Here is a 42,542-nt window from a genome sequence, read left to right as displayed (position 1 = left end):
TTTCTTTTGTTCTTCTGCTTTCTTCTGCTCTTCTACTTTCTTTTGTTCTTCTGCTTTCTTCTGCTCTTCTACTTTCTTCTGTTCTTCTACTTTCTTTTGTTCTTCTGCTTTCTTCTGCTCTTCTACTTTCTTTTGTTCTTCTGCTTTCTTTTGTCCTTCCGCTTCAATTGCAACGTTTAATTGTTGCTGAAGAGCCTGAATTTGCTCATCGATAGCTTTCAAGCTAATTTCTTTCTCAATATAGTCACGTTTCTCTTTGATACTGCGAAAGCCTTCATTTACATATACGGACACTTGCTGCATCGACTCATCTTTATTTACCTTTAATTCTTCTTGTATTTGATTGTAAGGAGCCTCTATTTCAGTATATACATTTTGCAGAGCTTCCTTCTCAGCAACAATTTTCTCACGCCCTTGTTGCCATACAGAAATCGCCTGTTTTATTTCTTCAATAGAAGTTGCTTTCGATTTCCCCTTCATCGTTCCATACTCACGCTCAATAAACTGTTTATGTTTCTCAGATTGCTCTTTTAACGTATTAACTGTTTTCGGAAATATAATTGCTGTAGAAAGCGTCGCTTCCACTTTCGTTTCATGAATGAACGCCGCTTCTGTATGCGTCATAATTTGAGATCCTAAATAAAACGTAATAGAACACATACACGGCAATATAAGCATCTTTTTAAAATTCCGCGGTCTTTTCAGCATCTTAATCTCCCCCATCGAACATTACGTTCTTTATACAGAACATTATCTATATTATAGTAAAGAACTATTAAAATTGATAGACAAATACTAGAAAAATAGAAAAAGGGCTATCCATGTGATAGCCCTTTTTGTTATTATCTTTCTTCACCTGCTGTTTGTTGTGCATCAAACGTCCAATTTAATTGTAACTTATCGCCTTGGAATTGATTTTGATCTTTTCCATTATCAACGAACTCAAATTTCACTTTGAATTTATCAGATTTACCTGCTGAAATACCTTTTTCATCCCAGAACCAAGCCGATAAATCATTATCTACAGCTGTAAGTGTGTCACCTTTTAATTTATCTAAAGTAGTTTGTTTCACAATTGTCTCATGCTTATCTACATTTTTTAAGAATGTTACTTTAATATGTTTACCAAAATCATCTTTATTATCTTTCTTTACATCTTCTACATTATAATCTGTTTTCAGTAGAACCTTTTTAATATCTAAAGAGCCTTTATTTTCTAGTTTAAATTCTTTTTCAATTGTATCCCCAGGTTTTAAATTCGATACGTTAACAACTGTTGATGGATTTAATGCTAAATCAAGTGTCCCAGCCGCAAATGTATTGTTTGACACTTCTTTATCACTGAAAAACGCAAATGTTCCTCCACCAACTAACGCTGCTCCTAGTACTGCTGATGTAATACCCATTCCTAATTTTTTCTTTAAAGTCATGTCCATATCCCCTTAATATATATATTTGTTAACTTCCTAAACGGAAAGTATAACCAAACGAACTAGACGGATTGTTCTACTTTTTTATCTTTCTTTTCTCCGTCAATGCTACGAATAGCCCCAAAAATAGAAATCGCGGAATAACCAAGTAAAAAGACTCCTGGAATAATAAGAAGTAATGCTGCTCCCGCTTTTGAATTCGCATAATTCAGTAAATAACCAACGTACGGAACTGTAATATCTGCATACTTTCCAACTACATTTTCTGCAAGTACTGGCTCTAAATCTGGTCCGTTGTTGTTATCCCCTTTTGTTTCATACATTACTTTTCCATTTGTATCTTTCACACCGATAATACGGTGAGTGATAATTTTTTGATCTTTCTCTTTAAAGGTAATAACATCACCTTTTTGATATTTAGAACCATCTTTGTTTGGTTCTATTGCAATGATTGATCCTGTTAAAAACGTCGGCTCCATTGATCCTGAAAGAACACTCTTAAATTGGTATCCCATCACTGTCGGATCACCACCGCTCGCTTTTGAAGAAATAACTACAAAAGCTAAAAAAACCATCAATGCAAATAAAACAAATGAGATTGCGTTGCTAATTACCTTCCAAATTAATTTCATCGTCTCTCTCCCTCTCCGTTGTTTTATATTATTTGAAGTATGCAATGTTCATTTTGTTCTTTAACAAGAACACAAGTAAATGATATAACGAACTTTAAGTTATTGCAATAAGAAAATTTACAATTATTAGTTAAATGTCTCTTTAGTATAAAAAAAGACTGTGACAAAATCTCTCCACAGTCTTTTTACTACTACGTTATTTTTCTTCTGTTTTCATTCCTTTTGTATTTCGGCGTAGCACTACATATAAAATGGCTCCAAATAATACAATCGCGCCTATCCCAACACTTATTACTTTCACATTTGACTCTTTTTCTTCAGATGCAATTGTATCTTTTTTAGGCATCGCAAAAGTGACATCTTCTGTTGAAAGAACATTTACCGTCGCAATTGTTTGATTATTTTTCGTAATATCAACTGCACCAACTACCTCACCACGATGTATTCCTTTATGATACAAAGATTCTTTATCTAATGAAGCTGCCCGGAAAATAGTTTTCACATTTTTCCCTTCATCTTTCTTAAGCATAAGTTCTGCACTTTTTTCCAACTCAGAACTAACATCTTTATTTAAATATGTTGTTTTTTGATGCCAATTATGTTTATCGAGCACTGTTTGCTTCGTAAATTGACCGAAAGAATAGTCCGCCATTTGCTTCAAATCTTCATAAATTTCAGGTCTTTGAGAAGCCATTACTACATTTATAATACGATTTCCATCTTTCTCATTTAATAAAACAAGTGTATTACGCGCTTCATTCGTAAACCCCGTCTTACCACCAATACTATATGGATTTTCAAAATAAGTAGATTTATTAAAAATAGACACCGTCTGGCTAGACGTCGTAACTGTCGTTCGTTTCGTATTCATCGCTTGTAAAATTTCAGGATATTTTTGCACACCTCTCGTAATCATAGCCATGTCATACGGCGTCGTATAATGGTTCGGATCATGCAATCCATTCGGTGTTACAAAGTGGCTATCTTTCGCCCCTAATTGCTTCGCTTTCTCATTCATCATATTGGCGAAATTCTCAACACTCCCGCCAATCCGCTCCGCAATCGCATACGACACATCATTCGCACTCAGCACCATTAAAATCATAAGCGCAGTATTTCTATTAATTGTCTCTCCAGGTTGAAACTCAATTTGATAATTACTCTTCTCTTGATCTAACGCTAATTGTGAAAATGTAAATTGATCCTCTGGCTTCGTATGCTCCATGAGTAAAATCGCTGTTAACACTTTCGTCGTACTAGCAGGAAATGCACGGTGATATGCGTTTTTGTCATACAAAACATCTCCTGTTTTCGCATCGATTGTCGTTGCAAACTGACTAAAAACATTCGGTCCTTCCACAGGTGGTGGTGCAACTTGTTCTGGATTTACTCCAATATTCGTCTCAGCACGCAATGTCATAGGTGTCAACAAAAACAAACAAATAACTGTAATAAAAACCAAAATTTTCTTAAAATTTACCATATGACTCTCCCTTTTCCATTTACTCCCCTAACAAAATAATAAATCTACCAATCATATGTAATTTGTATTAAACTGGAAGAATTTTCACTATTTTTTACTATATCATATTTTTACGATGAAGAACATAAATATACAATAAAAATAAGAAGGAATTACTCTTTCTTATCCTTCTCATCAATCAACGAATCTATTAACTTTTGACTAGCTTCCTCGGGCGTAATCTCATCCGTTATCCCCATAAACGACCAACCTTTAGAATCAACCCACTCAACAAACTCTTGTAAAAATTCATCATGTGTAACATCCACATCAAGAATCGATCCATTAATCGAAATCGTTCTATTTTTAGACACGCGCATCTTGAACGTTTTTCTTACCATTACAACTTTTCTCCCTCTACTTCTGAATATTTATAAAGTGAAACTTTCATCAACCCTCACTAATCGGACTTTTACGGGCAGCCCGACTCCAACCTAACTTCTTTACTTTTGCTGAATTTCGAGGTAAGGGATCTTACTGCCCGCAAATAGCGAGATAAAATAATCATGTATCTCTGTTATACATGATTTTCAGTAAATTGTAAAAAGGATATATTGGCCAATTTAAATAGCAAAAATGAAAATCTCTTACCTAAGTAAACGTAATACGACATACAATCGCTCATAAATTATTAAATAAATCCATAAAAATATACCCTTTAAAACATAATTGAGTAAGCCATTCTAGTCTTTTGGAAGATATTATCTAAAATAGTATACTAAACGGATAAAGGATATTTGAATACAGAAACTGAGCCTTTCTATTTAGCTGGACTCTTAAGTTGTAGACTTAGAGACTGATGCCGGAATTCATATTTAATTTCTATTTCTGTACATAATATCGTAAGAAAGAAGGTAGTACTGTGAAAACAACAGAAAATTTTACTGACAGGGCCGATATATATGCAAAATATCGCCCTAGTTATCCTAATGAATATATTGAGTACTTGCTTTCAGCTAACCAACTGAAAGGGAATCGGATTGTGGCTGATATTGGTTCAGGTACAGGGATATTTAGCCGCCAGCTGCTTGAAAGTGGTTTACATGTTATTGGAGTTGAACCAAATCATGATATGAGGAAGATCGCTGAGCAATCGTTAAAACTATATTCTCGTTTTCAATCCATAAAAGCAACTGCTGAAAATACTACTTTAAAAGAAAATAGTGTAGATTTAGTAACTGTTGCCCAAGCATTTCATTGGTTTGATAAAGAGGCTTTCAAAATCGAATGCCAACGAATTTTAAAACAAAAAGCAAATGTTGCTCTTGTTTGGAATAGTAGAGATTTAACTAGTCCACTTATTAAAGAGAATGCAGAAATTTGCCAGAAAACCTGCCCAAACTTTAAAGGCTTTAGCGGTGGAATAGATGAAAATCCAGAAGTATTTAACAGCTTTTTTAAAGATGGCAAGTATGAGTTTAAAGAATATCAAAATGATTTACTTTTTGATTATGAAGGGTTTTTGGGAAGAAATTTATCAGCGTCTTATGCTCCGAAAGAAAATGACGAACAGTATAAAAACTTTGTTTTTCTCCTATCAGATCTATTCGAAAAATACAGTGAAAATGGAAAAATTATTCTCCCGAATTTAACGCGAAGCTATCTAGGCAATGTATAAACAGCCTGATACAAAGAGACTTTGATCGAAATTAAAACAAGCCTAGCCCCTTCCTGAATGTAGAACGTGGTTAGGCTTGTTTTGCATTTTACCACATCAAATTCAAATGACTTTCGTACAATAAAGTAGAATATATTAGAAAGCACCTTAAACTGAGGAGGAACTCAATGGCGCGTTGTACGTATTGTAAAACGAAATGGAAAGTAAAAGATGTATGGTCGATACTCATGACATTTGAAAAAGATTGTCCGTATTGTTTTGGGAGGCAATATCTATCAAAGAAAACAGTGAACGCTATGCCAGAACTCATAAGCTTACCTTTACACTTCTTGTTCCCTTTTCTTGTTGATTTGAGTGATGAAGGTCCTTTGGATTGGTATCGGAAATAATATAACCTCTACATCCAAAGACTACTTTCTACTAAATTCGCTTCTCATCATTATCCCTTTATACATTACTATCATAATCGCTTATACTTTCCCTTTTGAAGATCCCGTAGCTCAGCATGAAGAGCGTCCCCTGAACAAGATTTATCAATTATGACTTTAATTAACGATGATATATTGTATACTGTTAAACATAAAAAGTTAGCATTAAGTTCCAATTAAATATTAATTGAAACCCAACACTACTTGTATTCTGAATTACAGAATACAAGTAGTGTTTTTTATTATGCATTTTTGCATACAGTATGATTTTTTCTTGTAAATAGATAATAATGGTATATAATAAAATCAACGTTTTACCAATAAAAGGTAATAAAGAGTGGTGGAATAAGCAAATAACCAAAACGTATTAACAGATTTGTTCTATGTAAATCATGATACATATATGGAATCAAAACTATGAAATTTTATGTAGAGGTTAGATTACTACAAGATGAAAGATTCATAGCGAATACACTCGAGGAAAAAAGCGTTCGATTAGATTAATGTTATAAAACTACTTAATGTGATATCTATGGAACGAATTGAGAATATACTTAGGGGGAATTTCAAGTGAAAACATTTGGTAAAGTATTATTAACAGGAGCTTTAGCTTTAGGTGGTTTAACAGCTATGAACATTGATACACCGAAGGCACATGCTGACGGAGCAAGCGAGTTCTGTCGTTATATTTGTGGTCCTAGCGAAACGTTGAATGGTGTTACAGTTCAAGTACACGCTACAGAATATAGCTTTGGTCAAAACGTAATTGCAAGAATTACAAATGAACGAGCTGAAGATATTCATTACAATGTCAGCATCGAGAAAAAATATGGCGATAACTGGGGAGAATATGATACTTTCTTCCATTGGCAAAATCAATGGGTTCCAGCTGGAAGTAATGATGAAATTTCTACTTTCACAGGATATGGCGAAAACATTTCAGACAATGGAACATATCGCTATAAAGTTGAAGTTGTAAGTGCTGACGGTTCTGTAGATACAATTTACACAGCAGGAATGACAGTTACAGGACGATAGCTCATGAACGAGCTCCATTATTTATGATTGTATTTTTGAAAATATCATTGATAATCGCGGTGATATTATTATTAAAATAAGCTCTTCGGGGCTTATTTTTTATATACAAATTGGAATGATAATATCCAGAAAATTACATCTTTACACTATTAAAGTTTGTTGCTATTATAGGAATACATCAAATGTTACAATATTCAATAAATTATACAAATCCTTCGATTACACGAATGAAATGAAAACACATTGCTGATCGTAATATTTATAGTTGGGATCCCGTAGCTCAGCAGGGAGAGCGCCACCTTGACAGGGTGGAGGTCGCTGGTTCGAGGCCAGTCGGGATCATAGGAAAAACCCCTTGATATTCAAGGGGTTTTCTTTATGTAGCAAATAAATGATTATTATTAAAACTAAATTCCCCCCCTACTTCTTGTCTTCATTTTGGAGAAAAACATAAATTATATCAATCATCGCTCTGCGTTGTTCGCCAGAACTCGATTCTTTACTCTCTTTTGGGATCTTTTTAAAGTTCTCTTTGAAAAATAGCTTAATACGATAATTTATATATAAAAATTATCGTAACAACAAAAAACTACATAGATTAACTATGTAGTCTTTTTAAATATGAATAAACCAATCTTATTTTTCCCCTAACTTGATTGCCCTTTTGATATTACTAAATGCGCCTTTACCATATAATAATACGCCACCGCGGTAAACACGACTCGTTAAACCAATCATCATACATATTGTTGCGATTAGAATCGCTAATGCAAGCGCAATCTCCCATACTGGGATATTGAGGAATCCAATTCGAACGAGCATAACAATAGGAGTAAAGAAAGGTATATAACTAGTAATGGTAACAACCGTGCTACTTGGATTTGACATTCCATAAAGTGCGATATATAAAGCAGCAATTAACATAAATGTTAACGGCATAACAGCTTGAGAAGATTCCTCTATACGACTAATAATAGAGCCGAGTAGACAAGATAATGAGCCATATAATAAGAATCCTAATGTGAAGAATAGAATCCCATACACCACTAAAGTAGGAGCAATAGAATTAAAATCAATACTGTTTAAAATATCATTTTCCGAATCATTAACTGATGTTTTATACCCAACAGTTGCGACCGAACACCAAATTATGATTTGCGTAATACCTGCTGATAATGTTGAAAATAGCTTCGCATATAAATGTTTGGTAGGCGAAATACTTGAAACAACTAACTCCATGACACGAGAAGATTTCTCTGTTGCAACATCTGTAGCTAATTGTGCAGCATACAATAATATCATTAAATAATTTAGCATGATAAAGGTATTAATTAAAATCCCTACACCCTCTGTATGTTTTCCATCTTTAACCTTATCTGATATAGTTTTGGTATGAATTTCTACTGGCATTGTTAACACCTTTAATTCATCTTGTGATAGATTTAATTGCTGCGCGAAATTAGAAGATTGTATTTGAGATAAAATCGTTTGAACCTTACTAACATCTTGCTGATTTGTATCTGTCTCAGTTATATACGTAGCCTTTAGTTGCTTATTATCCAATTCCTCTACAACGATTGCATATGTATAATTACCATCTTTAACACCTGATTCTGCTTTTTGTTTATCCGTACTATGTTTAACATGTATCTTACTATCGACATTTTTAAACACTTGTTGAATTGTTGTATATAATTCTTCTTTTTCTGTAACAACGACAACTTGCTCTTCCTCGTTACCTACAAAATAGTTATAAATTTTTTCAAAATTCATCATTCCTATAATTAACATAGAAATCATGATTGTAATAACAATATATGATGTAGCTTTTACCTTAGATTTATAGTTTTGTAAAAAAATCGTCCAGAAACTATTCATGCTGTGCACCTACTTTCTCAATAAAGATGTCATTTAATGTAGGTTCTTCTACTGCGAATTTTTTAACAAAACCTAATTTCGTTATCTCTTTAAATAAAACATGCGAAACTTCTTCATATGAAATTTTAAGAGTAACTGCATTTTTACGTTTCTTCATACTTTCTACACCTTTTATTTCTTTCAAATGATCAAAGTCATGATCGCCAACGATTACAACATTCTTTTTACCAAAGTCACTTTTAATTTTGGCAATATCTCCTTGAACAACAGGTACTCCTTTGTGCATGATACAAATGTGTTGGCATAACTCTTCCACATGTTCCATACGATGTGAACTAAAAAGTATCGACGCCCCTTGTTTTTGCATATCAAGAACAGCTTCTTTTAACATTTCAACATTTACTGGATCTAAACCACTAAATGGTTCATCTAAAATTAAAAGTTCAGGCTTATGTATAATCGCTGTTATCAGCTGAATTTTTTGCTGATTCCCTTTAGAAAGTTCTCCTACCTTTTTGTTCAGATGCTCAGTAATATTAAAACGCTCCAGCCAATAGTGAAGTTCTTTTTCTGCATCTTTACTTTTCATGTTCTTTAATTTTGCAAAAAAATTAACTTGTTCTTTGACAGTCATTTTCGCATAAAGCCCACGTTCTTCGGGTAAATACCCAATCTTATCCGTTACATCATAATTTATAGGCTTACCATTCCATGAAATGGTTCCGCTTGATTTCGATAAAAGGCCAAGTATCATTCGAAATGTAGTCGTTTTACCTGCTCCATTCCCGCCCAAGAATCCAAATATTTCACCTTTTGGTATCTCGATATTCAAATTATTCACTGCAACATGCTCGTCAAATTTCTTTGTTAAATCTTTAATTAGTAAACTCATTATCCACACCCTTAATTCTCAAGATGATTTATTTATACAATTGTATATCCATAGTCAACTACAATATTTTGCCCTCTAATGGCGTCACTCTTATAAGACATTAAAAATAAGATGACATTTGTAGAATCTGAATTTTCAACAAATTCACTATATGGAATCTTTTTTAATAACTTATTTCCTTCAATGGACTTCAAATAGCTTTCGTTATTATCGTTTATGCTATAGGACAGTGAATTGTATAACACTGTAATGATTCATTTTTTATCTTTCAAAAATGAATTATTACCAACAAATGTTATATTTCGCATTATAAGGTTAGCATAAGATTTTAAATATTTAATATGCAATTCTGCATATTTTAATACTCTCAATTATTTACATAGTGTTTGACCATCTTTATTTAAAGCAGCCCCCACATTTACAAAATTCACTTAAAACAAGAATTTGTTTATCCATACTTTTTCTATAATTTTTCATGGAAGAACTGAAATTAATTAGTACCCCTGTTAAACACCTAAATCTGATACTTAAACTAACTAATCTTCCTCTAATAAATTGTTGTCTTATTTAACTTCACAATTAATAGTATCCAGCAGGCATAGTCACAACATCTTCGTACACCTCCTCATTAAAGCTGAAGGAACACTAATTAAAATCTGGTCCAGAAATTTTACCTTTCTACGTTACAAGATCCGCATAAGAAAACATAGAATACAGTACCTCCTCTGTTACAACTAGCTTTATGTCTTGAATTCCAAAAACACAATATCTAATTTATATAATTAATTTCGTGAGTTCAAACCTCTCCAGGTTCATAAAAAAGAGACACCATATCAACCTTCTACGTGATATGGTGTCTCTTTTTTATCTCATTCAATTACTTCCCACCAAACATCTTCTCCAAAGACTTTGCATTGGCAAACAATACTTCTTTCAAGTTATCGTCAGCAACGATTTTATAGTCGCCATCTTTGTCTTTCTTTAAGTTCAATGTAACTTCGCGAGTTGCCATTGCTGCATCTTTATCCGTTAAGTTTTTGATGATAGTTGAGGTCATTGTTTTTTCGATCGCTTTTTCAGATTGTTCTTTGTCTTCGCTAAATGCGCTAGCGAAAGCCATTGGCATAACTTCTCCCACTGCTTTTGTTACAGCAACGGATAGATCAGCAGATGTAATTTTCACTTTCACTTCTGCTTTGTCATCCTTTTTCGATACTTCTTCTATCTTTTCAAATTTAAAGTTCTTTGTAATTGCACTTAGCATTGCTTTTGCCTCAGCATCATCTGTTTTTTCATTTAGTTTATTAAATTCCTTGTCACTCTCAACAAATGTACGAGCCTTTTCTACATCACCTTTTTGTATCGCTGTTAAAAATTCTTCTGTAGTATCTTTCGGATTTGCACACCCTGCTAAAACACCTGCTGTTAATCCTACTACCATCATTAATAGCAATAATCTCTTTATCTTTTGCACGCTCATTCTCCTCTTATCTTTTCTAGTAAGTCAGCATCATACAATATTATGAAACTGACATTACAAACATTTTTTAGTATAGCATTTATATGATTAATTTTCTATTAATTCCCAAAAGATAAAGGGCCTTGCAGCATTCCTACAAGGTCCCTCTTCTATCAATCTGTATCCGTAGCACAAATGAACCACATTTTCTGTTCCCTACTATCTAACACCATCCAAGTAACATCCCACGCAACATCGTAAAACCAATCTGTCCAAGGGCGATAGCTTTCGAACACTTTAATATCTTCGTATCGATCTTGGAACATATATTGACATACATTGACTGCTAATTGTTTTGCGATAACTGGTCGTTCCTTAAACCCTTCATATGCTCCGCCCCACAAAATTTGCGCAGCAATGCTACCATCAAGCATAACTGCCAGCTGCTCTTTAAAACGAAACTTATATTTGTCTGATGTATGTATTTTTAACTCTTCTAAGTTATTAATTATATCTAAAGAGTTGAAGATTCTTCTAAAGAAGTGCTCATATCCATCTTTCGAATGTGGTATTTCTTTAAAAAAATTTTCGTTATGCACTTTAAAACAGCTTATTATTGCTCCACCAATTAAGTTTTGTTCCTTAAACGTGTTTATAAGTTGCTCAACAGATGAGTCATTCGTGTCTATTTTTTCAAACGTTCCCTCTTTCCATCTCATAACGCCCACTACTCTCTATTAAAAATTTGTTTCTTCATTATAAATAGCAAAATAAAAACCAGCAACTTTAAGGTTGCTGGCTTAGCTCTTATTCATATTCGAAAAAACAATAACAACTGCTCCAAACAAATAATGCCCTACTACCATCCACATACTCCGATCAAAGATCATAAACGATAACCAAAGCGATATATTAATAGCAGCAAATAATAAATATAAAATGAAATCTCTCTTTTGTATTGCTCCTCTATTCATCAAAATGTAAGCGGCACCGATAGGAGGAAAAAGACAAATATTTTTCTTAACGACCACGGATACGAAGTTACTGTCTGCATATGAATCTCCTTTTCATCATAATACTTGCTTCAACATCGGCCTCACTACCCTATATTCATCACTATAAGTTTCCTTTATAATTAAAGGCTGGTAATCACTTTTTTCTTCCTCAATCATTGTGAATACTTCTGTTTTCTCTTGTAATGTATTAGATTCTCTATTTTTAGTAGGTTTTTTACTTGTTTTAATTTTCTTTGTTACTTCACCAAGTTTTTGCCCAACTTCTTCTACTTTGGCAGGTTCATTCGTTACGTGGTACTCCTGATCCTCCCATACTAATATAGGCGGCACTTGTTCTCGTTTGTTACATATTATATAAGTAGTACTAGCTACAAGTAGTAGACAAGTTAATAAATAGAAGATAGTTTTTTTATTCATATACTACACTCCTTATCTATCATTTCATTGGATTATATAATATAAGTTATTTATAGTAAATGGATTTAGTGGTAATTTTTAGGTTTAACAATAAAAAAACCTTACCGCAGTAAGGTTCCGTTTTTACATTCTATAGTGACCGACTTATTAAAACGATCATTACAATAATCGCAATAAACATAATAACTAAACAGCCGATCATTTTATAAAATCCTCGTTTCGTTAACGTCCCGCCTTGAACGTCTTTACGAATAAATAAGAATACAGCTAAAAATAATACAAGCCCAATGCCAAAAGCATACATCATTTGCATATGTTAATCTTCCTTTCTCTCTTCCATCTTAATATCTTTTTGCCAAAACAACAAATGAGATAAAGACGGTACTCATCGTAAGTGCCATAAGTATATTCAATAATTCAGTAGCAGATAGTGTAAGTATTTTTAAGTTTAAGCCGATAGAGAAAAGAAGATAATATGCTGTTAATGCAAAAAAGGTTACAAACATTCCTTTATAACGAATAAGTTTCATTCGCTCGTCTTTTTCTTTAAATTGCGGGTGTAAGTAGCTTAGGCAGAAACACATAACCATCATTGCAAGTAACGTATAAGTAGGACTTGGCGGTGCAGAATGCGTCATTATACCTGTTAATATCATAAATCCACTCATAAATAGAAAAATAACACCCATAATTACAAAGTACTTTTGTGAATAATTCATCCCTATTCCCCCTCTTCTTTTCCTTCATAAATAAATACATGTTCTATCGTTGTCTGAAATGTTTTCGCTATTTCAAATGCTAGCGGAAGTGATGGATCGTATTTCCCTTTTTCAATTGAGATAATGGTTTGTCTGGAAACCCCGAGTTTCTCAGCCAGTTTTTCTTGAGATAGTCCAAATTTCTTTCGGTATTCGACCATTTTATTTTCCAAGGAAATTTCTCCCTCCTCCCATATATCGAGTATATATGTAAAGTAAACTTTACGTCAAGGTTCCTTTACATTCATCCTAATCATTTTTCACTCTATTTATATAGAAGAAACTTGTTCGATTTCAGCACGTCTATTTTGTAATAAAACATGGAACACTGTATGTAATCGTTACTATATTTCCTCCTCAACTTTTTTTAAATTTAATATCTTCATATTTGTTTTATCCTTTTAAAATATTTCATTCTCTTCTTTATTAGATGAAATGTGTTATTGGTTTTACGGTGTTTTTTGGCATATTTATAGAAACTAACGGGTTATGAACCATTTTTTATGTTTAACAACTTTTTTTGTAGAAATCCTTCATTTTCCTTTCGATAGTTAACACTATCGAAATAAAGTTTACGCTCAATTCATAATTTTTTATTTTTTATACTATATTCCGTTATATTGTTGTATAATATCTATGAAAGCGCTTATTATTTCAATATACATAATTCAAACTAATTTTTATTAAAACATTCTAACTATTGTCCCTATATTTAAATGCAACAATTATAGCTATTAGTATAGGCATACCAAATATATCCACCCCATTTTTCTGTAAAATTACTTTATAAAGTGAAAGATTAACTTGGGTGATAAGTTATTGTGAATGTTTTTTTACAAAACAGATAAGTAATAGTGTTTGGTATTATGTAAATTATTGTAATAACATAAGAGTAAAGAAAACATTTACATTGATTATTGATTCATTACTTATTGAAAAAGAGCAAAATGCACCTTTGTATGGAAAAGGATTATATGCATTGGGAGGTTTAAACAAATGACGAGGAAGAATACAACGACAAACCCTTGGGCCAAGTTCCACGGTCCGAACCTTGGTTATGTTATTGAGCAGTATGATCTTTACGTAACTGGAGCAGGTTCTGTTGATCCGGAATTACAAGAGCTTTTTGAAATTTTTGGAGCTCCTTCGTTTCAAGATGATGTCGTAACAGGGGACAACACAGCAACACATTTTTCTCCTCAAAACACAGGTAACATTGAAAAGATTCTTAAAGTCGTTCAACTTGTTGAGCAAATTCGTTCTTTCGGGCATACGTTGGCTCACATTAACCCGATGGAAGATGCTGCAAATGGACAATCACTTCTTGAGAAAGCAATGAGTGAACTGAGCGATGCTGACTTGAAAGCGATTCCAGCGAAAACAGTATGGCAAGATGCACCAGAAGGTATTCACACTGCACTTGATGTAATTCATAGATTAAAAGACGTTTATACAAAATCTTTAGCTTATGAATTTTCTCATATACAAGATAGTGAAGAACGCGCGTGGTTGCATCAAATGGTGGAATCAAATTCATTGCGTCAACCACTATCAAATAAAAAACGAACTGCTCTTTTAAAACGTTTAACAGCTGTTGAAGGTTTCGAGCAATTCTTGCATAAAACATTCGTTGGGCAAAAACGTTTCTCTATCGAGGGCGTTGATATGCTTGTACCTGTTTTAGATGAAATTGTTCTAGAAGGTGCTAAGAACGGCGTAGAGGATGTCATGATTGGTATGGCTCACCGCGGTCGTCTAAGCGTACTTGCTCACGTATTAGAAAAACCATATAGTCACATGTTTGCTGAGTTCAAACATGCAAAAATAGAAGGCGCAGTAGCCAATTCTGGCTGGACTGGCGACGTAAAATACCACTTAGGTAGAGAACAAGTCGTTAGTAACGAAGAAATTAGCACTCGCGTGACATTAGCAAATAACCCGAGTCATCTTGAGTTCGTGAATCCTGTAGTCGAAGGTTTCGCACGTGCTGCTCAAGAGAATCGTAAAAAATCTGGTCTTCCAGATCAAGACACTTCAAAATCATTCGTAATTTTAGTTCATGGTGATGCTGCATTCCCTGGTCAAGGTATTGTATCTGAAACGTTGAACTTAAGCAGATTGAACGCGTATCAAACAGGCGGAACGATTCATGTTATCGCAAACAATGCAGTTGGTTTCACGACTGATAGCTATGATTCTCGTTCTACGAAATATTCAAGTGACCTTGCAAAAGGTTTCGATATTCCGATTGTTCACGTGAACGCTGATGATCCAGAAGCTTGTCTTGCAGCTGCTAACCTTGCGATTCAATATCGCATGTTGTTCCAAAAAGACTTCTTAATCGATTTAATCGGTTACCGTCGATATGGTCATAACGAAATGGATGACCCAGCGGTTACGCAACCACAAGTGTACAAAAAAATTAAAAACCACCCTACTGTAAGAGCAATTTACGCAGATCAATTACAAGCTGCTGGTGTTCTAAATGCAGATGAGGTTGAAACAATTACACAGTTTATACAAGAGCAATTAAAATCCGATTATGCACAAGTACCACCAGCTGATACGAGCGATGCAACAATTCACGTTAAAGTGCCCGATGTTGTTGCAAAAGGTATTCAACCAATCGATACTGGTATTGAACTTGACTCACTTCGTGCAATTAACGAAGGTCTACTATCTTGGCCAGAAGGATTTAACGTATATCCAAAAGTGAAGAAAATTCTTGAGCGCCGTAAAGATGCTCTTGAAGAGAACGGTAAAATTGAATGGGCACTTGCTGAATCGTTAGCATTCGCTTCTATTTTACAAGAAGGTACGCCAATTCGTTTAACTGGTCAAGATTCACAGCGTGGTACATTCGCACACCGTCATATCGTACTGCACGATACAGAAACAAATGAGACATATTCACCATTACACCGTTTACCAAACATTAATGCTTCATTCTCTGTTCATAACAGTCCGTTATCAGAGGCTGCTGTTGTTGGTTACGAATATGGTTATAACGTATTCGCTCCAGAAACTCTTGTTATGTGGGAAGCACAATATGGTGACTTCTCAAATACTGCGCAAGCATTATTTGATCAATATGTTTCAGCCGGAAGAGCAAAATGGGGTCAAAAATCTGGTTTAGTTCTTCTATTACCACACGGTTATGAAGGTCAAGGACCAGAGCACTCTAGCGCACGTCCAGAGCGTTTCTTACAGTTAGCTGCTGAGAATAACTGGACAGTTGCAAACTTAACGAGCGCGGCACAATACTTCCATATCCTACGTCGTCAAGCATCTATCTTAGGAACAGAAGCTGTTCGACCATTAGTACTGATGACGCCGAAGAGCTTGTTACGTCACCCACTTACGCTTTCAACTGCTAGCCAGTTAAGCGAAGGACGTTTCCAACCTGCTTTAGAACAAGAAAACCTTGGTATGAAACCAAATAAAGTAAAACGTCTTGTTTTAAGTACAGGTAAAATGGCGATTGACTTAGCAGCAGAAATCGAGTCTGGTAAACACGAGTACAGCTTAGACGAAGTTCATGTCGTTCGTATTGAGCAATTGTACCCATTCCCTGCTGAGAAAGTTCAATCTATTATTAAACGCTTTAAAAACTTAGAAGAAATCATTTGGGTTCAAGAAGAACCTCGTAATATGGGCGCGTGGCATTACATGGCTCCAATTCTGTTCGAACTTGCTGGAGATAAAGTGAAAACAGGTTACATTGGACGTCCTGATCGCTCTAGTCCATCTGGCGGCGATCCATTCGCACATAAAGCTGAGCAAGAGCTAATTGTTGCACATGCTTTAGATGTGAAGTATAACTTCCGTCAAGATAAACAAGAAATTGAAGTTTACAGCAACTAAAAAGTAATAATGAAGGTTTCTAGCTTGTTCCTTGGGCAGATATTCTGCCCAAGGCCCGGCTAACAAATGGAGATTACCGAAGACAAAAGAAGAAAAAACACACCGTTAGGCAAATAAGGGGAGGACATTTAAAATGATCGAAATTAAAGTACCTGAGCTTGCAGAATCTATTACCGAAGGAACTATTTCACAATGGCTTATCAACGTAGGCGACAAAGTTGAGAAAGGTGGCAGCGTTGTTGAGCTTGAAACTGATAAAGTCAATGTAGAAATCATTGCAGAAGATTCAGGTATTGTATCGAAGTTACTAGGCGAACCTGGGGATACAGTTGAAGTTGGCGCAACTATCGCAATTTTAGATGCTAATGGAGCACCAGTTGCAGTAAGTACACCTGCTCCAGCTGCTGAGCAACCAAAACAAGAAACAGCTGAAGCACCGAAAGCTGCAGCTCCAAATGCTGAACAAACTACGGGTCTACAAGGCTTACCAAATACGAACCGTCCTATTGCATCACCAGCTGCTAGAAAAATGGCTCGTGAATTAGGAATCGACTTAAACGACGTACGTAGCACAGATCCACTTGGACGCGTGAGACCACATGATGTACAAGCTCATGCTGCAGCACCAAAAGAAGCACCAGCTGCTCCAAAGAGTCCAGCTCCTGCTCCAGTTGCAAAAACTGAATTCGAAAAACCAGTTGAGCGTGTGAAAATGTCCCGCCGCCGTCAAACAATTGCAAAACGTCTTGTAGAAGTTCAACAAACATCTGCAATGTTAACAACATTTAACGAAGTTGATATGAGTGCGATCATGGAATTACGTAAAGAACGCAAAGATGCTTTCGAGAAAAAACATGATGTACGTCTTGGCTTCATGTCATTCTTCACAAAAGCAGTTGTTGCAGCATTAAAACAATTCCCATTATTAAATGCTGAAATTCAAGGTGACGAGCTTATCATCAAAAAATTCTATGATATCGGTATTGCAGTAGCAGCTCCAGATGGATTAGTTGTTCCAGTTGTACGCGATGCTAACCAATTAAACTTCGCTGAAATCGAAAGTGAAATTCGTAATTTAGGTATGAAAGCACGTGATAACAAACTTTCATTAAAAGAACTACAAGGTGGTACATTTACAATTACAAACGGTGGTGTATTCGGTTCTCTAATGTCAACACCAATCCTAAATAGCCCTCAAGTTGGTATTTTAGGAATGCATAAAATCCAAGTACGCCCAGTTGCAATTGATGCAGAACGTATGGAAAACCGTCCGATGATGTACCTTGCACTATCTTACGATCACCGTATTGTTGATGGTAAAGAAGCAGTTAGCTTCCTTGTTGCTGTTAAAGATATGCTTGAAGATCCAAAATCATTATTATTAGAAGGTTGATAGATTTTTAACCTATTAAAGGCTGTAGAATGAATCATTCTACAGCCTTTTTTTATTGTGTTCATACGGGACAAATTTCATGACATAAAGTAATAATGTATGCCTAAACGTAAGGAGGATTAAAATGAATAACCTTCCAATTCATGCAAAACTTAAAGTAAATAAGGATACTTTCTTCCTCCCCGATTCAAACGGGGGTGTCTATTTTCGAAATAACGCCAGTTCATTTCGCATGGACGGTGCTGGAATTTATGACTGGATTGAAAAATTAATGCCCATGTTTAACGGTAATTATTCTTTAGCAGAAATAACTGATGGACTCCCTCTCCCCTATCAAAATCGTGTATTTGAAATTGGAGAGGTTTTATATGAAAATGGTTTCGTTCGCGATGCAAATCAAGATGCACCTCATGAATTAAACAGTACATTACTCGACAGATATGCTTCTCAAATTGAATTTTTAGAAGCTGATTCTCATTCAGGTGCTTTAAAATTCGAAACGTACCGCGGGGCAAATGTACTTGTACTTGGTTCTGGGGATATGCTTACTTCCTTAGTTTCTTCTTTATTAGAATCTGGTTTACCTACATTTCATTACCTCGTTACAGATCGTGATGAAACAAACTATGACAGAATACATGAGCTAATAGAACGTGCATATGAAGTTGATAACAATGTACTTGTTCAAGAAATCGATACTACAATTGACCGTCCCTTGCATGAAGTATTCGAACCTTTTGATTGGATTTTATATGTTTCTCAAAATGGAGACATTGATGGTTTACAAACAGTTCACACTATTTGTAGAGAAACGAAAAAGAATTTCATACCAGCTATTTGTTTATCTACACTCGGTATAGCTGGGCCTGTCGTAACGGAAAATCGTGATGAATGCTGGGAATCCGCATGGCATCGACTACATGAAACGACTTTACAAAATGAAAATTCATCGGATTCCTTCTCACCAATTACATCTGCAATGTTAACAAATGTAATCGTTTTTGAATTATTTAAGCATGTCGCAGATGATTCACATCGGGAAAAAGAAGCACAATTCTTTTTATTAAACTATGAAACACTTGAAGGAACGTGGCATTCTTTTATAAAACATCCTCTTGCAACTGATGAAAGTTTTACAATTGATACGATAGAAAATCTTTCTGAAAAACTTGAGCATCGGTCGAACCAACATACTTCAACTGATGTATTCCGATTTTTTGACTCATTAACTTCTAAAGAAGCTGGTATATTCCATGTATGGGATGAACAAGATTCATATCAATTACCGTTATCACAGTGCTATATTCAAGTAGCCACTCCACTATCAGATGGCCCAGCTCCCCTTCTGCCTCTTATGACTTGCAGTGGATTGACTCATAATGAAGCACGCCGAGAAGCTGGTTTAACAGGAATTGAAACATATGTAACAGAAATCATTCACCGCCTTATTCCTGAACATAACGATATCGGTATCGGTGCTGGAGAAACGATGACAGAAGGATTTTATCGGGCACTACAGCAACATTTAAACAATAAACTGTATGAGCGGCAGTCACATACGCTAGAAGAACTTACAACTGTTGATTTAACTGATATTCAAGATAAACATTGTAGATTTTATTACGATGCTCTCTCTACAATCCATGAAACACCTCAAATAGCAATGAGCGAAGAGATTCTTAGTTTTCCTGTCGTTTGGATCGGTATAAATGATAGATGGTACGGTGCATCTAATATAAATATGACGTTAGCGTTACGGAACGCACTACAACTATCACTCTTTCACATTCAAAATGAAGAAATTCCTTACAGAGCTAATATTTTGTATGACTCATCTATTATTTTATATGACACTGATTCTTTTAGGGTGGAGATACAAGCGGAAGAAGAAATTCCAAGTGCGCAATCTTTACAGCTTGCCTTACAGCATTTAGAAGAACATAGTTTTTATCCCTTCGTGTTTGATTTAGCAATCGAACCATTTTTGAAAGAAAACTTAGACAGTGTGTATGGGGTATTAATTGCAAAGGAGGACGGTTTATGATTCAAAATATATTGCTTATAGGAGATGGCCTACTCGCAGACTATGTACATGATCAATTATGCGAACAATATTCCATCATTCGTCAACATACCCTTACAGAAGAACCCCCTGAAAATATTCATCTCGCTCTCGTATTACATGACGGATCTCCTTCTACTATTCATCATGATGCCGAACTTATTTTTCGCTCAAATCATATTCCGTGGCTTCGTGGTTTCACTTCATTTGGCGAAGGTATTATCGGTCCTTACATTCATCCTCTTACGCCCGGATGTTCCCATTGTTCTGATGGACGCCGTTTTATCGCTGGCTTTGATCAAAAAGAAATGTGGGAACTACAGCGGAAATATGCCTTTAAAGCCGAAAATGGAACGAGGCGTGATGTACGTGCCACCCAAAATGGAATGTTACAAATGTGCCATCTTATTTGTGCCGAAACAGAAAAAATGTTAACTCATAACCATTCTTCTTTAGAAAATGAACTTATTTTACTAAACTTACAAACATTACAATGTACGCGGCATTCTTTTCTTCCAGATCCTCTCTGTCCTGTATGTAGTAGTTTACCTGATGATACTGCGGATGCGGCGGAAGTTTCTTTACAACCGAGTTTAAAAGTAAGCACCGAAACGTATCGCTGCCGTTCCATTCATGAATTAAACACATTTTTAACGAGAGACTATTTAGATTATCGGGTCGGTATGTTGAACGGCAAAATGCAGCATTCTTTATTACCATTCGCTGACGTCATTATAAACATGCCATTAATGTTTGGAAATGAAGGTGTTGCAGGCCGAACTCATTCATTTGCAGTCAGTGAAGCAACTGCTATTTTAGAAGGTTTAGAACGATATTGCGGTATGTCGCCTCGCGGGAAAAAGACAAATGTGCATGGTAGTTTTCATGATTTAGAGGAACATGCACTAAATCCCCTTACACTCGGTGTGCATACAAATGAACACTACAATCGTGATAATTTTCCATTTAAGCCGTTTGATCCTGATTATGAGCAAAACTGGGTATGGGGATATTCTTTATCACAAAACAGACCGCTTTTAGTTCCTGAATCAATTGCTTATTATAGCCTTGGTCATCGAGATGCTTTCGTGTATGAAACATCAAATGGATGTGCAATTGGCGGTAGTTTAGAAGAAGCGATTTTTCACGGCATTTTAGAAATTGTAGAGCGTGATGCCTTCTTACTCACTTGGTATGCCGAATTACCTCTTCCCCGCCTTGATCTTAATTCAGCAAACGATACAGAATTACAATTAATGATTCAGCGGTTACGTACAATTACCGGGTATGAATTACACGCTTTTAACGCGACGATGGAACACGGCATTCCTAGCTTATGGGTAATTGCAAAAAATACGCGTGAAAATGGAATGAACGTTGTTTGTGCGGGAGGCGCTCATTTAGATCCTATTCGAGCTTTAAAAAGTGCCATTCAAGAAATAGCAGGCATGTTACTTATAACAGACGATGAGCTCGAGCACAAAAGAGAATACTATGAAAAATGCTTACAAGATCCTTATTTCGTTAATAAAATGGAAGACCATAGTATGCTGTACGGATTGAAAGAAACGGAAGAACGTCTTCACTTCCTTTTACGAGAAGATGCACCGGTGCAAACGTTCCAAGAAATGAATGTATCACAATCATTTGATATGGATTTAACATCCGATCTCCACCAACTTTTAAATCGTTTGCATCAATCTAATCTTGAAATAATCGTTGTAGATCAAACCGTTCCCCTTATAGAAAAGAACGGACTACACTGTGTAAAAGTCATTATTCCAGGCATGTTACCGATGACATTCGGCCATCACCTTACTCGTGTTACAGGATTAGATAGAGTCTATACCGTACCGATGACACTTGGATATAGCGCTGAACCGTTAACAAATGAACAATTAAATCCACATCCGCACCCGTTTCCATAGTAAAGGAGGGATTTCATGCAGCTAGATACTTTTTTACATCATCTCCATTTCTCTATTGATGAAATTATGCCGAATCATGAGGTGGACTGGAAAGACGCACCGCTTCCTTATAAATTATATCGAAATGTACCTACCATCCCGCTCTCCTTAGAAATCCCGTTATCTTTATCGAACTCTTCTACTACACCTACTCTAAATGAGATTGGTCACTATCTTTGGTATTCATTTGGTGTAACACAATTATGTCAGCTAAATAGCGAGAGAAATGTATTACGCAGATCCATTCCTTCAGGCGGTGCTTTATATCCGAATGAATTGTATATCTATTTAAAGATTGACGATTATCCAGACGGCATTTACCATTATGACGCCGCGCATCACCGACTTATTTTCCTTCGCGAAGGAAATTTCGATTCTTATTTAGCAGACGCACTCGGTAATCGCTGTAATATACATGATTGTTTCGGTGCCGCATTCGTATCCACTATGTTTTGGAAAAACTTCTTTAAATACAATAACTTTTCATATCGCCTTCAAGGATTAGATAGCGGGGTTCTCATTGGACAATTACTAGAATGTGCAAAACAGTTCGGTTATACGAATGGCGTATACTTTCAATTTCTAGACCGTGCACTGAATCATTTACTCGGATTGTCAGAAGTTGAAGAAAGTGTGTATGCCGTCATTCCTTTAAGTACAGAACCAGAAACTAATTGGTTTCACAATGATTACCGTGAAAATAAAACAGTTACTTCTCATGAGTTGTTGCAACAAATTCCGCCGTTAGCACATGAACATTTCGTTCGCTCAAAACATGTAAATGAACATCCGATGATAACAAAAATAAATGAAGCTTCTATGATTGAATCGACAGCACACTTCCAAACACTACATCATGAAGAGCACTATCAACATAATACGTACGCTGTACAGCTACCGAAAGTAGAACGGTTATCGTATGATTTCCTACAACTTTGTAAAAAACGATATTCTCCTGATGCGGACTTTATTTTAACGAAATGGGATGCAGCTGAGCTCGCTACTTTACTACAAGAAGCGAGCCTCTCCTTCCCCTATTACAGCGACCTTGATGGTAAGTATGTAAATGAAAATGCACGCGTCTCATTATATGGATGTTTCTATAACGTAAAAGATATAGAAAACGGCGCTTACACTTATAACAGTACAACACATTCCATACAACCACTTCGATATGGGGACCTTCGTTATCTCCTTCAATCTAGTATGACGATGGATAACGTAAACCTTTTTCAAGTACCACTTTGCTTACATGTAGTCGGAAAGAAAGATTACTATACAAATGCATTAGGCTATAGAGGATACCGTATTCACCAAATGGAAGCTGGTATCCTCGTTCATAAACTCGTTTTTGCTGCAACTGCTATGGGGATGGGTGGGCATCCTTTACTAAGTTTTGATACAAATTCATGTGATCAATTGTACGGAATTGATGCTGGGAATGAAACATCTCTTATTCAAGTTCCAGTTGGGGCATATCGGGCGCGAAATTGGTTAAAAGGGGCTTTGCATAGTTAAAAGCACGCCGTCAATCGGCGTGCTTTTTTTAAAGGATTTAATTTATAAAAAGAGAAATGAGTATATATTCTTACATAAAAGGAGAATTTAACTTGAACATTTTACAACGGTTAATTCAGCAAGCAAAAAATCCTAGCGGAACAATTGGTTCCTCCATGCTTTGTATTATGAACGCTGCACATACGAGATTAATAAATTGGGCATTACAGAAAGTACACATAAAGACAGATGCAGTCGTATTAGACATCGGCTGTGGTGGAGGCAAAACCATACACACTCTTTCAAAACGAACTCCACTTGGGGAAATATATGGGATTGATTACTCCGATCAAGCTGTGAAAAATTCTATACAGACAAATGCAAAAGATGTTCAAAAACAAAAAGTAATTGTTCAACAAGCAAGCGTGTCTTCTATTCCACATCATACGAACTTCTTCGATCTCATTACCGCCTTTCAAACTCATTATTTTTGGCCTGATATTGAACAAGATATAAAAGAAGTATTTCGCGTCTTAAGATCGGACGGCTCCTTTTTATTAGTGGCTGAAACTTTCAAAATTCAATATCATATGGAAAAATGTAAAACGACTGAAGAATTAATAAACCTATTTTATAAGACAGGATTTAAAAGTGTGAAATGTTACGAAGAAAGAGGATGCCTTTGTGTAATAGGAAATAAGTAAAAAAGCAGACCTTTATGGGCCTGCTTTTTACTAGATTAACTTAAAAATACTCTTAATTTGTCTAGCAAATAACCAATTTTTCGTACCGTAGTTATCATTTAAACTATCTAAATTAATAGATTGTCCGTTAGCAAACTTTAATTCTAACGTTGTATTTTTGTCATTTGTTTTTAAATTACTATTTGTAATATCATCATACTTTAATTTTTCAATCTCAATATATTCGTCTTTTTCTTGTCCGATCACGACATGGTCTTGGAAGAAGAAAAATACTTCTACTTTTTTACCGAAACAAAATACATTTTTCGTATAAATTAATGTCGCGTTATCAAGTCCGACACATACTTCTTTCATTTCTTCCACAACGTGTCCAAAGTCTTCTTCATGTCTTGTATTTGATTCAACAATCCATTCTTCGATTGTTTTCATATTAATTGCCATACTGCGCCCCCTGGTTCGTTCATTGCTTCGTTTAAAAAATAAATACTATATGAAAATATAAGCGATTAGTAATATGTTTTCAAGGGGGAACGGTATATTCAAAATAAAGTGAAACTTTAATCAATAGGGGTCTTCATCCCCACTGATTATTAGTTGAACCAATCGGGCCTTTGCGGGATAAAGTTAAATTTCAAAGTAATATAAAAGGAACACCAATTTCATTAAATTTTAAACGTTTGAACGAGGCATTCTTCCTCATCAATTAACTGCTCTCTCTCATCAAATTCAATGTTCAGTTCTTTATATACTTTCTTCCAAAACGACACTGCTGGTACATTTTTTACAAGTTCGATAACGAAATATTGTCCTCTTTTCTCTTCTAGTAAATTCTCAACAGCTTGTTTACCGATTCCTTTTCCTTTATATTGATTCAATATGAAAATATCATTAATACCAAAATCATTTTCCTTCTTCAAAAACGGGCGTTCCAGTAGTAATAAGAATCCTACAATACTATGATCAACTTTTATAAAATACGGTGTGATTCCGTCATTTTTCCAAAACATATGCAAATCTTCGTATTCAAAAAATCCGTTCGCTCCGATAGTTATATTCATAGTGAACTTAGAAAGGTCATGAAGATATAAAGCGTACAAATTACGTAATATTTCTTTTTCTGATTCTTGAACTTTTTGAAGTGCTACAATCATAAAAAAACTCCCCTTCCACATATGTAACTATTTCCCGATCCTCTTTATTCGACAAAAATGATAATTCCCCTTTAACAAAAAAATAGCACTTTAAAAAGTGCTATTCTGCTCTCCTTGCCGCTTGCTGAATTGGATCCCAAACGCTGTTATATGGTGGTGCATAACTTAAATCGACATCTTCTAAATCATGAATGCTCATTTTATTGAAAAGTGCCATCGCGATCACATCAATACGTTTATCTACGCCTTCTTCTCCAATTACTTGCCCGCCCAATAACTGTTTCGTATCGGAGCGATATAGTAATTTCAAGTAAAGTGGTTTTGCATTTGGATAATAGCCCGCCATATTTGTAGAATCTACTTTGACCGTTTTATACGGAATGTGTAGCCCTTTTGCTTCTTTTTCATTTAACCCTGTTCTTGCGAGTGTCAAATCCATAAATTTAATAATGCCTGTGCCTAACGTACCTTTAAAAGCTCTTCGTTTATCAAGCATATTCAGTCCAGCAAGTCGCCCTTGCTTATTGGCAGTCGTTCCGAGCGGGATATGATCATGAATTTCCTTTATAACGTGGTAATGTGTTGCGCAATCACCGGCTGCATATACGTCTTGCACATTTGTTTGCATATATGCATTTACTTCGATTGCTCCTTTATGATTCTTACGTATATTTGTCCCTTCAAGAAAATCAGTATTTGGCTTCACTCCAACCGACACTAAAACAAGATCTGCTTTATACGTACCTTTATCCGTTTCGATTGCTTCTACTCGTTCATTTCCTTTAAATGCTTTTACATTTTCATTCGTTAAAATTTCAATATGATGCTTATCTGCTTCTTTATGTATGTACTCTGCCATATCTGCATCATAAATCGTACCGATATGATCATTTCGCTCAATCATTCTTACTTTCTTACCAAGTTCGACGAATGTTTCTGCCATCTCAAGTCCAATGGCACCACCGCCAATAATCGTTACATCTTCAACTTTATTCGTTTCTAGCGTTTTTAATATGCGCTCAGCATCAGGAATTGTTTTTAAAAGATGAACGCCTTGTAATTCCCGTCCTTCCCATTCTGGCATAACAGGACGCACTCCAGTCGCAATTAATAATCGATCATATGGAAATTCAAAGACATCCTTCGTCTTCGTATGCTCTGCGTACACCATTTTCTTTTCCGTATCTACTTTCGTTACTTCATGACGCACTTTCGCATCAATTCCATATTTCTCACGAAACGTCTTTACGTTGCGCGCGATTAACTTTTCAGTTGAAGCGATAGCACCACTAATGACATACGGTAATCCACACTGAGCGTATGAATAAATTTCACCTTTTTCTAAAGTTACAACATTTGCATTTTCATCGTTTCTAACAATTTGCATAGCTGCACTCATACCAGCTGCATCTCCGCCAATAATGACATAGTTCACTTTACCACTCCTTCTTTTTTACATACTCTTTACGTTTTCCATATTTTATAGAAATAACACCTACTTCCATTGTAAAGAAAGAGAATTTCATCTTCAAATTTGGTGCACAAACTTATGTATGAATAGGTAACTGTCGTGTCTTATAAACAACATGTTTAATATGCTATAACAGTAACCAATTGAAAGTAGGTGAAATATACATGTGCGCCGGCCTTCTCGTCCAGCTTCCAGAGGAACCGATAGAACCGAAACCCGCCCTTCCGCTTGAACAGGAGTTTACCGTTAGTGTAACTTTATACAGTGCTCGTGCTTGGTTATCTGACAATGACACTTTCTCACAAACTATTTGGAAAGCTACCCGCTTCGCTTCTGCATCACACGCTCGCAAGGCCATCTTTCCAGTCGGTACTGTTAAAATTATAAATTTTTCTGACGATACAATAACAGTTACTGCATCATCAGAATCAGATGATACGCTTAAAATAATCGTCCCTCCTCATTCCGAAGCTGCTTTAACGTCTAGTTCTTTATCTGATGTGCAAGCCAGTACATCAGGGGGAGCAAGTAAAGTCACATTTCTCTTTCATATCTTTTTCTCTAGGGATCCTGGTCCAGCTAAATAATCATAAAAAAGGTACAGTAATATGCACTGTACCTTTTTCCCGCGCTCTATTCTCTTGATTTAATTAGTTCAATATTATAAGTTTCGATATCTGTTAACTTTCCTGTAAAATAAGGATTTTCTCTATACCAAGACTGTTTTGCAAAATACGCTTGCATATCTTTCGTTTGAAAAATATGTCCATGCCTTGCATATATTTCATTTCTAGCAATTTTCAACTGTTCTTTCGATAAATAGGTTAAATCTGTGCTCGTTAATTTTCGAATATCACTATCAGGAAAGATGAAACCATTATATACATACCCAGTCGTAGGTGACGGGGTAACATTATAAACAACTGTTTTTTCTGCACTTTTCGTTTGGAATGGAAGATTATAAGACGAAAGTGCCGTTACCGTCTCTACTTTTGTCGTTTCCCGTCCATTTTCTCCATTTCGTTCTAAATAAATTTTCGCGCTTCCATCAGTCGCTACAGGCCCCCATGTAATTTCTTCTCCTGCGAGCGCTGTAACTGGTTTTTGATTTACGTACAATGTTGCACCAGGCGCGTTCGTTTGAACTGTAATATATTGACCTTGCAACGTTAAATCTATCGTTACGTTATTTTGGCTTTGTTTCATAAGTACAACCTTTTCCTCACGTGATAGTTTTACATAGTCATTTTTATATTCTGATTGAAACACTTGATTTCCCGGAAGAAATGGCCCATATTGCTTCTCAAACTTTTTGTCATCTGTCTTATCAATTTCTTTTCCGTTCATTTTTAACGATACGCCTTTTTCATTTGTAAGCAAAGTTGTATAGTACGTCTTCGCTTTCAATTTATACCGATCAAATATAAAGAAATACTTTCCGTCTTTCGTTAATGAAAAATCAGCCCTTTCTATTCCGTCCCGTTGTTTTTCACCTTGTCTCAAATATCCTTTTAATTCATTTACGTAAGATGGATTTTCTTTTATATATGAAAATAGAGGCGTTAAACTCTCTCTCGTTATCATAACCGATGGATCATCTGCCGTAACGATCTCAGCTAATTTCTCTCCGTCCCGCTCTTGTAAAATCGTAATCATCCGGTCTACTTGTGCCACCTGCGTATAATACGATGATCCGTACAAATACAATCCAATAATCGCTATAACAAATAGTGCTAACAGTGTAATGCCAACTTTTGTACCACCGCTCATGTTCTTCTTTACTGCAGGACTTCCCCTCTTCATCCCGCAGTTTTGACAAAATTGTACACCATCTTCAAACTGAACTCCGCACTTTGTACATACATTCATTCAGTCAACCACCTTTTCATTAGAAGCCAGTTATTCCCTGTGTTAAGGCTTGAATTATCGTGCTAATGTAAGACCAAAGTACAATGAACGTTGCAATTCCAATTAAAACATTTGCAATAATAAGTGTGTAAACGAGATCTAATCCGCCATTGTCTAGTTTTAATACGGCTACAGTTATACTAATCCCTATATAAGTTACAACTACCGATAATAATATCGGTAAGAAAAAGATTAATAAAAAACTAAAAAGAAAAGAAAGAACTAATATGACAATAGCCGGCGTCGCTATCGTTCCCCATATACCAAATACTTCAAGAAACGAAAAAGATGATTTCATCATCTTACCACTTACAAAAATAATAAATCCGACAAATAAAGTTAAAATTAATAAAAAGAAAAAGACCGTTATAGATTCTCCAAAAAACGTGGGAGTAGATATATCTGGTGCAAATGTTCTCGTAACTGCTGATGCTGCACTCATCATTCTATAAAAAATACATGCTCCTAAAAAACAAATAAGAACAAGACTTACAATTCCATTTCGTACTTCAATAGTGCCGCTTTTCATAATCGCTGTCGGTGCTTGTAATGCACGTTTAAAAAATTGAAAATAGCCGCTCGCAAACCGCTTCGCTTGTTCTACCGTTTCATTTGGACGCGTTTCCTTTTCTTGTGCCACACGCGCTTGTTCCTGCCCTTCTTCTTTGCCACTACTTGCCACTACTTCTTCCGTTAACGAATGTCCACAATTCCCGCAAAACTTTGCCTCTACTGCATGTTCTGTATGACATGACGGACATTTCATTCTCTAATCCCTCCTTAAGCATATACCTTATAGGGTGTTACAAATTCAATATATGACTTTGTACATAAAACATGACTACAAGAAAAAGATTATGAAATCCTTCTTCCGAAAGAAAATATATGTGCTAGCAATCTTGAAAAATAATGCTATTATGAAACAGAACAAATAACATTTTTAACAGATTGGATGAAAGATAATGGAATTGGTAAACTCAATTTTTCAAATACTCCTTACAAGCATAATCCAATTATTTTCCTTAATTGGCGTTATCATTGTAATTGGATTTTTATTAGGTTATTTAGAATCTCTCACACGAATGTATTGGTCGAGAGCCTTTGGGAGAAAGGGATTTCTTTTGACTGCGTGGGTTGGTGTTCCTATTCACGAACTTGGACATGCCATTATGTGCGTACTGTTCCGTCATAAAATTGTAGCGACTCAGTTCTTCCCAACAGATACAAGTCAAGGGGCTTTAGGTTACGTACAACATCAATACAATCAAAAAAGTGTGTATCAACGAATTGGGAATTTCTTCATCGGCATTGGGCCTATTATTTCTGGTATTACTGCATTAATCCTTTTAATGCGTTATTTCATACCAGAATCATATTTTTTATTTAATACAACCCTCGAAAAAACGATCGCTTCTACTTCTATTAATCTAGAAATGATCCAAAACATGCTCTTGTCGACGTTTGTATTATTGAAAAGCTTATTTACAATCGGTAATTTATTGAATCCTTCCTTTTGGTTATTTTTATTTATCGCCATTTGCATTTCCGCACATATCGCTTTAAGTAAACCAGATATTAAAGGATCAATAGACGGAGTTATCGTCATGTTTATCGTGTTATTTTTATTCAACATAATAGCAGGACTGTTTCAATACGACAGTAATCAGCTAATTGGACAGGTTATGAAATATAATATGTATCTCATTGCGTTTTCTAGTGTGGCACTGCTGTTCTCTTGTCTTTCTACACTCGTTAGTTTTGGGTTTTATAAAATAAAAAGAGGGCGTTCTTTTTGAACGCCCTCTTCTTATTAATTATTCCCCTTATAATCACAATGCTCAACCGGAACACGAGCATGCCCCTCTTCATCGGTACACCATGACTGTGATTGAAAGGCAAGAAAGATACCAATCCATTCTTCTTCCTTTTCAAAGTGAATAAGTATTCCTCCATCTTGCCATATGCCATTATCACCTTGCCATTTTTCTACATTCCCTTGATTCATGTGAATATCATGTATACCGTTTCCTGGTTTGAAATGAAAATAGGAATCTGGTGTGTTTTCTTCTGGTCCCCATCTTTCGCCAAACGCGTAAATAATTGCTTTTTCTTCCATCGCTCGCTTTATATAACGTTCTATTTTTTCGTTTAAATCATTATCTGCTCCTGCTTTTTCGGGAGGCAAAGGAATCATTTGTTTTGAGTCAAATAGATTGCCTCTTACATAATCTAAAGCTACTTTCGGTTCATTATTTTTTACTTCCGTAAAACCAAATGGTAATGTCGGTAAAATATGAATCGCCTCTGACCGAATATTGTTACTCGCAAAATATAAAACTTCTGACGGATAACTTTGCGACTTTACGTTAATAGCAATACGATAATCTACTCCAGTCTCGCCCTGTAAATGAACTTGATAATGAGGTGTCTTCCCTTTTCCAATCTTTGATTGTATAACTGTACCTTTTAACACACCGTAGTTTTTTAGGGGCATACATTTCATCTCCTATTCATCTAAAATCGGCAAGGATACCCCCTACTTCAATCGTGTGAAGGGCGATATCCCAACGATAAGTGGGGGAGGAATTGCCGGCAGATACGGTATGGTACGTTAAAAATCCTAAGATTCTGTACCATATCAAGTATCTGAAACTTCCACCTTGCCTCCTACTTTCTCTACTTAAGTTGTTTGCTTTCACTAAAAATCTGTTACAATTTAATTAGTGAAAGGCGGTGAAAATAATGCCTACAATTACTGCAAAAATACAAATCCATGTTTCCGATAATCAAGCTGAAAGTCTAAAGATAACAACGAACGCTTACCGCAAGGCTTGTAATTGGTTATCAAAACACATATTTGAAACAAAGAACCTTAATCAAGTAAATCTCAATAACTTATCTTATTCTGATTTGCGAAATCAATTTAGGTTAAAAAGTCAAATGGCTCAATCTGTGATGAAAACTGTAATTCCTCGTTACAAGTCGGCTAAATCAAATGGACATGAATGGTCTTTGATTGACTTCAAACTTGCAGAATATGATTTAGTCTGGAATCGAGATTATTCACTAACCAAAAACCAATTTAGTGTAAACACGCTTGAAGGTCGCCTAAAACTAAATTATGAGCGTAAGGCTATGAAGAAATACTTCAACAGCACTTGGAAATTTGGTACTGCTAAATTAGTGCATAAGTACAAAAAGTGGTTCTTACATATCCCGATGACAAAAGAGTACCAAACATTAGATTTCGCAGATGTAAACAACATCGTTGGTGTTGATTTAGGAATCAACTTCCTTGCAACCACTTATGATAGTCAGGGCAAAACAACCTTCTACAACGGAAATATTGTTAAACATAAGCGTGGTAAATTTAAAGCTACTCGTAAGCAATTACAAACACGACAAACACCATCTTCTCGTAAGAAAATAAAACAAATTGGCTCAAGAGAAAACCGTTATGTAACTGATGTAAACCATCAAATTACAAAGGCACTCGTTGAGGCATACCCTAGAGGTACTATGTTTGTTTTAGAAGACTTAACAGGGGTTCGTTCTGCGACAGAGAAAGTACGAGTGAAAAACCGCTATGTTTCTGTATCTTGGGCTTTCTATCAGTTCCGTCAAATGCTTGAGTATAAAGCTGAATTGAATGGACAAAAGGTAATTGTGGTAGACCCCAAATATACTTCCCAAACTTGCCCTAAGTGCGGAAACATTGAAAAAGCGAATCGTAATAAAAAGCTACACACTTTTAAGTGTAAAAATTGCCAATACCAATCAAATGATGACCGTATTGGTGCGATGAATCTACACCGTAAGGGAATTAAGCATATCAGTGTAGTTACCACAGGAGTATAGCTCTTGTGGTAGGGGCGAAGTCAACCGTCCTTATGCTCCACCATACTAAGGTAGGAGAGCATTGCTCGTTCGTACTACTGGGTAGGAATAAGCGTAGTTGCTCTCTATGAGGGTAGAAGCACTGTCGAACTCCGACAGACGCAAGCCCCCACTTCAAACGACCCGTAAGGGTGTTAAGTGGCGGGTTGTTGACTTAGTAGAAGCTTTTCATATTTAAAACATTATCCACTCATAAAAAAAATCCTCCTATGTTAGGAGGATTTTTAATTTCTCAACATATACCAAACAATAACTTCTACCATTACAAGCAAAACCGCACCAAAGATCATTATCGTCGTCTTCTTTAACAGTTCATTTTCACGGTAAGGGATATTACATAAGTAAGCACCTAGTGTAATCCGTGACGGGCAAGCGATTGTCGCTACTGATGATGCGGTGTTTTGCAGTGTTGTGACATATTGCCACGGGAGTGCTACGTTTTGTGCGGTTTGCATTTGTAGTTTTATAAACATTGCATTTGATCCTGCGTTACTACCTGTTAAAAATCCACCAATAGCGCCAATAAACGGAGCAACGAAAACGAAAAAGGTTCCAAATGTTTCACCAGCTGTCTTTGCGAGTAATGAATGCATGCCTGATGCACCCATTAGTTCTGAAATGGCGATAAACATTGTCGTCGTAATCGCAAAAGGAATCCATTGTTTGATCGTTTGCGAGAGTGATTGTTTAATAATATTAGACGGGATGCGGAAGAAAATAATAGTAAATAAGCAAGTCATACCGAGCCAAAATCCTGGTGAATATAGTAACTCTAGTTTGTAAGAGTATGATTTCAAATCAAGAACCGCATATGATCTGAACAAATCATGTAATGCTGGAACGAGGCGAGAAAGTAAAATACAAACTGTTAGAAATATATAAGGGCTAATAATTTTTATAATGGATACTTCTCTCTCCGTTGCAGCCGCATGTTCTGTTATAAGATTTTGCCCACTTTTTCCTTTTAATTTAATGATAAGAAAGCCAAATGTAATCGTAACGATAGAACTTAATATCCCGGCTAGTTCCACGCTTACGTATGCGTTAGAAAGATAGATTCCGAGAGAAAATAATAGAAAGAATCCTACTCCTTCTTTCCACTTTTCTATAACCGCTTGCCAGCCGCCAACAACGTGTAAAGAAAGAATAATAAAGTAAGCAAACATCGGAATACTTAATAGCGCTGTATTTATACCAAGTGTTGTAAGGGGCATATTTATTAGCTGCGAACCGATAATTGTACCAGTTGCCATTGCGCCCCATGAACTAGCTAGTAAGCCGATAAATGAGAGCAGTACAGCTTGAAATGGTTTATATCCTAGTGAAATAAAAATAGGTGCTGCAACCATGAAGCCGATACCGAATCCACTTACTGATTCAATAAGCGGGCAAATGCCAAAACACATAAGCAGCATTTGTAATAAGCGATCCTGAGTAACTTTTTCTAGAAAACGTGCTACTTGATTGATGTACCCCATTTTGTTCATGAGGTGAAATAAAAAAATACCGAAAAATAAAACGTACCCGACAATAAAACAAATTAACCACCCTTTAATCGTTGCGTGCACAGTTTCACTTATCCCTAATCGAAACGTTGGCGAGAGTAAAACGATTCCAACAGACACAGCATAAGAAATTAACGAAGACCTTAATGACGTTTGTTTAAATAAAAATAAACAAATGAAAATCATTATAATTGGGATAAGTGCCAACAATATGACCATGTTATCATCTCATTTCGTTATAAAATACAATTTTTAACTATTATATAACAGATGTCATAATTTTCAATTGTTTTTACAACAGATTTAAAAAAGGAGCCGTTTAGCTCCTTTTTTAAATCACTCCCATTTTCTATTATCCTGAAAAACTGTCTGCTGTCCGACTATTTTATCTAACACAACAAACACAATATAAGCACATATTACTTGCAATACAATATTTCCAAATTTCATTAATTCAAATGAATGAATCCACCTGAATAATTCGTTTAATAATACAATCGAAACGATACTAAATAATTCTACACTAATCGAAAATATACATATTTCTAAAATAGACTGTTCTTGAATGCGATTTAAATTTGAAAAGATGAATACATATCCTAAAAATAGAGCCATCAACTCTATTTTCGTCATGCTAATGAGCCAAGCGTATAGTGGTACAGTTAAAAGAAGATATAGTAATTTCCGTCTTAGCATGCCTTCTCACCCTCTGAATTATATGTATTTTCTGTATATTTTAACATTTATTACGCAAAACAAAAAGAAGAGACTACGCCTCTTCTTTTTGTTTTGTTGCATATATTAATTCACATATTTCTTCTCGCTTTTCATTTTCTAAAAGCTCAATGATCTTACTTCCAACGACAACTCCGTCGCATATTGTAACCATTTCTTCTACATGTTCTTTTGTTGAAATGCCAAATCCAGCGACTACTGGTAAGTTGACGTGTGATTTTACTTTTTCTAAGTAACTATGAATCTCCTCTTTAAAGTTTTGACGTACTCCCGTTACGCCCGCTACTGTAACAGCATAAACGAACCCTTCTGATTCACTCGTAATTTTTTCAATTCTTTCAATAGGGCTCGTTACGGTAACGAGTGGAATGAGCGCAATGTTTGCCTCTCGAAGTAACGGAGCAATAATATTTTGTTCTTCATACGGTAAGTCTGGTACGATGATGCCGTCTACACCTGCTTCCATACAGTTCTCGATGAATCGCTCTTTTCCGAATGCAAGTACCGGATTTAAATATGTCATAAGAACAAATGGCATTTGTACTTCTTTCCTTACTTCCGCTAAAGCTTGAAAAATGCCTTTTAATGTTACACCGCTATCTAACGCTCGCTTTCCTGCTCTTTGAATCGTTGGACCATCTGCGACTGGATCTGAAAACGGAATACCAATTTCAACGATGCTTGCCCCAGCCTCATCTAGAAAACGAATTCTTTCTTTTAATTTCTCAAGTCCACCATCTCCGCCCATTACGTACGGAATAAATGCTTTCTTGCCATTTTCAAACGCTGCTTTAATTTTTTCTACTCCCATTTTTTACACCTCTTCCATATAACGTTTTATACTCTCTACATCTTTATCGCCGCGGCCAGATAAACAAATAACAAGTCCTTCATCTTCCTTCATTTGCGGAGCTAATTTTAATGCGTATGCGACAGCATGTGAACTTTCTAGGGCCGGGATAATGCCTTCTTTTTTCGTTAATAATTGAAATGCTTCTAATGCTTCTTCGTCTGTTATCGAATGATAAGAAACGCGGCCAATATCTTTTAGCAAGCTATGTTCTGGACCAACACCTGGATAATCGAGTCCTGCTGAAATAGAGTGTGCTTCTTGAATTTGCCCTTCTTCATTTTGCAGAAGATACATCATTGATCCGTGTAAAACACCGACGCTTCCTTTCGTTAAAGTGGCTGCATGCTTTTCTGTATGAACGCCTTTTCCAGCTGCCTCTACGCCGTAAAGAGCAACTTCTTCATCATGTACGAACGGATAAAACATACCCATCGCGTTACTCCCACCACCAATGCAAGCAACGACTGCTTCTGGTAATTTCCCTTCTAATTCTTCATATTGTTTTTTCGTCTCATTCCCAATTACACTTTGGAAATCACGGACAATTTGCGGGAATGGATGTGGTCCGAGAACAGATCCCATAATGTAATGCGTATCATGCACATGTGAAACCCAGTAACGAAGCGCCTCGTTTACCGCATCTTTTAATGTACCGCTACCTGCCGCTACACTTTCTACTTTCGCTCCGAGTAATTCCATTCGGAACACATTTAATTTTTGACGTCTTACATCTTCTTCTCCCATAAAAATGACGCATTCTAACCCGAGAAGAGCACATACAGTAGCTGTTGCAACTCCGTGTTGTCCAGCTCCTGTTTCAGCGACAACTTTTTTCTTACCCATTCGCACCGCAAGAAGTGCCTGACCAATTGTATTGTTAATTTTATGAGCTCCTGTATGATTCAAATCTTCACGTTTTAAATAAATCTTTGCACCTCCGCAATACTTCGTCATATTTTCAGCGAAATAAAGCGGTGTTTCTCTTCCGACGTACGTTTTTAAATAATGATTTAATTCCTTTTGAAACGCTTCATCTTGCATCGCTTCTTTATATGCTTCTTCTAGTTCTAGTACAGATTGCATTAACGTTTCTGGAACGTATCTTCCTCCGTATATACCATAATGTCCTTTTTCATCTGGATATGCGTAGTTCATTTGGAACACTCCTTCGCTTTTATAATAAATTGTTTTATTTTCTCTACATCTTTCTTTCCTTCTATCTCTACTCCGCTGCTCACATCAACCATATAAGGCCGAACAGTTCGAATTGCTTCTTCTATATTAAGAACATTTAATCCACCAGCTAATATCGTTTTCTCTCGCGACTCTTTTGGCATATGCCCAAGTAGTTCCCATGAAAATGTCTTTCCATTTCCTCCATGAAACTTTTCTTTCGGGCTATCAAATAATATATAATCCGCTTCATACCCTTGGGCGTTTTTCATATCACTCTCTGAAGTTACTCCTAGCGATTTTATAGACGGAATATTCAATCTTCTAATTTGATGATTGTCTTCATCCCCATGTAGTTGTACATGTGTTAACCCACACTCATCTGCAATTTTCTGGATCACTTCTACTGATTCATTTACGAAAACACCGATTTTTAACACGTTGGCTGGAAGCTCCTGAATAATTTCTTTCGCTCTCTTTGGAGTGATTTTCCGTTTACTTTCTGCAAAAACAAATCCGAGTGCATCTGCGCCATATTCGCACGCACTTTTCGCTGTTTCCACATCAGTGATGCCGCAAATTTTCACTTTCATATATTCACCTTACAATCTTCAAAAAAACTACTAATAGAAGATGATGTCATAAGCGCCTCTCCAACTAATACACCTTTGGCTCCAGCTCTTTTAACACGAATAATATCTTCTTTTGAATGAATGCCACTTTCACTAATCCAAAGTAGTTTCTCCTCATTCAATCTTTTTCCAAGCTTTTCAGTTTGGCTTAAATCTACTTCGAACGTTTTTAAATTACGATTATTAATGCCAATAACGTGCGGATTTAATACAATCGCAGTTTCTAATTCCTGTTCATCATGAACTTCAACAATCGCTTCTAATCCTTTTTCTAACACGTAGCTATACAACTCTTTTAACTTCTCTTTCGTTAACGCTGCTACGATTAGTAAAATAATATCTGCTCCCGCTTCATACGCTCTATCGATTTGAATCTTATCGATTATGAAATCTTTACATAAAAGCGGAATGTTACTTTCTTCTCTTGCTGTTTGTAAATCGTGAAACGATCCTTTAAAAAATTGACCATCTGTTAAAACAGATACTGCTCCTGCCCCGCAGTCTTCGTATATTCCCACTTGTTTTCGTACGTCAACGTGTAAATTGATATCTCCTTTTGATGGTGATGCTCGCTTTACTTCTGCAATGACAGTAAACTGCTGTAACGCTTCTACAAGTGAATGTGTCTTTCTTTTTGCTTTTACGGGTGTATATATTTCATATAACTCCGCAACTTCCTTTTTCTTCTGTTCTACAATTTTATCTAAAATCGTTCCCACTTTAGTTCACCCTTTCTAATTTTTCGTTGCTTGCTGCAATTAATAAGTTTAATTTGGTTAATGCTTTTCCAGAGTCAATGCTATGTGCCGCTAGTTTAATTCCTTCCTCAATCGTTTCTGTTTTTCCATTGGCGAAAAGGGCTAGACCTGCATTTAATAAAACTGTATCGCGATAAACACTCTTTTCTCCGCTCAATACGCCGACTGTAATCTTTGCATTTTCTTTTGAATTCCCCCCTCTAATTTCTTCATTTTTCACTCTTGAAAAACCATACTTTTCTGGATCAATACTCATTTCTACTATTTCATTATCTTTTAAAAGGACTACGTGATTTTCCCCTTGTAATGATGCTTCATCTAAAAATCCACTTCCGTTTACGACAAGCGCTTGTTTTCTTCCCAGCTTCTGTAATACTTGCGCAACTGGTAGTAACATATCTCGTTTATAAATGCCGACAAATTGTGTTTCTAAATTTACCGGATTTGTTAAAGGACCAATTAAGTTAAAAATCGTCGGCACATTCAATTCTTTTCTTATTTTCATAATGCGTCTTAATGCTGGGTGCATCGCTGGTGCGAATAAAAATGCGATGCCGACATGCTCTAATAAATAATCAATTTCGTTTGGGGTACTGCTAATATTTACACCGAGTTCTTCTAATAAATCTGCACTTCCTGTTTTACTAGAAACAGCTCGATTACCATGTTTTGCAACCTTTACGCCAGCTCCTGCTAGTACGAATGCCGATGTTGTACTTACATTGAACGTTTGGGCACCGTCACCACCCGTCCCGCAATTGTCCATTGCTCCTTGTATATGGTTCGAAAACGGCAATGCCTTTTCGCGAAGAGCCCGAACGAGACCGTATATTTCTTCTGCAGTTTCACCTTTCGCTTTCAGTAAGACTAAGAAAGCTGCAATTTCACTTTCTAATATGTTTTCACTTAGTAAAAGTAGTCCTGCTTCATACATCTCTTCTTCTGTTAAATGTTGTCCCTCCACTAATTTACGAAGATAGGTATTCATACTCTTTCCTCCTCTTTTACTTCTGTTAAAAAGGCACGTATTAACTTTCCGCCTTCTTCTGTTGCGATTGATTCCGGATGAAACTGTAATCCGAAGAGCGGATAATAATTGTGACGGACTGCCATTATTTCTCCATCTTCCATCGCTGTCGCTAGTATGTCAAAACACTCTGGCAAGCTCGTTTGCTCTGCAACAAGGGAATGATAGCGCATTGCCGTTAGCGGCTGTGTAACGTATGAAAAGATTGACGTTCCGTTATGTTTCACACGCGATGTTTTTCCGTGTTTAATACGTTCTGCTCTAACAATGTCTCCTCCAAATGCAGCTATAATCGCTTGGTGGCCAAGACAAATCCCTAATATGGGAACGTTCTTATAAAAATGACGGATGACGTCGATACAAATGCCAGCATTCTCTGGTTTTCCTGGTCCTGGTGAAAGTACAATTCCTATCGGATTCATCTCTTCTAACTGTTCTATCGTTATTTCATCATTTCTTACAACTACAATTTCTTCTTCATGTTCGCCTAACAGTTGGTACAAGTTATATGTGAACGAATCGTAATTATCGATAAGTACAATCATTTCATAACCTCCAAAAGCGCTCTCGCTTTATTTAATGTTTCTTCATATTCAGCTACTGGATCTGAATCGTAAACGACTCCTGCTCCGGCCTGAACGTATGCTTTTTCATCCTTTACGACCATCGTTCGAATGGCGAGCGCCATATCAAGATCCCCTGAAAAACTGACGTATCCAACTGCTCCGGCGTATACATTTCTTTTTTCATTCTCTAGCTCATTTATAATTTCCATCGCTCTAATTTTCGGAGCCCCAGAAACCGTCCCTGCTGGTAAGCAATACGCTAACGCATCAAATCCGCTCATTTGTTTTCGTAATGTTCCGTAAACTTCAGATACAATGTGCATAACGTGAGAGTATTTTTCTACTTTCATATATTTATCTATCGTAACCGAGCCGATTTCGCTCACTCTACCAATATCGTTTCGCCCAAGATCTACAAGCATCATATGCTCTGCTCGCTCTTTCTCATTGCCTAACAGTTCTTTTTCGATTTCCTCATCTTCCCTCTTCGTTTTCCCCCTCGGCCTTGTACCAGCAATTGGATTCGTCATCACTTTATTCTCCCTTACTGATAGCAAACTTTCCGGCGAAGAACCGAGTACAACATAATCTTGAAAATCGATATAGAACATATATGGTGATGGATTTGCAATTCGAAGTTTTCGGTATAACACGAATGGATCACCAATACATTCACTTTGCAAACGCTGTGACAGTACGACTTGGAATATGTCTCCGGCTCTTATATGTTCTTTCGCCGTTTCTACCATCTCACAAAACTCTTTTTCCGTTATAGAAGAAGTGAATGATAATGTGGATTGTATTTCATTTACTTCAGCTTCTTCTCCTTGTAGCACTTCCTCTTTGTATACTCGCAGCCTTTCGTATACTTCCTCATAATCTGCTGACTCATCTTCCCTGCATACATATACAAACGACAACTTTTGGCGTAAATGATCGTAAACGATAAACTCACGATATAGTAAAAGGTGTACTTCCGGAATATTTAATGGGTCGTGTAAATCCGCTCCAATGTTTTCATACTGCCGAATGACATCATATCCAATATAACCAACTGCTCCTCCGCAAAATGGAAATGGGCTGTCTACTTGTGATGGTGCGATTATTTCTTCTAACACTTGTAGTACGTTACCTTGTAAATTTTCTGTTTGCCCGAAAATCGTTCGTTCTACTTCCGTACCAACGCTTTTTACTTCTCCATAAGGATTACATCCTAAGCAAGAATAACGCCCTTTATCTTGATGAAGCTGTGAACTTTCTAATAAAAATTTCTTCTTTCCTTTCATACGTCTATATAAAGAAATTGGCGTAATGCTATCTCCTTCTTCTTCAGTGATTACTAAAAATGTCTTTCTCTCTCTTTTTTGTTTTATAAATTCTTCTTTCGTCATCATGTCCTTCACCTCACTCTGAAAAATAAAAAAGTCCCCTACATATCAAAAATATGTAGAGGACGATAAATATACCGCGGTACCACCTCGTGTTGGATGCAAAAGCATCCCGCTTTGTTCAGGTACAAATTTTATACCTTATCCTTGTAACGGCGGAACCCGGGTTGCCTACTGAAAATAATTGTTCAGCATACCTCTCGTAAGCCCATTCCGTATATGGCACCGTACCGGGCTCCCACCTATTCCCGGCTCTCTGTAACGTCTCCAATATACGTACTCTTCTTACTTAAACGATTTCATTTATTTAATTTTTTATACACAAAAAGGGAGTACTCATCCTATAGAAAGGACGGGTACTCCCGTGGTGCCACCTTAATTCGTTACAAATGTAACGCACTTTACCGTATCAAAAACAATACGTGTCTCTTGTATCGATGAGATCATGTCGCCAAAGCCTACTTCTTTCGTTTCGGTTTGGAAGCTCCGAAGCCCATTCCACATCAATTCCATACTGATTCGCACCAACCATCAGCTCTCTGACATGTTCATCATGTGTACTCTTCTTCATCAACGCTTGCATTTTTTTAAGTTGCACTCATTATAGACCTGACTTTTTTCACAAGTCAATACTTTTTTAAAAATTTTATTTTTCTTTCCTTTCAATATTATATTGACAAAACAACCTCTTTTTATGTAAATATAATAAATACTCTATTAAAAATAAGGTTTTTTGTATGAATATTATATATTAAAAAAGTAAAATGACATCAAAAAACGCTTACATTTCTGAAAATTCGTATTTCTATATGGATTTTTCAGAATAATCATGATAGATTATAAAGTGAAACTTTAATCAGTGGGGGGGGGGGTTCATCCCCACTGATTATTAGTTGAACCAAT

Annotated in this window: 41 protein-coding genes, 1 tRNA gene, 1 pseudogene and 2 other annotated features; of the genes and pseudogenes, 13 read left to right on the top strand and 30 right to left on the bottom strand. The window is 36.0% G+C overall.

All coding sequences use genetic code 11. The features are described 5' to 3' along the window. The 5 genes from RT27_RS16880 to RT27_RS16860 all read right to left on the bottom strand — a co-directional run. On the bottom strand, nucleotides 1-723 hold a 723-nt coding region (locus RT27_RS16880; protein WP_082044904.1), incomplete at its 3' end, for a DUF4047 domain-containing protein. A 119-nt stretch (nucleotides 724-842) separates the two neighbouring features. Continuing rightward, nucleotides 843-1,430, bottom strand: a complete 588-nt coding sequence (locus RT27_RS16875; RefSeq protein ID WP_000172852.1) for a CalY family protein — start codon at nucleotides 1,428-1,430, stop codon at nucleotides 843-845. A gap of 62 nt (nucleotides 1,431-1,492) precedes the next feature. Beyond that, the gene (locus RT27_RS16870) at nucleotides 1,493-2,062 is read right to left on the bottom strand and encodes a signal peptidase I (protein ID WP_000767802.1); all 570 of its coding nucleotides are present in this window, start codon (nucleotides 2,060-2,062) and stop codon (nucleotides 1,493-1,495) included. A 196-nt stretch (nucleotides 2,063-2,258) separates the two neighbouring features. Beyond that, on the bottom strand, nucleotides 2,259-3,545 hold the full coding sequence (locus RT27_RS16865) for a D-alanyl-D-alanine carboxypeptidase family protein (protein WP_043936739.1): 1,287 nt from the start codon (nucleotides 3,543-3,545) through the stop codon (nucleotides 2,259-2,261). Between the two features lie 152 nt (nucleotides 3,546-3,697). Continuing rightward, a complete protein-coding gene (locus tag RT27_RS16860; protein WP_000251856.1) occupies nucleotides 3,698-3,925 on the bottom strand; it encodes a hypothetical protein in 228 nt (75 codons plus the stop codon). 521 nt (nucleotides 3,926-4,446) lie between these two features. Between RT27_RS16860 and RT27_RS16855 the strand changes: the two genes are divergently transcribed. From RT27_RS16855 to RT27_RS16840, 4 genes are all read left to right on the top strand, one after another. Further along, on the top strand, nucleotides 4,447-5,202 hold the full coding sequence (locus RT27_RS16855; RefSeq protein ID WP_043936737.1) for a class I SAM-dependent methyltransferase: 756 nt from the start codon (nucleotides 4,447-4,449) through the stop codon (nucleotides 5,200-5,202). 167 nt (nucleotides 5,203-5,369) lie between these two features. Beyond that, nucleotides 5,370-5,591 (top strand): hypothetical protein, encoded by a 222-nt coding sequence (locus RT27_RS16850; protein WP_043936736.1) that lies wholly within the window; start codon nucleotides 5,370-5,372, stop codon nucleotides 5,589-5,591. A gap of 609 nt (nucleotides 5,592-6,200) precedes the next feature. Next, a complete protein-coding gene (locus tag RT27_RS16845) occupies nucleotides 6,201-6,668 on the top strand; it encodes a hypothetical protein (RefSeq protein ID WP_016082408.1) in 468 nt (155 codons plus the stop codon). Between the two features lie 269 nt (nucleotides 6,669-6,937). Next, nucleotides 6,938-7,010 (top strand) — tRNA-Val (locus tag RT27_RS16840). Nucleotides 7,011-7,304: 294 nt separating this feature from the next. On the opposite strand, the gene RT27_RS16835 is transcribed toward RT27_RS16840, so the two are convergent. From RT27_RS16835 to RT27_RS16795, 10 genes and pseudogenes are all read right to left on the bottom strand, one after another. Then, nucleotides 7,305-8,546, bottom strand: a complete 1,242-nt coding sequence (locus RT27_RS16835) for an ABC transporter permease (protein ID WP_043936735.1) — start codon at nucleotides 8,544-8,546, stop codon at nucleotides 7,305-7,307. Further along, nucleotides 8,539-9,438, bottom strand: a complete 900-nt coding sequence (locus RT27_RS16830; RefSeq protein WP_043936733.1) for an ABC transporter ATP-binding protein — start codon at nucleotides 9,436-9,438, stop codon at nucleotides 8,539-8,541. The genes RT27_RS16835 and RT27_RS16830 overlap by 8 nt, the downstream gene beginning before the upstream one ends. Nucleotides 9,439-9,470: 32 nt before the next feature. Further along, a complete protein-coding gene (locus tag RT27_RS33600; protein ID WP_231577691.1) occupies nucleotides 9,471-9,683 on the bottom strand; it encodes an SDR family oxidoreductase in 213 nt (70 codons plus the stop codon). A gap of 632 nt (nucleotides 9,684-10,315) precedes the next feature. Further along, entirely contained in the window at nucleotides 10,316-10,912 is a 597-nt protein-coding gene (locus tag RT27_RS16825) for a DUF4878 domain-containing protein (RefSeq protein ID WP_043936732.1), read from the bottom strand. A gap of 158 nt (nucleotides 10,913-11,070) precedes the next feature. Further along, nucleotides 11,071-11,616 carry a hypothetical protein gene (locus RT27_RS16820; protein ID WP_043936730.1) on the bottom strand — a complete coding sequence of 182 codons (546 nt, stop codon included), beginning with the start codon at nucleotides 11,614-11,616 and terminating at the stop codon, nucleotides 11,071-11,073. An 81-nt stretch (nucleotides 11,617-11,697) separates the two neighbouring features. Next, nucleotides 11,698-11,951, bottom strand: a pseudogene (locus tag RT27_RS16815) (hypothetical protein). 16 nt (nucleotides 11,952-11,967) lie between these two features. Next, on the bottom strand, nucleotides 11,968-12,330 hold the full coding sequence (locus RT27_RS16810) for a hypothetical protein (protein ID WP_043936729.1): 363 nt from the start codon (nucleotides 12,328-12,330) through the stop codon (nucleotides 11,968-11,970). A gap of 130 nt (nucleotides 12,331-12,460) precedes the next feature. Further along, a complete protein-coding gene (locus RT27_RS16805) occupies nucleotides 12,461-12,643 on the bottom strand; it encodes a DUF3976 domain-containing protein (protein ID WP_001178297.1) in 183 nt (60 codons plus the stop codon). Between the two features lie 28 nt (nucleotides 12,644-12,671). Continuing rightward, on the bottom strand, nucleotides 12,672-13,049 hold the full coding sequence (locus tag RT27_RS16800) for a hypothetical protein (protein ID WP_043936728.1): 378 nt from the start codon (nucleotides 13,047-13,049) through the stop codon (nucleotides 12,672-12,674). 2 nt (nucleotides 13,050-13,051) lie between these two features. After that, nucleotides 13,052-13,261: a helix-turn-helix transcriptional regulator gene (locus RT27_RS16795; RefSeq protein ID WP_000428506.1), complete on the bottom strand. Its 210-nt coding sequence runs from the start codon at nucleotides 13,259-13,261 to the stop codon at nucleotides 13,052-13,054. 823 nt (nucleotides 13,262-14,084) lie between these two features. Between RT27_RS16795 and odhA the strand changes: the two genes are divergently transcribed. The 6 genes from odhA to RT27_RS16765 all read left to right on the top strand — a co-directional run bounded on the left by odhA (nucleotide 14,085) and on the right by RT27_RS16765 (nucleotide 24,575). After that, nucleotides 14,085-16,952, top strand: coding sequence for a 2-oxoglutarate dehydrogenase E1 component (gene odhA, locus RT27_RS16790; protein ID WP_043936726.1), 2,868 nt, complete (start codon nucleotides 14,085-14,087; stop codon nucleotides 16,950-16,952). A 133-nt stretch (nucleotides 16,953-17,085) separates the two neighbouring features. Beyond that, on the top strand, nucleotides 17,086-18,345 hold the full coding sequence (gene odhB, locus RT27_RS16785; protein WP_000569892.1) for a 2-oxoglutarate dehydrogenase complex dihydrolipoyllysine-residue succinyltransferase: 1,260 nt from the start codon (nucleotides 17,086-17,088) through the stop codon (nucleotides 18,343-18,345). A 124-nt stretch (nucleotides 18,346-18,469) separates the two neighbouring features. Continuing rightward, the gene (locus RT27_RS16780; protein ID WP_043936724.1) at nucleotides 18,470-20,389 is read left to right on the top strand and encodes a putative thiazole-containing bacteriocin maturation protein; all 1,920 of its coding nucleotides are present in this window, start codon (nucleotides 18,470-18,472) and stop codon (nucleotides 20,387-20,389) included. After that, nucleotides 20,386-22,335: a TOMM precursor leader peptide-binding protein gene (locus tag RT27_RS16775; protein WP_043936723.1), complete on the top strand. Its 1,950-nt coding sequence runs from the start codon at nucleotides 20,386-20,388 to the stop codon at nucleotides 22,333-22,335. Before RT27_RS16780 ends, RT27_RS16775 begins: the two co-directional genes overlap by 4 nt. A gap of 15 nt (nucleotides 22,336-22,350) precedes the next feature. Next, nucleotides 22,351-23,892: a SagB family peptide dehydrogenase gene (locus tag RT27_RS16770; protein WP_043936722.1), complete on the top strand. Its 1,542-nt coding sequence runs from the start codon at nucleotides 22,351-22,353 to the stop codon at nucleotides 23,890-23,892. A gap of 92 nt (nucleotides 23,893-23,984) precedes the next feature. After that, nucleotides 23,985-24,575: a class I SAM-dependent methyltransferase gene (locus RT27_RS16765; protein WP_043936721.1), complete on the top strand. Its 591-nt coding sequence runs from the start codon at nucleotides 23,985-23,987 to the stop codon at nucleotides 24,573-24,575. 30 nt (nucleotides 24,576-24,605) lie between these two features. On the opposite strand, the gene RT27_RS16760 is transcribed toward RT27_RS16765, so the two are convergent. The 3 genes from RT27_RS16760 to RT27_RS16750 form a co-directional block, all read right to left on the bottom strand. Continuing rightward, nucleotides 24,606-25,016 (bottom strand): DUF3908 family protein, encoded by a 411-nt coding sequence (locus tag RT27_RS16760; RefSeq protein ID WP_000996808.1) that lies wholly within the window; start codon nucleotides 25,014-25,016, stop codon nucleotides 24,606-24,608. Between the two features lie 221 nt (nucleotides 25,017-25,237). Beyond that, nucleotides 25,238-25,726 carry a GNAT family N-acetyltransferase gene (locus tag RT27_RS16755; protein ID WP_043936719.1) on the bottom strand — a complete coding sequence of 163 codons (489 nt, stop codon included), beginning with the start codon at nucleotides 25,724-25,726 and terminating at the stop codon, nucleotides 25,238-25,240. Nucleotides 25,727-25,826: 100 nt separating this feature from the next. Then, the gene (locus RT27_RS16750) at nucleotides 25,827-27,161 is read right to left on the bottom strand and encodes a CoA-disulfide reductase (RefSeq protein ID WP_001110229.1); all 1,335 of its coding nucleotides are present in this window, start codon (nucleotides 27,159-27,161) and stop codon (nucleotides 25,827-25,829) included. Between the two features lie 200 nt (nucleotides 27,162-27,361). On the opposite strand from RT27_RS16750, the gene RT27_RS16745 reads away from it, so the two are divergent. Beyond that, the gene (locus RT27_RS16745; protein WP_016082422.1) at nucleotides 27,362-27,784 is read left to right on the top strand and encodes a hypothetical protein; all 423 of its coding nucleotides are present in this window, start codon (nucleotides 27,362-27,364) and stop codon (nucleotides 27,782-27,784) included. 46 nt (nucleotides 27,785-27,830) lie between these two features. On the opposite strand, the gene RT27_RS16740 is transcribed toward RT27_RS16745, so the two are convergent. Then, nucleotides 27,831-29,066, bottom strand: coding sequence for a YARHG domain-containing protein (locus RT27_RS16740; RefSeq protein ID WP_043936717.1), 1,236 nt, complete (start codon nucleotides 29,064-29,066; stop codon nucleotides 27,831-27,833). A gap of 19 nt (nucleotides 29,067-29,085) precedes the next feature. After that, the gene (locus RT27_RS16735; protein ID WP_043936714.1) at nucleotides 29,086-29,871 is read right to left on the bottom strand and encodes a zinc ribbon domain-containing protein; all 786 of its coding nucleotides are present in this window, start codon (nucleotides 29,869-29,871) and stop codon (nucleotides 29,086-29,088) included. A 196-nt stretch (nucleotides 29,872-30,067) separates the two neighbouring features. Between RT27_RS16735 and RT27_RS16730 the strand changes: the two genes are divergently transcribed. After that, nucleotides 30,068-30,901 (top strand): hypothetical protein, encoded by an 834-nt coding sequence (locus RT27_RS16730; RefSeq protein WP_043936712.1) that lies wholly within the window; start codon nucleotides 30,068-30,070, stop codon nucleotides 30,899-30,901. 14 nt (nucleotides 30,902-30,915) lie between these two features. Here the strand turns inward: RT27_RS16730 and RT27_RS16725 are convergent, their stop codons facing one another. Beyond that, entirely contained in the window at nucleotides 30,916-31,599 is a 684-nt protein-coding gene (locus tag RT27_RS16725) for a YukJ family protein (RefSeq protein WP_043936710.1), read from the bottom strand. Between the two features lie 248 nt (nucleotides 31,600-31,847). On the opposite strand from RT27_RS16725, the gene RT27_RS16720 reads away from it, so the two are divergent. Then, nucleotides 31,848-32,963 (top strand): RNA-guided endonuclease TnpB family protein, encoded by a 1,116-nt coding sequence (locus RT27_RS16720; protein WP_043936708.1) that lies wholly within the window; start codon nucleotides 31,848-31,850, stop codon nucleotides 32,961-32,963. A 263-nt stretch (nucleotides 32,964-33,226) separates the two neighbouring features. Here RT27_RS16720 and RT27_RS16715 read toward each other — a convergent pair whose 3' ends face one another. The 9 genes from RT27_RS16715 to trpE all read right to left on the bottom strand — a co-directional run bounded on the left by RT27_RS16715 (nucleotide 33,227) and on the right by trpE (nucleotide 41,645). Continuing rightward, nucleotides 33,227-34,726: an L-lactate permease gene (locus tag RT27_RS16715; protein ID WP_043936707.1), complete on the bottom strand. Its 1,500-nt coding sequence runs from the start codon at nucleotides 34,724-34,726 to the stop codon at nucleotides 33,227-33,229. A gap of 117 nt (nucleotides 34,727-34,843) precedes the next feature. After that, nucleotides 34,844-35,203 carry a DUF4029 domain-containing protein gene (locus RT27_RS16710; RefSeq protein ID WP_043936706.1) on the bottom strand — a complete coding sequence of 120 codons (360 nt, stop codon included), beginning with the start codon at nucleotides 35,201-35,203 and terminating at the stop codon, nucleotides 34,844-34,846. 73 nt (nucleotides 35,204-35,276) lie between these two features. Beyond that, nucleotides 35,277-36,053, bottom strand: coding sequence for a tryptophan synthase subunit alpha (gene trpA, locus RT27_RS16705; protein WP_016082429.1), 777 nt, complete (start codon nucleotides 36,051-36,053; stop codon nucleotides 35,277-35,279). 3 nt (nucleotides 36,054-36,056) lie between these two features. Further along, nucleotides 36,057-37,250, bottom strand: a complete 1,194-nt coding sequence (trpB, locus tag RT27_RS16700; protein ID WP_016082430.1) for a tryptophan synthase subunit beta — start codon at nucleotides 37,248-37,250, stop codon at nucleotides 36,057-36,059. Continuing rightward, nucleotides 37,247-37,861 carry a phosphoribosylanthranilate isomerase gene (locus tag RT27_RS16695; protein ID WP_043936705.1) on the bottom strand — a complete coding sequence of 205 codons (615 nt, stop codon included), beginning with the start codon at nucleotides 37,859-37,861 and terminating at the stop codon, nucleotides 37,247-37,249. The genes trpB and RT27_RS16695 overlap by 4 nt, the downstream gene beginning before the upstream one ends. Further along, a complete protein-coding gene (gene trpC, locus RT27_RS16690) occupies nucleotides 37,858-38,619 on the bottom strand; it encodes an indole-3-glycerol phosphate synthase TrpC (RefSeq protein WP_043936703.1) in 762 nt (253 codons plus the stop codon). Before trpC ends, RT27_RS16695 begins: the two co-directional genes overlap by 4 nt. Before the next feature lies 1 nt (nucleotide 38,620). Continuing rightward, nucleotides 38,621-39,646, bottom strand: coding sequence for an anthranilate phosphoribosyltransferase (gene trpD, locus RT27_RS16685; RefSeq protein WP_043936701.1), 1,026 nt, complete (start codon nucleotides 39,644-39,646; stop codon nucleotides 38,621-38,623). Continuing rightward, nucleotides 39,643-40,230 (bottom strand): aminodeoxychorismate/anthranilate synthase component II, encoded by a 588-nt coding sequence (locus RT27_RS16680; RefSeq protein ID WP_043936700.1) that lies wholly within the window; start codon nucleotides 40,228-40,230, stop codon nucleotides 39,643-39,645. The genes trpD and RT27_RS16680 overlap by 4 nt, the downstream gene beginning before the upstream one ends. Continuing rightward, entirely contained in the window at nucleotides 40,227-41,645 is a 1,419-nt protein-coding gene (trpE, locus tag RT27_RS16675) for an anthranilate synthase component I (RefSeq protein ID WP_043936699.1), read from the bottom strand. Before trpE ends, RT27_RS16680 begins: the two co-directional genes overlap by 4 nt. A 52-nt stretch (nucleotides 41,646-41,697) precedes the next feature. Continuing rightward, nucleotides 41,698-41,942, bottom strand: a binding site (T-box leader). 42 nt (nucleotides 41,943-41,984) lie between these two features. Next, nucleotides 41,985-42,222: a binding site (T-box leader), on the bottom strand. Nucleotides 42,223-42,542: the final 320 nt, after the last annotated feature.

Origin of the sequence: Bacillus sp. L_1B0_5, assembly GCF_000836715.1 — a bacterium.
Classification (GTDB): Bacteria; Bacillota; Bacilli; order Bacillales; family Bacillaceae_G; genus Bacillus_A; species Bacillus_A thuringiensis_S.
The sequence above is the reverse complement of the archived record's forward strand: the minus strand, read 5'-3'. Positions and strand labels throughout refer to the sequence as shown.

What these genes read in the sequence shown, in the direction of transcription:
- RT27_RS16720 (WP_043936708.1), top strand. Translation starts at nt 31,848, where the DNA reads ATGCCTACAATTACTGCAAAAATACAAATCCATGTTTCCGATAATCAA.
- odhB (WP_000569892.1), top strand. Translation starts at nt 17,086, where the DNA reads ATGATCGAAATTAAAGTACCTGAGCTTGCAGAATCTATTACCGAAGGA.
- RT27_RS16830 (WP_043936733.1), bottom strand. Translation starts at nt 9,438, where the DNA reads ATGAGTTTACTAATTAAAGATTTAACAAAGAAATTTGACGAGCATGTT.
- RT27_RS16820 (WP_043936730.1), bottom strand. Translation starts at nt 11,616, where the DNA reads ATGAGATGGAAAGAGGGAACGTTTGAAAAAATAGACACGAATGACTCA.
- RT27_RS16805 (WP_001178297.1), bottom strand. Translation starts at nt 12,643, where the DNA reads ATGCAAATGATGTATGCTTTTGGCATTGGGCTTGTATTATTTTTAGCT.
- RT27_RS16770 (WP_043936722.1), top strand. Translation starts at nt 22,351, where the DNA reads ATGCAGCTAGATACTTTTTTACATCATCTCCATTTCTCTATTGATGAA.
- RT27_RS16755 (WP_043936719.1), bottom strand. Translation starts at nt 25,726, where the DNA reads ATGATTGTAGCACTTCAAAAAGTTCAAGAATCAGAAAAAGAAATATTA.
- trpE (WP_043936699.1), bottom strand. Translation starts at nt 41,645, where the DNA reads ATGATGACGAAAGAAGAATTTATAAAACAAAAAAGAGAGAGAAAGACA.
- trpA (WP_016082429.1), bottom strand. Translation starts at nt 36,053, where the DNA reads ATGGGAGTAGAAAAAATTAAAGCAGCGTTTGAAAATGGCAAGAAAGCA.
- RT27_RS16780 (WP_043936724.1), top strand. Translation starts at nt 18,470, where the DNA reads ATGAATAACCTTCCAATTCATGCAAAACTTAAAGTAAATAAGGATACT.
- RT27_RS16870 (WP_000767802.1), bottom strand. Translation starts at nt 2,062, where the DNA reads ATGAAATTAATTTGGAAGGTAATTAGCAACGCAATCTCATTTGTTTTA.
- RT27_RS16745 (WP_016082422.1), top strand. Translation starts at nt 27,362, where the DNA reads ATGTGCGCCGGCCTTCTCGTCCAGCTTCCAGAGGAACCGATAGAACCG.
- trpD (WP_043936701.1), bottom strand. Translation starts at nt 39,646, where the DNA reads ATGAATACCTATCTTCGTAAATTAGTGGAGGGACAACATTTAACAGAA.
- RT27_RS16710 (WP_043936706.1), bottom strand. Translation starts at nt 35,203, where the DNA reads ATGCTAAGACGGAAATTACTATATCTTCTTTTAACTGTACCACTATAC.
- RT27_RS16730 (WP_043936712.1), top strand. Translation starts at nt 30,068, where the DNA reads ATGGAATTGGTAAACTCAATTTTTCAAATACTCCTTACAAGCATAATC.
- RT27_RS16680 (WP_043936700.1), bottom strand. Translation starts at nt 40,230, where the DNA reads ATGATTGTACTTATCGATAATTACGATTCGTTCACATATAACTTGTAC.
- RT27_RS16740 (WP_043936717.1), bottom strand. Translation starts at nt 29,066, where the DNA reads ATGAATGTATGTACAAAGTGCGGAGTTCAGTTTGAAGATGGTGTACAA.
- RT27_RS16735 (WP_043936714.1), bottom strand. Translation starts at nt 29,871, where the DNA reads ATGAAATGTCCGTCATGTCATACAGAACATGCAGTAGAGGCAAAGTTT.
- RT27_RS16695 (WP_043936705.1), bottom strand. Translation starts at nt 37,861, where the DNA reads ATGAAAGTGAAAATTTGCGGCATCACTGATGTGGAAACAGCGAAAAGT.
- RT27_RS16865 (WP_043936739.1), bottom strand. Translation starts at nt 3,545, where the DNA reads ATGGTAAATTTTAAGAAAATTTTGGTTTTTATTACAGTTATTTGTTTG.
- odhA (WP_043936726.1), top strand. Translation starts at nt 14,085, where the DNA reads ATGACGAGGAAGAATACAACGACAAACCCTTGGGCCAAGTTCCACGGT.
- RT27_RS16860 (WP_000251856.1), bottom strand. Translation starts at nt 3,925, where the DNA reads ATGGTAAGAAAAACGTTCAAGATGCGCGTGTCTAAAAATAGAACGATT.
- RT27_RS16810 (WP_043936729.1), bottom strand. Translation starts at nt 12,330, where the DNA reads ATGAATAAAAAAACTATCTTCTATTTATTAACTTGTCTACTACTTGTA.
- RT27_RS16800 (WP_043936728.1), bottom strand. Translation starts at nt 13,049, where the DNA reads ATGAATTATTCACAAAAGTACTTTGTAATTATGGGTGTTATTTTTCTA.
- RT27_RS16850 (WP_043936736.1), top strand. Translation starts at nt 5,370, where the DNA reads ATGGCGCGTTGTACGTATTGTAAAACGAAATGGAAAGTAAAAGATGTA.
- RT27_RS16875 (WP_000172852.1), bottom strand. Translation starts at nt 1,430, where the DNA reads ATGACTTTAAAGAAAAAATTAGGAATGGGTATTACATCAGCAGTACTA.
- RT27_RS16760 (WP_000996808.1), bottom strand. Translation starts at nt 25,016, where the DNA reads ATGGCAATTAATATGAAAACAATCGAAGAATGGATTGTTGAATCAAAT.
- RT27_RS16835 (WP_043936735.1), bottom strand. Translation starts at nt 8,546, where the DNA reads ATGAATAGTTTCTGGACGATTTTTTTACAAAACTATAAATCTAAGGTA.
- RT27_RS16715 (WP_043936707.1), bottom strand. Translation starts at nt 34,726, where the DNA reads ATGGTCATATTGTTGGCACTTATCCCAATTATAATGATTTTCATTTGT.
- RT27_RS16775 (WP_043936723.1), top strand. Translation starts at nt 20,386, where the DNA reads ATGATTCAAAATATATTGCTTATAGGAGATGGCCTACTCGCAGACTAT.
- trpB (WP_016082430.1), bottom strand. Translation starts at nt 37,250, where the DNA reads ATGAACTACGCATATCCAGATGAAAAAGGACATTATGGTATATACGGA.
- RT27_RS16725 (WP_043936710.1), bottom strand. Translation starts at nt 31,599, where the DNA reads ATGCCCCTAAAAAACTACGGTGTGTTAAAAGGTACAGTTATACAATCA.